The 55419-nt window shown below is 72.5% G+C and carries 58 protein-coding genes and 1 riboswitch (1 of these 59 only partly in view); of the genes, 15 read left to right on the forward strand and 43 right to left on the reverse strand.

Translation table 11 applies throughout. The features are described 5' to 3' along the window. Nucleotides 1–109: 109 nt before the first annotated feature. A complete protein-coding gene (locus AB0K25_RS08350) occupies nucleotides 110–1249 on the reverse strand; it encodes a substrate-binding domain-containing protein (protein ID WP_357533623.1) in 1140 nt (379 codons plus the stop codon). A 95-nt stretch (nucleotides 1250–1344) separates the two neighbouring features. Here AB0K25_RS08350 and AB0K25_RS08355 point away from each other — a divergent pair, with 95 nt between their 5' ends. Then, the gene (locus tag AB0K25_RS08355) at nucleotides 1345–1785 is read left to right on the forward strand and encodes a MarR family transcriptional regulator (protein WP_357533625.1); all 441 of its coding nucleotides are present in this window, start codon (nucleotides 1345–1347) and stop codon (nucleotides 1783–1785) included. A 110-nt stretch (nucleotides 1786–1895) separates the two neighbouring features. Here the strand turns inward: AB0K25_RS08355 and AB0K25_RS08360 are convergent, their stop codons facing one another. The 7 genes from AB0K25_RS08360 to AB0K25_RS08390 form a co-directional block, all read right to left on the reverse strand. After that, nucleotides 1896–2825 carry an urease accessory protein UreD gene (locus AB0K25_RS08360; RefSeq protein WP_363819239.1) on the reverse strand — a complete coding sequence of 310 codons (930 nt, stop codon included), beginning with the start codon at nucleotides 2823–2825 and terminating at the stop codon, nucleotides 1896–1898. After that, nucleotides 2825–3562: an urease accessory protein UreG gene (gene ureG / locus AB0K25_RS08365; protein ID WP_219461638.1), complete on the reverse strand. Its 738-nt coding sequence runs from the start codon at nucleotides 3560–3562 to the stop codon at nucleotides 2825–2827. The genes AB0K25_RS08360 and ureG overlap by 1 nt, the downstream gene beginning before the upstream one ends. After that, a complete protein-coding gene (locus tag AB0K25_RS08370; RefSeq protein WP_219461634.1) occupies nucleotides 3552–4235 on the reverse strand; it encodes an urease accessory UreF family protein in 684 nt (227 codons plus the stop codon). The genes ureG and AB0K25_RS08370 overlap by 11 nt, the downstream gene beginning before the upstream one ends. Next, nucleotides 4235–5938 (reverse strand): urease subunit alpha, encoded by a 1704-nt coding sequence (locus AB0K25_RS08375; protein WP_363819244.1) that lies wholly within the window; start codon nucleotides 5936–5938, stop codon nucleotides 4235–4237. The genes AB0K25_RS08370 and AB0K25_RS08375 overlap by 1 nt, the downstream gene beginning before the upstream one ends. Then, a complete protein-coding gene (locus tag AB0K25_RS08380; RefSeq protein ID WP_219461627.1) occupies nucleotides 5935–6294 on the reverse strand; it encodes an urease subunit beta in 360 nt (119 codons plus the stop codon). Before AB0K25_RS08380 ends, AB0K25_RS08375 begins: the two co-directional genes overlap by 4 nt. Then, the gene (locus tag AB0K25_RS08385) at nucleotides 6291–6593 is read right to left on the reverse strand and encodes an urease subunit gamma (protein ID WP_208566118.1); all 303 of its coding nucleotides are present in this window, start codon (nucleotides 6591–6593) and stop codon (nucleotides 6291–6293) included. The genes AB0K25_RS08380 and AB0K25_RS08385 overlap by 4 nt, the downstream gene beginning before the upstream one ends. Before the next feature lie 258 nt (nucleotides 6594–6851). Continuing rightward, nucleotides 6852–7484: an SGNH/GDSL hydrolase family protein gene (locus tag AB0K25_RS08390; RefSeq protein ID WP_219461609.1), complete on the reverse strand. Its 633-nt coding sequence runs from the start codon at nucleotides 7482–7484 to the stop codon at nucleotides 6852–6854. 287 nt (nucleotides 7485–7771) lie between these two features. Here AB0K25_RS08390 and AB0K25_RS08395 point away from each other — a divergent pair, with 287 nt between their 5' ends. Next, nucleotides 7772–8503 (forward strand): GAF and ANTAR domain-containing protein, encoded by a 732-nt coding sequence (locus AB0K25_RS08395; RefSeq protein ID WP_219461607.1) that lies wholly within the window; start codon nucleotides 7772–7774, stop codon nucleotides 8501–8503. On the opposite strand, the gene AB0K25_RS08400 is transcribed toward AB0K25_RS08395, so the two are convergent. The 3 genes from AB0K25_RS08400 to AB0K25_RS08410 form a co-directional block, all read right to left on the reverse strand. After that, nucleotides 8497–9225 carry a GAF and ANTAR domain-containing protein gene (locus AB0K25_RS08400; protein WP_219461604.1) on the reverse strand — a complete coding sequence of 243 codons (729 nt, stop codon included), beginning with the start codon at nucleotides 9223–9225 and terminating at the stop codon, nucleotides 8497–8499. The two genes, AB0K25_RS08395 and AB0K25_RS08400, sit on opposite strands and share 7 nt — an antisense overlap. A 198-nt stretch (nucleotides 9226–9423) precedes the next feature. Continuing rightward, the gene (locus AB0K25_RS08405; RefSeq protein WP_363819249.1) at nucleotides 9424–9960 is read right to left on the reverse strand and encodes an RNA 2'-phosphotransferase; all 537 of its coding nucleotides are present in this window, start codon (nucleotides 9958–9960) and stop codon (nucleotides 9424–9426) included. 91 nt (nucleotides 9961–10051) lie between these two features. Then, nucleotides 10052–10900 carry an SDR family oxidoreductase gene (locus tag AB0K25_RS08410; protein ID WP_357533638.1) on the reverse strand — a complete coding sequence of 283 codons (849 nt, stop codon included), beginning with the start codon at nucleotides 10898–10900 and terminating at the stop codon, nucleotides 10052–10054. 119 nt (nucleotides 10901–11019) lie between these two features. Between AB0K25_RS08410 and AB0K25_RS08415 the strand changes: the two genes are divergently transcribed. The 4 genes from AB0K25_RS08415 to AB0K25_RS08430 all read left to right on the forward strand — a co-directional run bounded on the left by AB0K25_RS08415 (nucleotide 11020) and on the right by AB0K25_RS08430 (nucleotide 14408). Beyond that, entirely contained in the window at nucleotides 11020–11436 is a 417-nt protein-coding gene (locus AB0K25_RS08415; protein ID WP_357533640.1) for a helix-turn-helix domain-containing protein, read from the forward strand. Between the two features lie 67 nt (nucleotides 11437–11503). After that, a riboswitch (SAM riboswitch) is annotated at nucleotides 11504–11615 on the forward strand. 277 nt (nucleotides 11616–11892) lie between these two features. Then, nucleotides 11893–12822 carry an ABC transporter substrate-binding protein gene (locus tag AB0K25_RS08420; RefSeq protein ID WP_363819253.1) on the forward strand — a complete coding sequence of 310 codons (930 nt, stop codon included), beginning with the start codon at nucleotides 11893–11895 and terminating at the stop codon, nucleotides 12820–12822. Between the two features lie 42 nt (nucleotides 12823–12864). Beyond that, the gene (locus AB0K25_RS08425) at nucleotides 12865–13662 is read left to right on the forward strand and encodes an amino acid ABC transporter permease (RefSeq protein ID WP_219461589.1); all 798 of its coding nucleotides are present in this window, start codon (nucleotides 12865–12867) and stop codon (nucleotides 13660–13662) included. Continuing rightward, entirely contained in the window at nucleotides 13659–14408 is a 750-nt protein-coding gene (locus tag AB0K25_RS08430) for an amino acid ABC transporter ATP-binding protein (protein WP_363819256.1), read from the forward strand. The genes AB0K25_RS08425 and AB0K25_RS08430 overlap by 4 nt, the downstream gene beginning before the upstream one ends. 76 nt (nucleotides 14409–14484) lie before the next feature. Here the strand turns inward: AB0K25_RS08430 and tatC are convergent, their stop codons facing one another. The 5 genes from tatC to AB0K25_RS08455 form a co-directional block, all read right to left on the reverse strand. Next, nucleotides 14485–15438, reverse strand: coding sequence for a twin-arginine translocase subunit TatC (gene tatC, locus AB0K25_RS08435; protein WP_357533644.1), 954 nt, complete (start codon nucleotides 15436–15438; stop codon nucleotides 14485–14487). An 18-nt stretch (nucleotides 15439–15456) separates the two neighbouring features. Beyond that, a complete protein-coding gene (tatA, locus tag AB0K25_RS08440; RefSeq protein ID WP_208566128.1) occupies nucleotides 15457–15801 on the reverse strand; it encodes a Sec-independent protein translocase subunit TatA in 345 nt (114 codons plus the stop codon). Nucleotides 15802–16039: 238 nt separating this feature from the next. Then, a complete protein-coding gene (locus AB0K25_RS08445; protein ID WP_219461579.1) occupies nucleotides 16040–16288 on the reverse strand; it encodes a hypothetical protein in 249 nt (82 codons plus the stop codon). A 10-nt stretch (nucleotides 16289–16298) separates the two neighbouring features. Next, on the reverse strand, nucleotides 16299–17297 hold the full coding sequence (locus AB0K25_RS08450) for a YafY family protein (RefSeq protein WP_363819259.1): 999 nt from the start codon (nucleotides 17295–17297) through the stop codon (nucleotides 16299–16301). Then, entirely contained in the window at nucleotides 17294–18292 is a 999-nt protein-coding gene (locus AB0K25_RS08455; RefSeq protein WP_219461573.1) for a WYL domain-containing protein, read from the reverse strand. Before AB0K25_RS08455 ends, AB0K25_RS08450 begins: the two co-directional genes overlap by 4 nt. 220 nt (nucleotides 18293–18512) lie before the next feature. On the opposite strand from AB0K25_RS08455, the gene AB0K25_RS08460 reads away from it, so the two are divergent. Continuing rightward, nucleotides 18513–19574 (forward strand): cation diffusion facilitator family transporter, encoded by a 1062-nt coding sequence (locus AB0K25_RS08460; protein ID WP_219461569.1) that lies wholly within the window; start codon nucleotides 18513–18515, stop codon nucleotides 19572–19574. Between the two features lie 249 nt (nucleotides 19575–19823). Next, entirely contained in the window at nucleotides 19824–20921 is a 1098-nt protein-coding gene (locus tag AB0K25_RS08465; RefSeq protein ID WP_363819262.1) for a DUF3866 family protein, read from the forward strand. Between the two features lie 187 nt (nucleotides 20922–21108). Here AB0K25_RS08465 and AB0K25_RS08470 read toward each other — a convergent pair whose 3' ends face one another. From AB0K25_RS08470 to rfbA, 17 genes are all read right to left on the reverse strand, one after another. Further along, the gene (locus tag AB0K25_RS08470) at nucleotides 21109–21897 is read right to left on the reverse strand and encodes a hypothetical protein (RefSeq protein WP_219461560.1); all 789 of its coding nucleotides are present in this window, start codon (nucleotides 21895–21897) and stop codon (nucleotides 21109–21111) included. Nucleotides 21898–21983: 86 nt separating this feature from the next. Then, nucleotides 21984–22778, reverse strand: a complete 795-nt coding sequence (locus tag AB0K25_RS08475; protein ID WP_363819266.1) for a hypothetical protein — start codon at nucleotides 22776–22778, stop codon at nucleotides 21984–21986. After that, nucleotides 22775–24562, reverse strand: a complete 1788-nt coding sequence (locus AB0K25_RS08480; RefSeq protein ID WP_363819269.1) for a hypothetical protein — start codon at nucleotides 24560–24562, stop codon at nucleotides 22775–22777. Before AB0K25_RS08480 ends, AB0K25_RS08475 begins: the two co-directional genes overlap by 4 nt. Continuing rightward, nucleotides 24559–25371 (reverse strand): SIR2 family protein, encoded by an 813-nt coding sequence (locus AB0K25_RS08485; protein ID WP_208566137.1) that lies wholly within the window; start codon nucleotides 25369–25371, stop codon nucleotides 24559–24561. The genes AB0K25_RS08480 and AB0K25_RS08485 overlap by 4 nt, the downstream gene beginning before the upstream one ends. A 2-nt stretch (nucleotides 25372–25373) precedes the next feature. After that, entirely contained in the window at nucleotides 25374–27068 is a 1695-nt protein-coding gene (locus AB0K25_RS08490; RefSeq protein WP_219461551.1) for an AAA family ATPase, read from the reverse strand. Then, complete coding sequence (locus AB0K25_RS08495; RefSeq protein WP_363819272.1) at nucleotides 27068–29566, reverse strand: hypothetical protein; 2499 nt, start codon at nucleotides 29564–29566, stop codon at nucleotides 27068–27070. Before AB0K25_RS08495 ends, AB0K25_RS08490 begins: the two co-directional genes overlap by 1 nt. Nucleotides 29567–29568: 2 nt before the next feature. Then, entirely contained in the window at nucleotides 29569–31218 is a 1650-nt protein-coding gene (locus AB0K25_RS08500; RefSeq protein ID WP_219461546.1) for a Mov34/MPN/PAD-1 family protein, read from the reverse strand. After that, nucleotides 31218–31532, reverse strand: coding sequence for a hypothetical protein (locus AB0K25_RS08505; RefSeq protein WP_219461533.1), 315 nt, complete (start codon nucleotides 31530–31532; stop codon nucleotides 31218–31220). Before AB0K25_RS08505 ends, AB0K25_RS08500 begins: the two co-directional genes overlap by 1 nt. Continuing rightward, the gene (locus AB0K25_RS08510; RefSeq protein ID WP_219461529.1) at nucleotides 31529–32086 is read right to left on the reverse strand and encodes a hypothetical protein; all 558 of its coding nucleotides are present in this window, start codon (nucleotides 32084–32086) and stop codon (nucleotides 31529–31531) included. The genes AB0K25_RS08505 and AB0K25_RS08510 overlap by 4 nt, the downstream gene beginning before the upstream one ends. After that, entirely contained in the window at nucleotides 32073–32741 is a 669-nt protein-coding gene (locus tag AB0K25_RS08515; RefSeq protein WP_219461526.1) for a ubiquitin-conjugating enzyme E2, read from the reverse strand. The genes AB0K25_RS08510 and AB0K25_RS08515 overlap by 14 nt, the downstream gene beginning before the upstream one ends. Before the next feature lies 1 nt (nucleotide 32742). Continuing rightward, the gene (locus AB0K25_RS08520; RefSeq protein ID WP_363819277.1) at nucleotides 32743–34002 is read right to left on the reverse strand and encodes a ThiF family adenylyltransferase; all 1260 of its coding nucleotides are present in this window, start codon (nucleotides 34000–34002) and stop codon (nucleotides 32743–32745) included. Further along, the gene (locus tag AB0K25_RS08525; RefSeq protein ID WP_219461518.1) at nucleotides 33999–34586 is read right to left on the reverse strand and encodes a hypothetical protein; all 588 of its coding nucleotides are present in this window, start codon (nucleotides 34584–34586) and stop codon (nucleotides 33999–34001) included. The genes AB0K25_RS08520 and AB0K25_RS08525 overlap by 4 nt, the downstream gene beginning before the upstream one ends. Before the next feature lie 291 nt (nucleotides 34587–34877). Then, the gene (locus tag AB0K25_RS08530) at nucleotides 34878–35423 is read right to left on the reverse strand and encodes a carboxymuconolactone decarboxylase family protein (RefSeq protein WP_219461514.1); all 546 of its coding nucleotides are present in this window, start codon (nucleotides 35421–35423) and stop codon (nucleotides 34878–34880) included. A 133-nt stretch (nucleotides 35424–35556) separates the two neighbouring features. Next, entirely contained in the window at nucleotides 35557–35754 is a 198-nt protein-coding gene (locus AB0K25_RS08535; RefSeq protein ID WP_208566147.1) for a hypothetical protein, read from the reverse strand. Nucleotides 35755–35812: 58 nt separating this feature from the next. Beyond that, on the reverse strand, nucleotides 35813–37171 hold the full coding sequence (gene pafA, locus AB0K25_RS08540) for a Pup--protein ligase (RefSeq protein WP_208566148.1): 1359 nt from the start codon (nucleotides 37169–37171) through the stop codon (nucleotides 35813–35815). A gap of 68 nt (nucleotides 37172–37239) precedes the next feature. After that, nucleotides 37240–37863, reverse strand: coding sequence for a dTDP-4-dehydrorhamnose 3,5-epimerase (gene rfbC / locus AB0K25_RS08545; RefSeq protein ID WP_208566149.1), 624 nt, complete (start codon nucleotides 37861–37863; stop codon nucleotides 37240–37242). Next, nucleotides 37860–38777 carry a glucose-1-phosphate thymidylyltransferase RfbA gene (gene rfbA / locus AB0K25_RS08550; RefSeq protein ID WP_208566150.1) on the reverse strand — a complete coding sequence of 306 codons (918 nt, stop codon included), beginning with the start codon at nucleotides 38775–38777 and terminating at the stop codon, nucleotides 37860–37862. The genes rfbC and rfbA overlap by 4 nt, the downstream gene beginning before the upstream one ends. 88 nt (nucleotides 38778–38865) lie before the next feature. Here rfbA and rfbB point away from each other — a divergent pair, with 88 nt between their 5' ends. Genes rfbB through AB0K25_RS08580 form a run of 6 tightly spaced genes read left to right on the forward strand, consistent with a single transcriptional unit; the run spans nucleotide 38866 to nucleotide 44188 of the window. Then, the gene (rfbB, locus tag AB0K25_RS08555) at nucleotides 38866–39867 is read left to right on the forward strand and encodes a dTDP-glucose 4,6-dehydratase (RefSeq protein ID WP_208566151.1); all 1002 of its coding nucleotides are present in this window, start codon (nucleotides 38866–38868) and stop codon (nucleotides 39865–39867) included. After that, nucleotides 39864–40751 carry a dTDP-4-dehydrorhamnose reductase gene (gene rfbD, locus AB0K25_RS08560; protein WP_363819283.1) on the forward strand — a complete coding sequence of 296 codons (888 nt, stop codon included), beginning with the start codon at nucleotides 39864–39866 and terminating at the stop codon, nucleotides 40749–40751. The genes rfbB and rfbD overlap by 4 nt, the downstream gene beginning before the upstream one ends. Beyond that, on the forward strand, nucleotides 40748–41155 hold the full coding sequence (locus AB0K25_RS08565; RefSeq protein WP_244251851.1) for a DUF2304 family protein: 408 nt from the start codon (nucleotides 40748–40750) through the stop codon (nucleotides 41153–41155). Before rfbD ends, AB0K25_RS08565 begins: the two co-directional genes overlap by 4 nt. Next, complete coding sequence (locus AB0K25_RS08570; protein ID WP_145920205.1) at nucleotides 41148–41849, forward strand: glycosyltransferase family 2 protein; 702 nt, start codon at nucleotides 41148–41150, stop codon at nucleotides 41847–41849. Before AB0K25_RS08565 ends, AB0K25_RS08570 begins: the two co-directional genes overlap by 8 nt. After that, on the forward strand, nucleotides 41849–43159 hold the full coding sequence (locus tag AB0K25_RS08575; protein ID WP_363819286.1) for a polysaccharide biosynthesis protein: 1311 nt from the start codon (nucleotides 41849–41851) through the stop codon (nucleotides 43157–43159). Before AB0K25_RS08570 ends, AB0K25_RS08575 begins: the two co-directional genes overlap by 1 nt. Then, nucleotides 43160–44188: a glycosyltransferase family 2 protein gene (locus tag AB0K25_RS08580; protein WP_363819289.1), complete on the forward strand. Its 1029-nt coding sequence runs from the start codon at nucleotides 43160–43162 to the stop codon at nucleotides 44186–44188. Between the two features lie 119 nt (nucleotides 44189–44307). On the opposite strand, the gene prcA is transcribed toward AB0K25_RS08580, so the two are convergent. From prcA to arc, 7 genes are all read right to left on the reverse strand, one after another. Further along, the gene (gene prcA, locus AB0K25_RS08585; RefSeq protein ID WP_363819292.1) at nucleotides 44308–45141 is read right to left on the reverse strand and encodes a proteasome subunit alpha; all 834 of its coding nucleotides are present in this window, start codon (nucleotides 45139–45141) and stop codon (nucleotides 44308–44310) included. A 61-nt stretch (nucleotides 45142–45202) separates the two neighbouring features. Further along, the gene (gene prcB / locus AB0K25_RS08590; protein WP_219461492.1) at nucleotides 45203–46042 is read right to left on the reverse strand and encodes a proteasome subunit beta; all 840 of its coding nucleotides are present in this window, start codon (nucleotides 46040–46042) and stop codon (nucleotides 45203–45205) included. After that, nucleotides 45961–46647, reverse strand: a complete 687-nt coding sequence (locus AB0K25_RS08595) for an endonuclease VII domain-containing protein (RefSeq protein ID WP_357533675.1) — start codon at nucleotides 46645–46647, stop codon at nucleotides 45961–45963. The genes prcB and AB0K25_RS08595 overlap by 82 nt, the downstream gene beginning before the upstream one ends. Before the next feature lie 22 nt (nucleotides 46648–46669). Continuing rightward, nucleotides 46670–46882: a ubiquitin-like protein Pup gene (locus AB0K25_RS08600; RefSeq protein WP_204924405.1), complete on the reverse strand. Its 213-nt coding sequence runs from the start codon at nucleotides 46880–46882 to the stop codon at nucleotides 46670–46672. Between the two features lie 110 nt (nucleotides 46883–46992). After that, on the reverse strand, nucleotides 46993–48510 hold the full coding sequence (gene dop / locus AB0K25_RS08605) for a depupylase/deamidase Dop (protein ID WP_357017429.1): 1518 nt from the start codon (nucleotides 48508–48510) through the stop codon (nucleotides 46993–46995). A 58-nt stretch (nucleotides 48511–48568) separates the two neighbouring features. Continuing rightward, entirely contained in the window at nucleotides 48569–50638 is a 2070-nt protein-coding gene (locus AB0K25_RS08610) for a hypothetical protein (RefSeq protein WP_363819296.1), read from the reverse strand. Nucleotides 50639–50789: 151 nt separating this feature from the next. After that, nucleotides 50790–52571, reverse strand: a complete 1782-nt coding sequence (gene arc / locus AB0K25_RS08615) for a proteasome ATPase (RefSeq protein WP_208566159.1) — start codon at nucleotides 52569–52571, stop codon at nucleotides 50790–50792. A gap of 177 nt (nucleotides 52572–52748) precedes the next feature. On the opposite strand from arc, the gene AB0K25_RS08620 reads away from it, so the two are divergent. Further along, entirely contained in the window at nucleotides 52749–53045 is a 297-nt protein-coding gene (locus AB0K25_RS08620) for a ferredoxin (RefSeq protein WP_208566160.1), read from the forward strand. A 109-nt stretch (nucleotides 53046–53154) separates the two neighbouring features. Here AB0K25_RS08620 and AB0K25_RS08625 read toward each other — a convergent pair whose 3' ends face one another. From AB0K25_RS08625 to AB0K25_RS08635, 3 genes are all read right to left on the reverse strand, one after another. Further along, the gene (locus AB0K25_RS08625; protein WP_091239677.1) at nucleotides 53155–53727 is read right to left on the reverse strand and encodes a hypothetical protein; all 573 of its coding nucleotides are present in this window, start codon (nucleotides 53725–53727) and stop codon (nucleotides 53155–53157) included. 81 nt (nucleotides 53728–53808) lie between these two features. Then, nucleotides 53809–54762 carry a tRNA (adenine-N1)-methyltransferase gene (locus AB0K25_RS08630; RefSeq protein ID WP_219469942.1) on the reverse strand — a complete coding sequence of 318 codons (954 nt, stop codon included), beginning with the start codon at nucleotides 54760–54762 and terminating at the stop codon, nucleotides 53809–53811. Between the two features lie 65 nt (nucleotides 54763–54827). Continuing rightward, nucleotides 54828–55419, reverse strand: partial view of a site-2 protease family protein gene (locus AB0K25_RS08635; protein ID WP_308290713.1) — the 3' portion only. It continues 563 nt past the right edge of the window; the window shows 592 of its 1155 coding nt (coding positions 564–1155); its start codon lies off the right edge, out of view; it ends in the stop codon at nucleotides 54828–54830.

Genomic DNA, 55419 nt, shown 5'->3' on the forward strand with positions numbered 1-55419 from the left:
GTTTGCGTCACCAAACGGCCGACGGATGACGCAAACCTCTTGATCACCGGGGTCTGGGGGTGGGTGAGGCCGGGTGGGGGTGGGGGTGGGGTGGGGGTGGGGGTGGGGGTCAGAGTTGGGAGAGGACGGTGAAGTCGAGGCCGTCGGCCTCGGCGAGGTAGATGCGTTGGCGGACGTGGCGGTGGCGCAGGTGCAGCTCACCCCGGGGGCCGTGGTAAGTGACGGCGTCCGCAGCCGCGCCGATCGCCCGTACGTCCAGAGTGCGGGCCCGGGTGATCAGGGCGGCGAGCAGCATCACGCCCTCGTAGCAGGACTCCCCCAGGCTGCCCAGCGGCGGCGCGTCCACCCCGAACCGGCGGGCGAACGCGCCGTGGAAGTCGAGGTTCTCCCGGGTGACCAGGCCGGCGAAGAACCCGGCGGTGCTGAACAGCCGGCGGGTGCCGCCGACGCCGCTGGCCATCAGCATGTTCTCGTCCATCAGGGTGCTCAACCGCAGGCACCGCTGGTCCAGTGCGGACCGGCCGAAGGCCCGGTTGAACCGGACGGCGTCGGCACCGACGAGCAGCATCAGCACCGCATCGGCCTCGGTCCGCTCGACCGCCCGCAGCACCGGCCCGAAGTCCTCGGTGCCCAACGGCAGGAAGGCCCGCCCGCACACCCGCGCCCCGTCGTCGCGGGCGTAGCGCTGGGCGGCCTGCGCGGTCCGGCGTGGCCAGACGTAGTCGTTGCCCACCACATACCAGCGGCGTACGCCCTGCTCCCGGGCGAGCAGCCGCATCGCCGGCCGGAGCTGGGCGTCGGGTGTCTCGCTGGTCAGGAACACCCCCTCGGTACGCTCCCCGCCCTCATACAGGGCGGTGTAGACGTACGGCACCCGGTGCGCGATCCTCGGCGCCACCGCCTGCCGGACCGACGAGATGTGCCAACCGGTCACCCCCTGCACCGCACCGGTCGACACCAGCGCCTCCACCTCGGCCGCGACCTCGGCCGGTGGCGCACCGCCGTCGACCGGCACCAGCCGCAGCTCCCGACCGAGCACCCCGCCGGCCCGGTTGACCTCCTCCACCGCCAACTGGGCGCACAGCTCACAGGTGGGGCCGAACATGCCGGCCGGGCCGCGCATCGGGAAGACCAACGCGACGCTGACCACCGACCGGTCGACGGTCAGCCAGGGGGCCGCACCGGCCGGGCCGCCCGGGCGGGACAGCGGCTCCGGCAGGCCGGGGGAGCCGGGCACCGGCACGGACATGCTGACATGATTGCCGGCAACCCTGGCGGGCCACCAGACCCGACCGGAAACCGGGACGCTTCGGTAACATGGCAAGCCACCGAACGGGGAGAGACATGGCCGACGATCCCACCACGCCCGTCGACCTGATGCGCGCGCTCACCCGCGCCGAACGGCTGCTCGCCCGTCGGGTCGGTGTGGTGCTCACCGCCGAGGGGCTCACCGTCGAGGCGTGGCGGGTGCTCTGCCGACTCGCCGACGGGCAGGGTCACCCGATGAGCGAAGTCTCCACCGAGGAGTCGTTGCCGCCGGGCACCCTGACGAAGATCGTCGATCAGCTCGTCGACCAGAACCTGGTACACCGCCGGATCGACCCGTTCGACCGGCGACGCATCCGGGCCTACCTGACGCCCCGGGGCCGGCGCGAACACGAGCGCATCGATGCCCTCGTCCGGGCCGAGCTGGCCGGGATCATCGACGACGCGACGCTGACCGGCCAGCTCGTCGAACTCGTCGCCCGGCTCGACCCCCGCCGGCAGCCGGTCCGCGCCGGCTGACCGGCAACCGCAGCGGACCGACCGACCGGCTGCCGATGCAGGCCGACTGCCCGGCAGCCCCACGGGCCGGCCGTCCCTCCGGCCTGCCGTCACCGGCACTCGGCCGGCCGTCAGCGGAGACCGGCAGCCGTCACCCACCCGGTCTCCCCCGCCGCGCCCGGAACTCCGCCACCGGCCCCGGCAGCAGCCGCGCTGACGGCCGGGGCGGCCGGAGTCGGACCGGTGGCCGTCGCCGGGGTGGGCGGGCCGATCGCCGCCACGCCAGCCGGGTCACCGGCCGGGGTGAGCAGGGTACGCAGGGTGTGGGCGTCGGGGGCGGTGGCGGTGAGCAGGGCCGCCGGGCCACCGGCCAGCGGCAGCCAGACGGCGGACGCCCCGGGGCCGGTGGGCAGCACCCGGCCCCGGGGCTGGCCGCCGGCGGCGTCCACGGTGGCCGGTCCCGACGCGGCGGCGGGACCGACCACCAGCAACGAACCGGTCGCTGTCGCCCCACCCAGCACCGCCGGCCCGGCCCAACCGGGTGCGGCCGGGCCGACCGCCAGGGACTGCCGCAGCAGCGGCCGACCGGCGTGGTCGACCGAGGTCGCCACCACGACGTCGCCGGCGGGTTCGCCGTGCCGGCCGCAGACGAGTTCCTCGCGCCACAGCAGCCGGGCCCCCTCGGCGAGGGTCACCCGGGACTCGGCGACATGGTCGCAGCCGGCCGCCGCGACCAGCTGCTCCGGCAGCCAGTGCAGGGTGCCGCCGTCGTGCACCACCGCGTCGACCCGCATCCGGGAGACCGCCCCCGGCCGGCCGGGCAGGGCCACCGAGGCGGCGACGGTACGCACCCGCACCGCCGCCTCCGGCCCCACCTCGACGCTCAACCGCAGGTCGTCACCGGCCAGCGGACCGGCCGCGCCGCCGACGACGTACACCGTGGGGACGCCCTCCTCGGTGGCGGCCTGGCGCAGCAGCAGCGGTGACTCGCCCCGCAGCTCGCGCAGCACGGTGCGGCCCCGACGGTCGGCCACCGCCACCACCCGGGCGACCGCGCGCATCAGGCGACGGCCAGCCGGCCACGGTGGTGGGCCAGCTCGTGACGGACCCAGTCGGCCACCCCGGTGGCCAGCGGATCGCCCACGATGGACAGGAACACCGTCGGCAGGTCCCCCCGCCGGGCGCGGGCGTCGCGGTCCATCACCGACAGGTCGGCCCGGACCAACGGGGCCAGGTCGGTCTTGTTGATGACCAGCAGGTCGGCGGCGGTCACCCCGGGCCCACCCTTGCGGGGCACCTTGTCGCCCCCGGCGACGTCGACCACGAAGATCTGCCGGTCGACCAGCCCCCGGCTGAACGTGGCGGTGAGGTTGTCCCCACCGCTCTCCACCAGCACCAGGTCCAGCGGTCCGACCCCGTCGACCAGCTCGTCGATCGCGTCGAGGTTCGCGCCGATGTCGTCGCGGATCGCGGTGTGCGGGCAGCAACCGGTCTCCACCGCCCGGATCCGCTCCGGGTCGAGCACCCCGGCCCGGCGCAGGAAGTCCGCGTCCTCGGTGGTGTAGATGTCGTTGGTGACCACGCCCAGGCGCAGCTCGTCGGCGAAGGCCCGGCACAGCGCCGCGACCAACGCGGTCTTACCCGAACCCACCGGCCCGCCGATGCCCACCCGCAGCGGGCGGACGGTGGACGGCAGCGGGGCGTGCGGGTCGACCCCGGGCTCGGGGTGGGTGTGCGGCACGGTCTCGTCGTGCGGGATCGACGCGTGCGGGGTCGGCGAAACGGTTTCAGGACGCAAAGAGACGCACCTCCCAGGTGGTGTGGACTTCGGCGTGGATGTCGGTGAGCGGAGCGGCCGGGGCCGGCAGCAGCTCGGGCGGATCGGCGGCGGTGGCGACCGCGCGGGCGGCCGTGGCGTCGCAGTCGACGGCCAGCGCCGCCAGCACCGCGTGCACCCGGTACGGGTCGAGGCCGAGCAGCCGTACCCCCGCGCTGGCCGGGCCGGTCACCGACCCGTACGCGGCGACGGTCGCCGCCGCCACCGGGTCCAGGCCGGCGGCGGCGGCGACCAGACCGAGCACCAGCGGCTGGTGCGGCCCCGGCACACCGGCGGGCAGGGCGTCGAACCCGCCGTCGGGCCAGATCTCCCGACCGGCCCGCAGCAGCGCCCGACCCTGCCGGCGGGAAACGGCCCGCAGCGCCGGGGCGGCGGTACGGGCGTCCAGTTCGGCGTCCAGCCGGGCCAGCGTCGCCCGCCGGTCGGTGGCTGCGGCGGCCCGGTGCGCCGCCACCGCGAACGCGGCGGCGACCAGCCCGCCGGTGGCCAACCGGCCGCGCAGGAACCCGGCCAGGGTGGCCGGGTCGGTGACCAGCCCGGCCGCCACCGCCGCCTCCAGCCCGCCGGAGTGGGCGTGCGCCCCGGCGGGGAACCTGCCGTCGGCCAGCAGCAGCACCATGCTCGACGGGGTCATCAGAACAGGTGGTACCGCTGGGCCATGGGCAGTTCGGTGACCGGTTCCGGGTCGACCACCACCCCGTCGATGCGGACGGTGAAGGTGTCCGGGTCGACCTCGATGCGCGGCAACGCGCCGTTGCACGGCAGGTCGGCCTTGCCCCGCGAGCGCACGTCGGCCACCGGGACCAGCGGGCGGCGCACGTCCAGCCGCAGGCCCGCCTCCAGCGCGGCCGGCGCGACGAACGCCACGCTGGTCGCGGCCGGCACCACGCCGTACGCGCCGAACATCGGCCTCGGCAGCATCGGTTGCGGGGTGGGGATGGACGCATTCGCGTCGCCCATCTGCGCGTACGCGATCATTCCGCCCTTGATCACCAGGTAGGGCCGGACTCCGAAGAACGCCGGGTCCCAGAGCACCAGGTCGGCGAGCTTGCCCGGTTCCACCGAGCCGATCTCCCGTTCCAGCCCGTTGGCCATCGCCGCGCAGATGGTGTATTTCGCCACGTAGCGGCGGGCCCGGTGGTTGTCGGCCGGGCCGTCACCGGGCAGCGCGCCCACCCGCCGCTTCATCACGTGCGCGCTCTGCCAGGTCCGGGTGATCACCTCGCCGACCCGGCCCATCGCCTGCGAGTCGGAGCCGATGATGGAGATCGCCCCGAGGTCGTGCAGCAGGTCCTCGGCGGCCATCGTGGACGGCCGGATCCGGCTCTCGGCGAACGCCAGGTCCTCCGGCACCGACGGGTTGAGGTGGTGGCAGACCATCAGCATGTCGAGGTGCTCGGCGAGGGTGTTGCGGGTGTACGGCCGGGTCGGGTTCGTCGACGACGGCAGCACGTTCGGCTCCCCGGCCACCGTGATGATGTCCGGCGCGTGCCCACCCCCCGCCCCCTCGGTGTGGTAAGAGTGGATCGCCCGGCCGGCGATGGCGCGCAGCGTGTCCGCCACGAACCCGGCCTCGTTGAGGGTGTCGGTGTGGATGGACACCTGCACCCCGGACGCGTCGGCCACCCGCAGGCAGGCGTCGATCGCCGCCGGGGTGGTCCCCCAGTCCTCGTGCAGCTTGAAGCCACCCGCCCCGGCCCGCAACTGCTCCCACAGCGCCTCGGTGGAGACCGTGTTGCCCTTGCCCAGCAGCAGCACGTTCACCGGGAAGGTGTCCAGCGCCTCGTGCATCCGGGCCAGGTGCCAGGCGTTCGGGGTGACCGTGGTGGCCCGGGTGCCCTCGGCCGGGCCGGTGCCCCCGCCGACCAGGGTGGTGATGCCCGAGGTGAGCGCCTCGGTGACGATCTGCGGGCAGATGAAGTGCACGTGGGTGTCCACCGCCCCGGCGGTGAGGATGCGCCCGTTGCCGGCGATCACCTCGGTCGACGGGCCGATCACCAGGTCCGGGTGCACCCCGGGCATGGTGTCCGGGTTGCCGGCCCGCCCCAGCGCCACGATCCGGCCGTCGCGCAGCCCGACGTCGGCCTTCACCACCCCCCAGTGGTCCAGCACCACCGCGCCGGTGATCACCGTGTCCAGCGCACCCTCGGCCCGGGTGGCCCGGGACTGGCCCATCGACTCGCGGATCACCTTGCCCCCGCCGAACACCGCCTCGTCACCGCCGACGCAGTGGTCGACCTCCACCTCGATCAGCAGGTCGGTGTCGGCCAGCCGGATGCGGTCGCCGGTGGTCGGGCCGTACAGGTCGGCGTAGCGTCGCCGGTCCACCGCGCTCATCGTCCCGCCTCCGCGTCGCGCGGGCCGGCCCCGTCGGCATTCGGCCCCCGGTCGAGAGGGCCGGCGACCTCGCCGCGCAGCCCCGGCACGACCCTGGCCCCGCCCAGCGGCACCAGGTCGACGGTGCGGCTGACACCCGGCTCGAACCGCACCGACGTCCCCGCCGGCACGGCGAGCCGCTGCCCGTACGCGGCGGCGCGGTCGAAGCGCAGCCCCGGGTTGGTCTCGGCGAAGTGGTAGTGCGAGCCGACCTGGATCGGCCGGTCGGCGGTGTTGACCACCAGCAGGGTGGTCACCGGGCGACCCGCGTTGATCTCGACCGGCCCGTCGCCGGGCAGGATCTCCCCGGGGATCACGGGATCGGGTGGTGCACCGTCACCAACTTGGTGCCGTCCGGGAACGTCGCCTCCACCTGCACCTCCCCCAGCATCTCGGGGATTCCGTCGAGCACGTCGTCGCGGGTGAGCACGGTCCGGCCGGCAGCCATGAGGTCGGTGACCGTCCGGCCGTCCCGGGCGCCCTCGAGGAGGAACGCGGTGATCATGGCGACGGCCTCGGGATAGTTGAGGCGCAGTCCGCGCTCGCGTCGTCGTCGGGCGACGTCCGCAGCGACGTGGACGAGCAGGCGGTCCTGCTCGTGGGGCGTGAGGAACACGGGATCTCCCGGACGGCTCGGCGTGTTTCCCACCGTACCGACTCCGAACGCGACAAAGGGCGCAGACCGGCGAGGGGGCAGGACGACACACGGGACCGCCGCCGGCACCGGGCAGGTCATCCCGGGGCCCCACCGGCCCCGGCCCGCCACAGGGCCGCTCGGCGGTGGTGGTTGGGAAGGACCGCACCGCCAACCGCTGGACCGACCGTAGAGGATCACCCCGGGCCCTGGCAACGCCCGGGGCCCGGCCGGGCGGGCTCAGGTGGCCGGGGTGACCGCCGCCAGCCACTGCTGGGCCAGCACCGCGTGACCGGACGGGGTCAGGTGCACCCCGTCGTCGGTCCACACCCGGTCGTCGACGTCGGCGGCGCGGAACACCGCCTCCACCGCGACCAGCGTCGCGTCGAACTCGGCGGCCAGCTTGCGCACCGCGTCGACCTTCGGGTCCAGGTCGTCGCGCCAGCGCCGCTGGGCGTCGTCGACCGGGATGAGGAACGGTTCCATCAGCACCAACCGGACGTCCGGTAGCGCCTCCCGGGTGGTGGCGAGCAGGTGCCGGTAGTCGGTGGTGAACTCCTCGACCGTGGTCACCTCGTCGCTGCTGTACCGCCGCCAGGTGTCGTTGATCCCGATCAGCACCGACACCACCTGTGGGGCCAGCGCCAGGCAGTCGTCCGTCCAACGGGCCCGCAGGTCGCGTACCCGGTCACCGCCGACGCCCCGGTTGCGGAAGGTCACCCGGTGACCCGGATGCCGGGCGGTGAACCAGGCGGCGGCCATCATCGCCCAGCCCACCCCCAGGTCGGCCTCGTCGGCACGGTCGCGCCCGGCATCGGTGATGCTGTCGCCGATGAACAACACCCGCCCCGCGCGGGGCAACTCCACCGTCATCCGCCCGCTCCCCTGTCGTCGTCGCCCGCCATCATCCCCGGTGTCCGGCCAGGACACCACCCGGAATTGGGCGCTCGGTGGTGTCCTCGCCAGTCACCCCCGGCGGACCGGTAAGGTGATGCTCCGCATTCGACGTCCCATGGGGTGTCGCGAGCGAGCGTCAAGCAGCGGCGCGGTCCCCGGTCCGCCCCGGGCAGCCGCACCTGCGGTCCCTGGCAACGACCGCTCGTCACGCGCTGCCGGTTCCTCCGGTAGGTTTGCGCCGGTTCGCAAGGACGTCAGACGACATGACGCAGTCACCACTGGACATCACCGAGGCTGTCCTCCGGCTGGGCTCCATCCGCCACGCCGAGATGGACCTCGACGCCGTCCTGTCCCGGATCGCCGAGGTGGCCAGGGACAGCATCCCGGGAGCCGCCGAGGTCTCGGTGACACTGGTGCACGGCACCGAGGCGCACACCGCGGCCCACACCGGTGACCTCGCGCTCCGCCTCGACCAGTGGCAGTACGAGCAGGGTCGCGGCCCGTGCCTGGACGCGGCCACCACGGGCACCGTGCTGATCGTCGCGGACATGACCGACGAGCGTCGCTGGCCGGAGTGGGCGGCGCGGGCCCGCACGACCGGGGTGCGCTCCTCGATGTCCCTCGGCCTGCCGATCCAGGAGGCGATGGTCGGCGCGCTCAACGTCTACGGCACCCGGCCGGACGCCTTCAGCCAGGTGGCCGAGCCCGCCCGGACGTTCGCCGGCCACGCCGCGGTGGCCCTGGCCAACGCCCATCTCTACGACAGCACCGCCTCACTGGCCGAGCAGATGCAGGAGGCCATGCGCAACCGCGCCGTGATCGAGCAGGCCAAGGGCATCATCATGGGCCAGCGACGGTGCACGGCCGACGAGGCGTTCGCCCTGCTGGCCCGGGTGTCGCAGAACTCCAACCGTAAGCTGCGGGACGTGGCGGAGGCCCTGGTCCACCAGGTCGTCGAACCGGCGTCCGGTCAGCCCACCCGGCCGGATCAGTGACTCGCGGAACCTGAGTGCGTCGGGCTGCTGGCCCGGCCGACGAGGGCGGCGGCGACGTCCCGCAGCCTGCGGTGGGTGTCCTGGGAGAGCCGGGCGAGAATGCCGAAGGCCTCGTCGGCCGTGCACCGGCGTTGGCCCATGATGATGCCCTTGGCCTGCTCGATCACGGCCCGGCTCTCCATCGCCGCCCGCATCTGCTCGGCCAGCGAGGCGGTGCTGGCGTAGAGATGGGCGTTGGCCAGGGCCACTGCGGCGTACGCGGCGAAGGTCCGGGCCAGTTCGACCGTGTCGGCGTCGAAGGCGCGCGGGGCGGGCCCGTAGAGGTTGAGGGCGCCGACCACCGCCTCCTGGATCGGCAGACCGATGGCGAGCGTACTGCCGATGCCCCCGTCGACCGCCCGGGCCGCCCAGACCGGCCAGCGTTCCTCGGTGGCGGTGTCGGACACGAGCAGGGTGTCGCCGGTGATGGCGGCGTCCAGACACGGCCCGTGGCCCTGCCGGTACTGCCACTCGTCGAGCAGGAGCGCGATGTCGCCGGTGACGGCGACGCTCTGCGGGCTGCCACCACGCAGCAGGGTCACCGACACCTCGGCCACCCCGCGCAGGCTGCGCCGGGCCAGGTCGGCGATCAGCTGCAGCACCTCGTCCAGGCCGACCTCGTCGAGTCGGATCCGGCTGAGTTCGACCAGGGCGTCCTGCGGGCTCAGCGGGAGCGGTGCCATCGCGCGGTCCCTTCCCGGCGGGCGTCCCTCGCGCTGCGGCGGGGGACGCGTGGTGGCGGCAGCGGTGTCGGCCCTCGGCCACGGCGTTCTGGGTTCGGCTCGCCGGGCCGCCCGAGGCACGACATCCGCACCTTACCCGCCGCCGGAGTGAACCGCCCGGGGTACCCGCTGGCGTCGTGGCAGCCGCGACCGAGGTGATCAGGTCAGATAGGCCGGCGGCACCGCGTCGGTGAGCCACACGCCGTTGACGCTGCGGTAGAAGGCGTGCCCGTCGCGGGCCATCGCCGCCGCGTCGACGGTCAGCACCACCACCGCGCCACCCCGGCGGGCCCCGACCCGCCGGGCCGTCGCCATGTCCGACGACAGGTGTACGTGGTGCCGACCGCCCCGGTGCAGTCCGGTGGCCCGGATCGAGCCGAGTGCGGCGGCCCCGGTGCCGTGGAAGAGCCGCGGCGGCGGCGGTTCGGCGGTCAGCCCCAGGTCCACCGGGTACGAGTGGCCCTGGTTGGCCCGGATCCGTTCGGTCCCGTCGGCGTCCCGGGTCACCGCGAAGCGCTGCTTGTCGTTGCCGCCGACCACCGTGTCGAGGTCGGCCCGGTCGATCCGCAGGGCGGCCAGCAGGTCGACGACGGACACCCAGCCGCCCGGGTCGGGGGTGAGGCCGAACCGGGCGGGCTGGTGGCGCAGGGCGAGCGACATCCGCCTGCTGACCCGTACCAGCGTCTGGTGATCCATGGCGAGCATTGTCGGGTGGGGCGGTGGCGACGTTCCACCGGTTATCCCCGCGCCGCCCGCCCCGGCGACACCCCGGGGCGGGCGGGTCGGGTCAGCGGGCGGCGCGGAGCGCCTCGGCGAGGCTGGTGGGCCGGCGGCCGAGCAGCTTCTCCAGGTCGTCCACGGGCACGTACAGCGCACCCTGGGCGATGCCCCGGTCGGCGTCGGCCAGGGTGGCGGCGTACGGCTCGGGCAGCCCGGCGGAGACGAGCAGGTCGGTGTACGCCGGCACCGGCAGGTCGGTGTAGCGGACGTCGTGTCCACTCTGGCGGGACACCTCGGCTGCCAGTTCGGTCATGGTGAACGCCTCACCGCCCAGCTCGTAGACCTGACCTGCGTGTCCCTCGGTGGTGAGCACCTCGGCGGCGGCCTCGGCGTAGTCGGCGCGGGTGGCGGCGCTGACCCGGCCGTCACCTGCGGAACCGGCGACCCCGTGGGCCAGGTAGCCGTCGAGTTGGCCGGTGTAGTTCTCCAGGTACCAGCTGTTGCGCAGCAGCACGTACGGCAGGCCGGAGGCGCGCAGTTCCTCCTCGGTGGCCCGGTGCTCGGCGGCCAGCAGCAGGTCGGAGGTGTCGGCGTGGGCGATGCTGGTGTAGACGACCAGGCCGACACCGGCCTCGCGGGCGGCGTCGATGACGTTGTGGTGCTGCGGCACCCGCTGGCCGACCTCGCTGCCGGAGACGAACATCAGCTTCTCGGCGTCGGCGAAGGCGGCGCGGAGCGAGTCGGGGTCGGTGTAGTCGGCCGACCGGACCTCGACCCCCCGGTCGGCGAGGCCGGTGAGCCGGCCGGTGTCCCGCCCCAGCGCCACGATCTTCCCGGCGGGTACGCCCCGGCGCAGCAGGGATTCGACGATCAGGCGACCCAGGTGGCCGGTGGCTCCGGTGACGACGATGGACATGGCGTTCTCCTTCGGGTGGCTACTTCAGTCGTACTGGCAAACACCCAGCTGCTTGGCGATACTTCCCATCGGAGAGTAGGCACCTTGAAGTTTGTGACGCACTGATGGAGAGTAAAGGGATGCGACCCGACCCGTTCCAGCGCGACTGCGGCAGCCGGCAGGTCATCGACCGGATCGGCGACCGGTGGAGCGTGCTGGTCGTGCTGACCCTCGCCGACGGCGACCGGCGCTACGGCGAGCTGGCCGAGCACATCGACGGGATCAGCCAGAAGATGCTCACCCAGACCCTGCGCGGGCTGGAGCGCGACGGCCTGGTCACCCGGACGGTGCACGCCAGCGTCCCGCCCCGGGTCGACTACGCCCTCACCGACCTGGGCCGCAGCCTGCTCGACCTGGTCTCCGGACTGGAGACCTGGGCCACCACCCACCTCGCCGAGGTGCAGGCGGCCCGGGTCCGCTACGACGCCGACCTGCCCCACCGCGCGCCCACCGGCACCGCGCGACCCACCCGTCTCACCCGTCCCGCCCGGCGGTAAGGAGCGGACGTGAGGGCCGTCATAACGGGTGGACGATCGCCCGGTCCCGGCTGCTAGCCTTCGGGCAGGTCATGAGCGCCAGCGTCAAGCCCCGGCTCGCTGGCCGGCAACCCTCCGCCACGGTGGGGTGCTCCGGGTGAGGACCAGGCACCGGTAGACCGCCGGTGCAAGCGTGGCCTGGTTTCCCCAGGTCAACTCCGACCCCGGGAGAACCCGTGTCCGCCCCCGCACCCGCCCCGCCCACCGACGGCGTCGCCCCCGTGTCCCGGGCCGGCGTCCGGACCAGCGGCGTCCGGCTGGTCAGACGGCGACACGTCGACCTGATGCGGGTCCACAGCGACTCCTGTCGCCCCCGGTAGTCGACCCTCTCTTCCCGTACCACCTCAGCGGCGTGCCCGGCGGGCACCCCGTCGGCGACGCGCACCCGCCGTCGCCCGATCAACTCTGGAGACACCCGTGCGATTCCTTCCTGCCCTGCCCACGACCCGGCGGCCCCGGCCCGCCCTCACCAGGGCCGCCGCGCTCGGCGTCGCCGCCCTGCTCGCCGCCACCGCGCTGACCGCCTGCGGCGGCGAGTCCGCCGACCCCGCCGACAACCCGTACGGCCTGCTCCAGCCGGGGGTGCTGCGCGCCGGCACGCTGACCGACGCCCCACCGAACGTCTACCTCAAGGACGGCACCTTCACCGGCTTCGACAACGACCTGCTCGTCGCGGCCGCCGGCAAGGTGGGGCTGAAGGTCGAGTTCGTCGGCACCGACTTCTCGGCGCTGCTCTCCCAGGTCAACAACCGCAAGTTCGACATCGGCAGCTCCTCGATCACCATCACCGAGGCCCGGAAGAAGACCGTCGACTTCGGCAACGGCTACGACTTCGGCTACTTCGGCCTCGACGTGCCCGCCGGCTCCCCGCTGACCGGCTTCGACCAGCTCGCCGGCAAGCGGGTGGTGGTCGTGCAGGGCACCGTGCAGGACGACTACGCCACCTCGCGCAAGCTCGACCCGGTGCGGGTGCCCGACTACAACGGGGCGATCAACCAGCTCAAGGCCGGCACCGCCGACGCCTGGATCGCCCCCGCCGAGATCGGCGAGAAGTCGGCCGCCGACAGCAACGGCAAGATCACGGTGGCGGCCACGGAGTTGAGCCCGACCCCCACCGCGTACGCCTTCGCCAAGGGCAACGACGCGCTGCGCAAGGCGCTGGACAAGGGCCTCGACGAGGTCATCGCCGACGGCACCTGGACCCGGCTCCAGCAGCAGTACTACCCGGGCCGGCCGATCCCCGCCGGCTTCACCCCCGGCAGCGGCGACGTCGCCGCCCCCGGCGCGGCGACGCCGTCGGCGTCGGCGTCGGCGTCGGCGTCGGCGTCGGCGTCGGCCAACTCCTGACGGTACGACCAGACCAGCGAGCGGGGCGGTAGGAGAAACACGATGGATCCGTTGAGCACCCTGTGGGAGACCTTCTTCGACTGGGACTCCATGCGCGAGGCGCTGCCCGAGATGTTGACCGTCGGGCTGCCCAACACGCTGATCCTGGCGGTCTCCGCCGCCCTGCTCGGCTCGGTGCTGGGCATGGCGCTGGCCGTGGCGGGCATCTCCCGGACCCGATGGTTGCGCTGGCCGGCCCGGGTCTACACCGACGTGTTCCGGGGGCTGCCGGCCGCCGCCACCATCCTGCTGATCGGTGTCGGCCTGGCCCCGCTCGGCATGCAGGTGTGGGGTCCCAACCCCTACCCGCTGGGCATCCTGGCGCTGTCGCTGATCGCCGCCGCGTACATCGGGGAGATCTTCCGCTCCGGCATCCAGAGCGTGGAGGCGGCGCAGCTGGAGGGGGCCCGCGCGCTGGGCTTCTCCTGGGGTGAGGCGATGCGCCTGGTCATCGTCCCGCAGGGGGTACGCCGGGTGCTGCCGGCCTGGGTCAACCAGCTGATCGCGCTGATCAAGGACTCCAGCCTGGTCTACTTCCTCGGCCTGCTGGCCAGCCAGCGGGAGTTGTTCCGGATCGGGCAGGACTACGCCGCCAACACCGGCAACCAGTCGGCGCTGCTGCTGGCCGGCCTGTGCTACCTGCTGCTGACCGTGCCGCTGACGCACGCCGTCAACGCCATCGACCGCCGGTTGCGCCGGGGCCGGACGGTCACCGTCGACCCCGACGACGACGGCGGGCTGGCCCTGGCCGGCGAGACCGCCCTACCGCAACCGCGTACCCCCCGGGAGGACCCCCGATGACCGCCGGCACCGCGACCACCACCTCGGTCAGCCTCGCCGTCCGCGACGTACACCTGGCCTTCGGGGCCAACCGGGTGCTGCGCGGCGTCGACCTGGACGTCGCCCGGGGCGCGACGGCCTGCGTCATCGGGCCGTCCGGTTCCGGCAAGTCCACCCTGCTGCGCATCGTCAACCGGCTGATCGAGCCGGACGCCGGTGACGTCCTGCTCGACGGGTGCAGCGTGCTGCGCGACGACCCGGACGCCCTGCGGCAGCGGATCGGCATGGTCTTCCAGCAGTTCAACCTGTTTCCGCACATGACCGTGCTGCGCAACATCACCCTGGCGTTGCGCCGGCTCAAGAAGCTGCCCGAGGACGAGGCGGTCGCGCTGGCCCGGACCCAGTTGGCGCTGGTCGGCCTCGCCGGCAAGGCCGACTCCCGGCCCGCCCACCTCTCCGGCGGTCAGCAGCAGCGGGTCGCCATCGCCCGGGCGCTGGCCCTGCAACCTGAGGTGATGCTCTTCGACGAGGCCACCTCGGCGCTCGACCCGGAGCTGGTCAAGGGGGTGCTCGGGGTGATGGCCGAGCTGTCCGCCGGGGGCATGACGATGGTGGTGGTCACCCACGAGATGGGCTTCGCCCGCTCGGTCGCCGACACCGTCGCGTTCATGGACCACGGGGTGGTGCTGGAGGCCGGCGCACCGGAGGCGGTCTTCGAGACGCCGCAGCACCCCCGGCTGCGCCGCTTCCTGTCCCAGGTGCTCTGAGCCCGCCGGGGCCGGACGAGCGACGCCGCTCCCGGCAGGGCGGGAGCGGCGTCGGGTGGTGCGGATGACCTGACGGTCAGGTCATGTCGTCGTAGCGGCGGTCGATCGGTTTGGGCGGGGCCACCGGCTCGGAGGCGTGCACCGGCTCGGACAACTCCAGCTCCGGCGTGGCCACCACCGGGTCGTCGTCCAACTCCAACGGCGACACCTCGTCGTCGCTCAGTCCCGCGTAGGACTCCTTACGCCGCCCCTTGCGCCGGTCGTTGATGAAGGCCACCCCGACCGCGGCGAAGTAGAGCGCGCAGAGGCAGATCGCCAGCGCGGTCATGCCGAACGGGTCGGGGGTGGGCGTCACCACGGCGGAGAAGGCGAAGAACACGAAGACCGCAACCCGCCACCAGCTCAGCAGCTTGCGGGCGCTGGCCAACCCGACGAAGTTGAGCATCAGCACTACCAGCGGGAACTCGAACGCCACCCCGAACAACAGGATCAGGTTGGTGACGAACGAGATGTAGCGGGTGACCTCCAGGGTGGTGGAGATGTCGCCGCCAGAGATGTCGAGCAGGAACTCCAGGCCCTTGGTGGTGACGAAGAAGGCCAGCACCGCGCCGGCCGCGAACAGCGGCGCGGCGAGCGTCGTGAAGATGTACGCGTACCGCCGCTCGTGCCGGTGCAGACCCGGCGCGATGAACGCCCAGAGTTGGTAGAGCCAGACCGGTGCCGCAATGATCAACCCGACCCAGAGGCCGATCTTCAGATTGAGCAGGAAGACATCGGCAACGCCGAGCTGGACGAACTTACACAGCCCGGTATCCGGGTCCTTCGCCTGAGGCAGGTCGCAGTACGGCTTCGAGAGCAGCACCCGGACCGGCGTCGCCAGCCAGATACCGAAGCCGAAGCCGACCAGGATCGCCAGCGAGGCGCGGAACAGCCGGTTCCGCAGCTCGCGGACATGCTCCATCAGGGTCATGGAACCGTCGGAGGCCCGTTCGAAGGTGCTGGGGCCGCGTTTACGGAGCGCGAAGGCCACGGTGGTGGGGCCCTTCGGTCAGTTGTCGCGGACGCGCTGCACCGGGTCGACCGGCGGGGCGACCGGCTGCTGCGGAGCCTGCTGCGGGGCGTACTGCGGCTGGGCGTACTGCTGCTGGGGCTGCGGCGCGTACGGCTGCTGCTGCACGGGCTGCTGCTGGGGCGGCAGCGGCTGGTAGCCGGCCTGCGCGTCGGCCTTCTCGGCCAGGTCGCGGTCGTCGTCGGCCAGGCTCTTGGTCTCCGCCTTGATGATCCGCAACGAACGGCCGAGCGAGCGGGCCGCGTCGGGAAGCCGCTTCGCGCCGAAGAGCAGGATCAGCACGACCACGAGTACGGCGATGTGCCACGGCTTGAGGGCACCCATGGGAAGCTCCAGTCGCTCTGTGTCGAAGGGTGGGGTCGCTGCCCATCGTACGTGCGAGACGGGCTGCTGCCACCCGCCGGGCCACCGCTGATGCGGCCCGGCCGGTGAAGTCTTGACTACCGCTGAGTGTCCCGTCAACCACCTGTACGGGTGCAGAGCTGCGTGAATCGGACGCCGGGTGGGCGGCGGACGCGCGGTTCACCGACCAGTGTCGATCAGTTCCCGCGCCGGATGTCGATCAGTTGCCGCGCTTGGCCTTGATCAGTTCCAGCCGCTGCTGGGTCGTCTCGCCCTGCCGCTGGAGCGCCTCGACCCGTTCCTGGAGCGCCTCGGCGCTGTGCCGCAGCGCCTCCGCGTCGGCCTGGCGACGCTGCAACGCCACCGCCGCGCGGCGCAACCGGGGCAGCCGCACCAGCACCGGGCGGACCGCCATGGCCAACACGACCAGCGCGAACAGCAGCACCGCGAGAACGATCCACTTCACCACGGCGGGAAGCCTACCGGTCGGTCGGCGGACCCGCCGGGCCGGCCGGGAGCACCGGGGTGGCGTACGCCTCCAGGGCGGCGGTGGCCTGGGCACGGACCTGGGCAGCCAGCTCGACCGGGGCGAGGACGGTGACGTCGGGACCCAACCCGAGCACGAAGCGGCGTGCCCAGCCGAGATCGGTCACCCGCAGCGACACCACCCACCGGTCACCGTCGACCTCGACCCGCTCACACGGGTAGTACTCGGTGATCCACCGCTCGCCCCGGCCGATGCGCAGGGTGATCAGCGGCAGGTCCGGGGACGGCTGGAACACCCCCTGGCGCAGGTCGTGCGGGCGGGCCTGCGGCGGCACCACGGCGGGCTCGTCCAGCTCGACGACCGCGTCGATCCGGTCGGCCCGGAACAACCGGACCGCCTCGGCGCGGCGGCACCACGCCTCGACGTAGGCCCGACCGTCGACCATCAGCATCCGCAGCGGGTCGATGACGCGCTCGGTGCTCTCGTCCCGGGCTGCGGTGTAGTAGGTGATCCGCAGCGCCCGGTGCCGCTCCACCGCGGCCCGCAGCTCCTGCACCCGCTGGCTCTCGCCGGGCAGCCGGACGGCCACCGGGGCTCCGACCAGGTCACCGGCCGCATTTTCGATCTTGGCGAGGGCCCGCTCGACGGCCTCCCGGTTGGCCACCCCGGGCGTCTCGGCGAGCATCCGCAACGCCACCACCAGGGCCAGCGCCTCGTCCGGGGTGAGCCGCAGCGGCCGGTCGATGCCGGCGTCGTAGGTGATGGTCACCCGGTCGCCGTCGAAGGCCATGTCGATCAGGTCACCCGGGCCGTAACCGGGCAGCCCGCACACCCAGAGCAGCTCCAGGTCCTCGCGGAGCTGCCGTTCGCTGACGCCCAGGTCACCGGCGGCCTCGGCGATCTCGATGCCCGGTCGGGCCAGCAGGTAGGGCACCAGGTTCAGCAGCCGGGCCAGCCGGTCGGCGGAGGTGCGCGCGGCGGGGCGGGTCATCGGGCACCCCCGGCCACGGCCAGCTCGTCGTGCCGGGCAGCGATCTCCTTGAGTCGTTGGATCACCGCGTCGCGTACCTCGGGAGGATCCACGACCCGGACGTCCGGGCCGTAGCCGACGAGCTGCCCGGCCAGCGACTCCGGATCGGCGTAGGGCAGCACCAGGTGGTCGCCGTCGGGGCCGGGCACGCTCTGCACCGCCCACCGGCGCAGCCCGGCGGCCCGCCCGGGCGCGGCCAGCACGGTGGCCCGCCCGGTCCGCTCGACCGGCCCGGACCAGGTGGCGACGTGCGAGATCAGGTCGAGGCCGGCGGGTGGTTCGTAGCCGCCCGGCGCACCGGTGGCCCGGACCGCGCCCACCACCCGGGACAGCCGGAAGCAGCGGGTCGCCGCCCGGTCCCGGTCGTGGCCGACGACGTACCAGCGGCCCCGCCAGCAGACCACGCCCCACGGCTGCAACCGGCGTCGGGTCGGCGCGTCCCGGTCCGGCACCCGGTAGTCGAAGGTGACCTCGCGGCGGTCCCGGGCGGCGGCGGTGAGCGGGGCGAACGACGGGTCGACGGTGACCATCGGCTCCAGGCCCAGGGTGGCCTGCGGGTCGACGTCGACGCCGGCCGCGCGCAGCTTGGCCAGCCCGGACGAAGCGGCGGCGGCCAGTCCGGCGTGCTGCCACAACCGGGCGGCGATGCCCACCGCGGCGGCCTCGTCCGGTTCGAGCGGGATGTCGGGCAGGGCGTACTCGCGGTGGGCGATCCGGTAACCGGGCTCGGCGTCGAACACGCTGGCCGTCCCGGTCTCCAGCGGCACCCCCAGCTCGCGCAGTTCCGCCTTGTCCCGTTCGAACTTGCGCTGGAACGCCTCGTGCTCCCGGGCGTCGTCCGGATCGTGTTCGTAGCCGGGAACGGTCGCGGCGATCTGCGCGGCGGTCAGGAACCGCCTGGTGGACAGCAGACAGATCACCAGGTTGACCAGGCGTTCGGTACGACTCCGCGACACGGGGTGAACGCTAGCAGCCCACCCGCGAAACCCGTGCACCCACGCCGGACCCCCACCCCCACCCAACCCCCCATCCCCCGCCACGACCCCACCCTTCTGCGGTGATCAAGAGGTTTGCGTCATCCGTAGAGATCAATTTGACGTAACGCTCTTGATCACCGGGGGCAGAACCCGGCCGGCTCTCCGGGCGGAGCCGGGACAACAGACTTACGGTGACCGCATGTCGGAAGGTGAAGTCAAGACCGAGAGCGTCGGCACGGTCGTGGTGGCGGGGGTGGCCAACCTCGCCATCGCGGTGGCGAAACTGGTCGCCGGGGTCGTCTCCGGCTCGGCGGCGATGCTCTCCGAGGCCGCCCACTCGCTCGCCGACACCACCACCGAGGTGCTGCTCTACCTGGCGTTGCGCCGGGGCGCCCGGCCCGCCGACGTCCGGCACCCCTTCGGGTACGGCAAGGAGAGCTACGTCTGGGCGTTCCTCGCCGCGTTGTTCACCTTCGTCGCGGGGGCCGGCTTCGCCATCACCCACGGCGTGACGACCATCCTGGTCCACGAACACAGCGGCGACTACCTGATCTCGTACGTGGTGCTGGCGGTCTCCTTCGTCATCGAGTCGGTGTCGCTGACCCGCGCGGTACGCCAGGTGCGCAGCGAGTCCCGCCGGTGGCGGACCACCCCGCGCCGGTTCCTGCGGCTGACCGCCGACACCACCGTCAAGGCGGTGTTCCTGGAGGACAGCGCCGCCCTGGTCGGGTTGCTCATCGCGGGCGTCGGGGTGGGCCTGTCCGAGTGGACCGGTGACGAGCTGTGGGACGGTCTCGCCTCGATCCTGATCGGCCTGCTGCTACTCGTCGTCGCCACCGTCCTCGCCCGCAGCAACCTCTCGCTGCTGGTCGGCCGGGCGGTGCCCGAACGGCTGCACCGGGAGATCGAACGGGAGCTGGCCGGCCTGCCGACGGTGGACCGGATCGACACCCTGCTGACCATGCAGCTCGGCCCGGCGGACATCCTGGTGGCCGCCAAGGTCGACTTCCGGGACGACGCGACCGGGGGCGACATCGAGGCCGACGCCGACGAGGCCGAGCGACGGCTCACCGCCCGCTATCCGGAGATCGGGTACGTCTTCCTCGACCCCACCCGGTCGCTGCCCGGTGTCGCCGGCCGCCGCGCCCGGCGTACCCAGGACGAGCAGGGCCCGGTGACCGACGCCCGGGTCACCCGGGGCGGACCCGACCCGGCAACCGACGCCCGCGACGCCCCCGGGCGGCCCGACCGACCGACGTAACCGGCCCGACCGACGTAACCGCCGTGACCGGCGTGACCGACCCGACCGGGCCGACCGGCGTGACCGGGCCGACCGGGGTGACCGGGCCGACCGGGGTGACCGGGCCGACCGGGGTGACCGGGGTGACCGGGCCTACCGGTGGGCCGGCGGCCGAGGTGGGTCCGGTCCGACCGGCACCGCGGCGGGCCGGACCGGGCGGCGGCGGACCCGCACGCGGTCACCCGGCCGGCCGGCGATAGCGTGCCGGGCATGGTGCGATGGCGGTCCGGGACGGTCACGGCGGTACGACGGCGGTGGGCCGGTGCGGTGGAACTCGACGTCGCCCTGCCCGACGGGGCCACCCTGCGTGCGCTGGCCTACCCGGAGCTGGTCGGCGACCCGGTCCCCGGCGACCGGGTGCTGCTCAACGCCGGTGCGCTGCTGATGGGCCTCGGCACCGGCGGGTACGCCCTGGTGGTCGCCCTGCCCGACCGGCTGCCCGCCGACCCGCCGCAGGCCGGGGACACCCGCGACGCCGGTCACCTGGTCAAGGCCCGGTACACCCCGTTGCAGCCGATCATGCTGGGGGTCGACGAGGAAGCGTCGCCGCACCACTCGCTGCTCGCCACCGTCGACAGCCTGGACGGGATGCCGGCGGTCACGGCCGACCTGCACTCCGCCCTGCCGGCCATCCTCGCCGGCATCCACGCCGACGCCCCGCAGGCCCGGGTGGCCTACCTGCTCACCGACGGTGGCGCCCTGCCGGCCTGGTTCTCCCGCACCCTCGACGGGCTGCGCGACGCACTGGTCGGCACGGTCAGCGTCGGGCAGGCGTTCGGCGGGGACCTGGAGGCGGCCACCCTGCACACCGGCCTGCTGGCCGCCCGGCACGTGCTCCGCGCCGACGTGGCGATCGTCGCGCAGGGGCCCGGCAACCTGGGCACCGGCACCCGGTGGGGGTTCTCCGGCGTCGCCGTCGGCGAGGCGGTCAACGCGGTGGCCGTGCTGGGCGGTCGGCCGGTCGGTTCGCTGCGGATCTCCGACGCCGACGCCCGCCCCCGGCACCAGGGGGTGTCGCACCACAGCCTCACCGCGTACGGCCGGGTGGCGCTGGCCCCGGCGGAGCTGGTGGTGCCGGACGGCCTGCCGGTGGAGCTGGCGACCCGGGTGGATGCCGCGTTGGCCCCGCTGGCCGACCGGCACCGGGTGGTCCGGGTCGACACCGACGGTCTGGACGCCGCGCTGCGCGCCCTGCCGGTGCGGCTGTCCACGATGGGGCGTGGGCTGGACGCCGACCACGCCTACTTCCTGGCGGCGGCCGCCGCCGGCCGGCACGCCGCCGCGCTGGCCGACACGCCGGCCAGCTGACCCGTCCGGCGTGCTGACCCGCCCGCCCGGCGCGGCGGCACCCCGGTCGACGCAGCGGCACCCCGGTCGACGCAGCGGCACCGATCCGACGCGGCGGCACCGGTCGGCTGGAGTCGGCGGCGGATCCGGGGGGCGGGCGGCGCGGGTCCGGTGCCGGACAGGCGGTGGGCGTCGTGGCCCGCCCCGTTCAGTCGCCCGGCTGGTCCTCGGGCCGGCCGTCGGCGTCGACCGGTCGGGCCGCCGCCCAGATGTGGCGGAACTGGTCGATCCAGTAGGCGTACCAACGTTCGCTGTCGCGCCGGTGGAACTCCAGGTGCATCCGGCCCGAGGTGGACTCGTTGTGGAAACCGTGCAGCTCCACGATCACCCGGCCGTGCCGGCTCTGCGGGTCGATCGCCACCAGGCTGAACCCGGGGTTGAAGTCGAGCACCCGATGCTCGACGACGCCGGGGACCGGCCAACCGGCCATCGCGGCCAACCGGCCACGGGTGGTGGTGATGGACGGCCGGAGCCGCTGCAACGCGAAGTCGACCGCGTCGTCGAGCTGCCGTACGGCCTGCTCCACCGCCGGTGACGCCGGATCCAGCAGCACCACCCGGACGACCCCACCGGGCCGGGCGAGCACCGACGTGCGCAGTGCGTCGCAGTGGGCCGGCGACAGGATGTTGACCGCCGACGGCGCATAGACCCACACCTCCTGGGCGGTACGCAGCCGGTCCGGGAACGGCCGGGCGTCGAACGCCACCCGGTCGTCGAGGAAGGCGTCCAACGTGCCCGCCCGCTCGTCGGGGACGGTGATCCGGTACACCAGCAGCGCGATGCCGGCGAGCAGGACGCTCCACAGCACCTCCACCGGCACCAGGTCACCGAAGGCGGAGACGACGGCGAGCGCCGCGGCGACCAGGGTCACCGCGTACGCCTCCAGATTGCGTCCCCGCCGCACGTCGTGTCCGATCCTGCGCACCGTCCCGGCCATCCGCCCCTCCTGTCGTCTCGGTCGTCGATGGCACCGCGTCGGGGCCGGTCGCCTCCGCCGGGTGGCTGGGCTGCTCCCCCGCCGGGTCAGTCCGGCGACTCGGCGGCTCCCTCGGGGCGTGTCCCGGCGATCTCCCGTCGACGCCACCGGCGCAGATACGCCCGGGCCCGTCGACGGGTCTGCGGCGACATCCCCTCGTCCCCGGCGATCCGGGCGAGGTCGTCCTGCACCGCCGTACGCAGCGCCGGCTCCCCGGCCACCCGGATCGCCAGGTTGATCAGGGCGTCGTTGCCCGACTGCAACCACTTGCGCAGGATCGGCACGGCGTCGCGCTGGTTGAGCAGTTCGGTCCGGAGCTTGCCCATCCGGTCGACGTACTTGACGCGCAGGCTCTCCACCAGGGCGTGGTGCGCCTTGCCGAGGCTCTGCAGGTCCGCCGACTCGCTGAGGGCGCCGGCCACCTCCAACGCCTGCTGCCAGCGCAACAGCCCGGTGATGATGTCCTGCAGGCGCTTGTCGTCCGACTCGGTGTCGAACGGGGCGGACCCGGTGTCCGCCGTCGGATCGCTCGCCGCCGACTCGTCCAGACCGACCAGCGAGGTGGGATCGACCAGCGAGGTGGGACCCGCGTACTGCTTGCTGATCCGGGCCAGTTCCTCGGTGAAACCGGCCTGCACCGAGTAGGAGATCTCGACCGGGTCGAGATCCGGCACCTCCACCTTGATCATCGCTGAGGTGAGCGGCCCGTCGGGCAGGTTCAGGGACACGTCGACGTCCTTCAGGTTGACCGTCATCCTGAGCGCGTCCAGCGCCCGTGCCGGTGGAACCTGCAGGGGATGCGCCCGGAGCAGGGGCAGTTGGTCCCCGGGGGGTCCCGTCACCGGTCCGCTCCGTCCGGCGGGTGCGGCCGTGGGTCGATCTGGAAGTCCGGTGTGCCGTCCTGCGGGTCGGGCGTCGTCGCCGCGTCGTACCGGGGTACGGGGTCCACGGTGAACACCGGTTGGATCGCCTCCGTCGCGTCCGCCAGCCGGCGTACCACCTCCGACCAGAGGCGGCCGAGTTCCTCCACGGACAGGCCGCCCGTCGACCCGTCCGCCGGCACGTCGGCGTCCGGTGCACCGTCCGCCGGGGCCCTGCCGGTGTCGGCGGCCACCCGGGAGATGCTCAGGCCCACCTCCTGCCGCCAGATGTCGAGCGCGTCGTGCAACCAGTCCGGGTCGGACTCCGGCAGGGCGTCGACCTGCATGATCGCCCCGCCCAGTCGGGCCACGCAGTCCTCGTCGAGCCAGGCCAGCAGCGGACCCAGCTCCCGCATGATCCATTCGACGACCGCGTCGACCGTGACGAACATCTGCTCCGGCAGGGCCTCCACCCGGACCGTGTCGCCGCGGCCGTAGTTCGCCCGCGCCCAGTCGGTCACCGCCAGCGGACAGAACAGGACGATGTGCGAGCCGTTCGGATCGACCGATTCTCGCCACCACTCGATGACCGCCGTCAGTCGGACCCAGAACCCGGGGTCCGGGGAGGACAGGTCACACAGTTCACCGACGACGACGGTGTCCGCGCCCCGGGCCCGCAGGCCGAGCCACCGGCCGATCGCGGTCAGGTCCGCCCCGCCGCGCAGGCCGGCTGAGGACAGACCCTCGTCGAGCCCCGCGAGCAGCCACTCCGCCGCCCGTCGGCGGGTACGTTCACCGGCGATGCCGATCAGGGTGACGGGCCCGGCGAACGCCGACTCCCGCAGCCCGGCCAGTTGGTCGACGGTGAGCAACGGAGGGGTCGCCTCGGGCCGCAGCACCGTCCAGCCGGCCGACGGCGACGCGGGCGGCGGCACAGCGGCGGACGAGGCGGCCCCGGACAGGCCGAGGCTCTCCGCCAACTGGTTCAGGATGTCGGTCGTCGCGTCCTCGTCGTCCTCGCTCTCGTCACCGACCACCAGGTGGTAGCCGGCCTCCACCCAGGACTGCTGGGTGAGGCTGTACCGGCCCAACAGGTACAGCGGCGTGGGCTTCCGGTAGAGGGTGCTGAGCGGGACGTTGAGCCGGCACCAGCCCCACCCGTAGACGACGTCGAAGTCGTCGAGGAAATCCACCAGCGCGGTACGCATGTCCCGGAGTTGGGTGCCGTGCTCGTCGTGCCGGGTCGGTTCCAGCCCTGCGATCAGCATCTCCGCCGCGTCGACCAGCACCGGGCGGGCCCGTTCGCTGCCCTGCCGGCGGAGGTCGAACATGATCGGCTTGTGCCCCACCGCCTCGATGTGGCGCGGCACGATGGAGCCGGCGTCGATGATGCGTCGATAGAGGTATTCGGCCGGGTCGGTCACCACGACCGCGTTGAAGTAGCCCTGGTTCATCAGCTCGGCCAGGTTGGCGATCGCCGTCAGGTCGCCGTCCGCCGCGTCGGTCGGTGTGGTGTACCGCTTCAGGAAGTCGTCCCGGGCCAGCGACGAGGAGCGGAAAGCCCAGAAATCGCCGATCTTCTGGTCGTCATTCTTGGTCGGCGCCCGGTCCCCGCGCAGCGCGTCGACGAACCGGGTCGGTCGGGCGTGGTTGAGCAGCGCCGCCCCACCGTCCAGACCGATCACCAGGGCCGCGGAGACATTGCTCTCCCGGTTCGCCCGCATCCGTTGGGCCAGGTCGGCCACCCTCAGCTCGGAGACCTTCACGTCAACTGCTCCGTGACGGCCCGCATCAGGCCGGCGAAGCTGCCCAGCTTCCCGTCGATGAACCTCGGGCTGTAGTTGCGCTGGGCCATCAGCGACAGCACCATCGGGGCGTCGGGGAAGGCGATGTTGGCGTAGTAGAGCGGGGAACGGTCCCGGCTGAACGCCTGCAACACGTTGAGGTGGAAGAAGGAGTACCCGCAGACCACCGCCGGTCGACTGGTGACGTCCCGGACGAGCTGCTCGATGCGCTCCTCGTACCGGATGATCTCGCGGCTGGTCATCAGGTTCAGCCCGAGGTCCAGCCCGCCGTGCAGCTTGATGATCCGGATCCGGGGGCTACCCGGTGCGGTGATCTGGAGCACCGCCGCCTCGGGCCGGTACTGCGGCACGTCGATCACCCGGTAGTCGTGGTGTTCCCGCAGCCCGGCGGCGGCGAGCGCCTGCTCCAGTAGATCGTCGATGTTGACGGTCACCACCATGTCCGCGTACCCGCGGGTGAGCAGCCCGACCAGCTGGCGGTACGGCGAGTCCGGGGTGAGCGGACGCTCCAGGTACCGCCGGAACAGGCCGGCCCGCGCCACCCCCGGCCCGAGCCCGTCACAGAACAGGTCGAACCGGTACTGGGGGCTGCCCCACGTGTCGACGTCGTCGCCCAGCACGGCGGCGAGCAGCTCCGCGTTGAGCGGAACCCCGTCGTGCACCGAGCAGCCGGCGCCGAGCCAGAAGAAGGGCTTCTCCGCCGACGCCTGGTCATCCCGGAACTGCCGCAGATGCCGGACCAGTTCCCGCACACTGTCCTGCGCGGTCATCGCTACCTCCGTAGGTGTCGGAGCAGGGTCAGGTCCACCACCGGTTCCTCCGACCACGCCTGCTCGGAGACGGGACGCCAGGCCGGGCCGGTGCCGGGCAGCAGGGAGGCGACGCCACCCTGGACGTAGTGGCCGTAGGTGCGCTCGACGTCGCGCGCCATGTCGTCGTGGCCCAACTCCCGCAGCGCGGAGACCGACTGCCGCACCCAGTCGCGGATGTGCATCGGCTGCTGGTACGTCTCCAGCGCGGCCAGCAGCTGCTGCCGGGTCAGCTGCCCGGTCGGCCCCTGCGGGCCGGTGGACGAGATGACCCCCATGACGGTGTCCGAGACGACCTTCTGGATGTCACCCGGCGCCAACCCGTGCGACCTGCGGGCCAACTCGACGACGTCGATGTCGTCGGCACGCACCCCGGCGTCGAGCTGGTCGAGGTGCACCTGGAAGATCTTCGCCCGGACCTGCTCGTCGGGCAGTTCGACGGGGATCATCTCGTCGAAGCGGCGCAGCAGTGCCAGGTCCATCGCCCAGAGCCGGTTCGTGCAGCCGAAGAAGATCACCGCGGCCTGTGACTCACGTAGCCGGTCGATCTCCTGGAGCAGGTGCGAGGTGAGCTGCACCCGCCAGTCCTGACCGCCCTCCCGGGACATGCCGATCGAGTCGATCTCGTCTCCGAACAGGATCGCCGGTTGGGCGTCGATCGCCTGGTCGAAGATCTCCGACACCCGCTTCTCGTCGTCGCCGACGTAACGGTTCAACACGTCGTTGAGACGCATCCGGAAGATCGGCAGTGGCCGGCCGTGTCGACGTCGGTACTCGCCGCTGAAAGCCCGGATGAGGAAGGTCTTGCCGCATCCCGACGGTCCGAACAACAGGATGGACCTGCTGGGTGACTGGTGGTAGCGGGCCAGCCGGTCGGCGAGGCCCTCGCTGTCGAGGTCCCCGAAGTAGGTCTCGAAGATCCGCTGGCGTAGCCGCCCGGTGAACGTACCCACCTCGTCCGCCCCTCCGACCTGCGCGAACGTCGGTTCGGTCGAGCCGGTCACCGGCCGGGACCCCGACCCCGGCTCGGCGGCGTCCACCTCCGCGGGCAGCCGGGGGTGCCGCGGCTGCAGGGCCCGGACCCGACGCAGGTCCGTCGCGCACTGCTCCGGCCGGCCCAGCTCCTGGTGCACGTACGCGCGGGTGGCCAGCACCTCGGCGGACAGGTACCGGCCCAGCCCGCCGGGCAGCGGCGCGGCGTCGAGGAGTCCGGCGAGCCGGTCGCACGCCGCCACCGCCTCGACCGTCGGTTGCTGCTCGAACCCGGCCAGCAGCCGTGACAACGCGTCGGTCAGGCTGTTCGCCACCAGTTCCCGGTGGGTGCTGCGCCCGATGGCACGCAGCAGCGAACCGACTGCCCGCTCGTGCTCGCCGCGCAGGTGCTGCAGGTGACCCAGCAGCGCGGCGGCGTCCGAGCCGGCGCCGAACTCGTCGAGGGCACGGGCCAGGTCCGCCTCGGCCACCGCGAGGTCCGCCGGGTCGGGCTGCCCGTCCCCGTCCCGCAGCAGGGTCCAGGCCCGGCCGTAGTACGGCTCCCACTGGTCCGCGCCCAGTTCGATCGCCTTGGCGAAGTGTTCCCGGGCCGACCGGAGGTCGTCCCGGCCCAGTGCGTCGACACCCTCGTGGTAAGCCGACGTCCAGACCTTCTCGGGCTCCATCAGCCACCTCCCTGCGTCCCGTTGACCGGCCACACGACACAGCGGGAGACGTGGGACCGTCCCCGACCGGCGGTCACCCGGATGCCGCCGTGCGCGCCGATGCCGTCGACCAGTGCGTCCGCGACGGTGACACCGGCGGCGACCGCCAGCGTCCCGTACGCCGCCGGCGTCAGTCCCCCGGCGAACAACTCGGTGTAGCCGGTGCAGTCGCCGATCGCCCGCGGGTCGGTGTCCGCCGTCGCGGCCACCAGGACGTGCGGGGCGAACTCCGCCGTGGCGAACAGCCGCTGGAGCTGGTCCAGCACCGGCCCCGGGCCACCGGTGAACAGCACGCACACCGGCCCGGTCACCCCGGTGGTTGGCACGACGCCGGTACGGATCCAGGGATTGTCGTCGTCGGGGGGCGTGCCGCCGGCCGCCGGGGCGGACCGCTCCGGCGGCGGGTCGGGTTCGCGGGCGGAGCTGACCAGCGCCGCCAGCTCCTCCAGCCGGGCCTCGTCCGGTCGGGGCACCACGTCCAACTCGAAGTCGGACCAGTCCCGGTCACCGGTGGCCTTCGGCACCGACCCGATCGCCCCGACGGTGTCGACGATCGAACCCAGCAGCAACGTCGCCGCCACGGGTGCTTCGACGGCGTCCGTGGGCAGGTCGGCCAGGACCCGGCCGGCCGAGCCGAGCGGCTCGACGGAGAAGTCCGGCCGCTGGAACGTCATCGCCACGGCCCGCCGCAGGATGCTGACGACGCCCAGGGCCCGGTCGAGCAGGAGGGCGGCGCGGCGCAGGTCACCGGTGTGGTGGAACGTCAGCCCGGCGCGCTCGGAGACCATCGCCACGGCGTGCGTGCGGGACGCGTCGGCGTCGTCACTGGCATAGGCACGCCTGGTACGCAGGCCGACGGCGTAGACGATGGCCCTGACCACCGCCTCGGCGGCCGGGTCCGCACAGTGCGGCAACCGGGCCAGCAGACACTGCGCCAGCAGGTCGCGCAGCGCCGGGGCCCGGTCCAGTTCCTCCAGCCACCAGCCCGCCTGCCCCTGGCCGTCGGACTGGGGTCGCAGCCGGTGCCAGCCCCGGGGGACCGCACCGACCGGCGTCTCCCGGATCCACACCACCGGCCAGCCCTGCCGGGACAGCGTGTTCCCCCACGCGCCGATCCGAGCTTCGGTCACCGGGGTGCCGATCAGCCGGCAGCGGACGCCCGGGCCGATCCGCAGGCTGGCGACGCCGCCCCGGTCGGCCAGGCCGACCCGCAGCGGCACCCCGGGCGGGGCGTCCGGGTGGCCGGTCAACCGGGCCGGTGGGCGGAACGGGTCCCCGCTGGCCGGGGGCACGGCCACCCGGGTCGGTGCCGACGCCGGGACGACAGGCGGTGGCACCTCCCGCAGCAGTTCGGCGTCGGCGAGCAGGGCCGGCAGGAACCACCCGCTGCGCCGACCGACCGTCCGCAACTGGCGGGCCGCCACGGGCAGCCGGTGACGCAACACCCGGCCGTCGAGCAGTGACACGAGTTCGGGTAGCCGGGCCTCCAGACCCCGCTGCATCATCCAGTCGCCGATGCGCAGACCGTGGGCGAAGGCCCGGTGCAGCTCCCGGTCGGAGCCGAGCCGGGAGTGTTCCTCGACCAGCATCCGGCGGTAGCGCCAGGCCGCCGCGAGGACCGGATCCACCCGGTTCGGGCGCATCGGGTCCGGGCCCGGCCCCACCGCCGCCTCGTCGGTGAGGGCGCTGGCCAGGTAGAAGCAGGCGTACGCGGTGGTGGGGTCACCCAGCCGGAGCAGGGCCCGCCCGCACCAGACCAGTTCCGTGCGCACCTCGGACTCGAGCCAGCCGGACAGCCCCTCGTCCCCGACGATGGTCAGGAGCTGCTCGACGATGATCCGGTATTCGCCCAGGCCGTACCAGACGTCACCCCGGGCGAGGTAGGGACCGGCCAGATCGCGCAGCAGCCGCCGTTCGACACCCTCCGGATCGGTGGCCGGCGACTCGCCGTACGACAGGTCGTCCTCACCGTCGAAGAGGGCGGCGAGCCGCTCCCGCTTCGGCTCCGGGCCCTCCACCCCCAGCGGTGCCACCGGTGCCGGCACGGGGACCGGTTCCGACGGACGCAGGGCCGGCTCCTGGGCCAACGCCGCCAGCTCGGACAGCTCGGCCCAGTCCGCCCGCAGGCCGGTGCCGACCAGGTGAACGGTGTGCGTGAGCAGCGCGTGGGCCAGGCCCGGCAGACCGAGCGCCGCCCAGCCCCGGATCACCGCCAGCCACCAGCCGCACCGGCCGGTGTGCAGTTCGGCCAGCAGTTTCCCGTATCCGGCCGGGACGGTGTCACCGGGGTCGGCGGCCGGTACGAACACCGCAGGGTCCACGGCCAGCATGACCGCCGCACTGAACTCGCGGGCCACGACCACCCGCTCACCCGCGTCGAGCAGCCGCGGCCAGTTGCCCCCGACCTTTCCACGCCGGCCGGTGGCCAACTCCCCCGCACCTCCTCCGGTCGTCCCCACGCTCAGAACCGGCACAGGACGTGGTCGATGCGACCGTGCAACCGGCCGAGGTGGTCGGTGCAGATGGTGGCCACCGACTCCTGCCCGGCCACGCTGACGATGTGCTGGGTCAGTCGTTGCGTGCGCAGGTCGAAGGCGGCGATCTGGTTGCCGCCGTCGTCGTCGAACAGGGCGTAGAGGGTGTCGCCGCCGAGGGACAGGTCCCGCACCGGCCACCGGTCCCAGGGTGGGTCGAGGGCGATGTCGACCAGCGGTGTCCCGTCGTCCTCGGCGGGTCGCCAGAGCCGGAGCCGGCCGTCCTGCACGGCCCCGAGCAGCGGCGTCGACCCACCGGACTCCTTCCAGCGGGGCAGCAGCCGACACTGCGCGGACGGCAGGTCCCCCCGCGTGCCGGAGCCGAGCGACGTGCGCTCGCCCTCCTGGACGAGGGGCAGCCGGTGCCACTGCCGGGCGGTACGCACCCAGACCGCCTCCGGGTCGCCGACGGCCTCCAGCGGATCCCCCTCCAGTGGGGGCAGCCCGAGTCGGGCGAACTGGAACCGGAACCGGGTCCCCTGCTCCGAGTCCTCGGCCGCCGAGGTCTCCATCCGCAGGACGTGGTGGTTGGCCATCAGCACCCAGAGCATGCCCTCCTGGTCGTAGTGCACCGAGACGGGCGGCGACTCGATCCGGACCGGCCAGACCAGCCGCCGGGATATGTCGAAGCGCTCCATCAGCAGGTCACCCGGGGTGTAGGAGTAGCACTCGCCCCGGTGTACGGCGATCCGTTCCTTGAACCGGGTGGAGGCCAGCCGCAGCCGTCCCTGGCGGCCACGGGTGTGTCGCAGCCGCTGCTGGACCGCCTCCAACTCCTCGACGCAGCCGGGGTCGGCACCGGCCGTGAGGGCCACCTCGACCAGGAGCCGGAACTGGTCGATGCCGGCGTCGGTGCCCCACCGGCGGCGGGGGCTGGCCGCCGCGGTCAGCAGCGTGGCCAGCCGGGACTCCGTGGTCACGCCCAGTGCGGGCAGCAACTCGGCCGGCCCTGGTCGGCTCGGCCGGTCGTCGTCGTCCCGGTCGACGCACTCCTCCAGGAACCGCTGGTGTCGTTCGGCGGCGCTGTCGGGGCCGGTCATCCGGACCAGGTAGTCGTCGAGCGCCTCCAGTTCGGTGCCGGCGAGCCGCCAGAAGCCCACCGGGAGTCCCCACTCGCCGGCGCCGACCACGGCGGAGACGTACCAGGGCGCGTTGAAGTGTGCCTGGTGCATCTTGTGGTCGGTCCCCGACATGAACGGCTTGCCGCCGACGTGTGAGTGGTACCAGCCGACGATGTACTCGTCGACGCTGTCGGCGAGCCGGGCGGCGATCGCCTGGATCGACGACTGGTCGAACTCGAAGTGCACCGCGCTGGCGTTGTCGCTGGGCACCGCCAGGTGGTCGGTGACCGTGACGATCCAACCGGTGCCGTTGACGAAGTGACGGCCCAGCAGGATGCCGCCGACCTCGGTGCCGGCCTGCTGCGCGGACTGCCGCCGGATGCCGCTGAGTACGGTGTCGTCGACGTGCAGGGCGACCGCGGGGCCGGACCGCAACAGTTCACTCGACGGTGCCGGGTTGTGCTGGGCGAGCGGGCGGCGGACGGGTTCGATGCGGAAGTCCGGCGAGACGTCCATCAGGTCGCCACCCCCGCCGACCGGTCGCCCGCCCGCGCCTCCCGGGTCATGATGAGGGTGTGGCCGGCCTCCACCTGCGCCGACCGCAGGGTCTCGGACACCCCGAGGAAGCGGTTGCGTTCCTGCCACATCAGCCGGTACGGGATCACGTTGCCCGTCTGGTCCTGTTGGGGGAAGGGCAGGGCCGGGTTCGCCACGATCTTGGCGATGATCCCCTGCACGGGAATGTCGAGCGGGAGGCTGACGTCCCACTTCTCGGTCAACATGGTGGTGGCCAGGATGACCGGGATCGATTCGAGCGGCGGATTCGTCATGCGTCACCTTCTGCCGGTGTGGACCATTCCTGGATGCGGTTCACCGAGATGTCGAAGTCGAGATCCTGCTCCGGCTGGCCGAGCAGGGTGTGGGCGGAGGTCTCCTCCGCCCGCCGATGGACCGCCTCGAACAGGGCGCCGACGGTCAGGTCCGTGGCGATGAGGGCGATCTCCACGCCGGTGTAGGTGCCGAGGCGGCACACCGTCTGCAACAGGTCCTGGAACGTCCCCGCATGCCACTGCACCGCCGGCACCTCGGCCTGGATGAGCACGCACCCCTGCACCAGCAGGAACTTCGCCTGTCGGCTGTGGACGTTCCACTCCGACACCAGCCGCAGCACGGGTCCCCGGGCGGCGAGACCGACCTCCCGTTGCAGCAGGGCGCGCAGGTAGACCCAGTGCGGCGTCGACTTCACCTCGATCAGCAGCGGGTAGTGGTAGCCGGGCACCGGGCAGCGGTAGCCGGTGACGACGGTGTTCTCGTCGACGACCTCGCAGGTCCAGCCGATCTGCGCGAACAGGGCGGCGATGGCCTTGCCGTCAGGCCTGCTCATCCGGGCCCCCTTCCCGTCCGGTCGAGTCCGGCTCGACCGCCGGCAGGCCGGGTTCGACCGACGGCTGACCCGGCCCGGTCGACGGCAGGTCGGGGCCGGCCGAGGGCTGACCCGGCTCCATCGACGGCAGGTCGGGGCCGGCCGGCGGCGGGCTCGCTCGCGGTCGCAGGTCGAGGTCGAAGGCCAGGTCACGCACGGGTGTCGGATCGATCGGCACCACCGGTTCGTCGGCCTCCAGGTTGATCCCGAGCCACCGGGCCGCGCCGCGGTCCAGCGGGTCGTAGATGTTGAACGACTTGTACTGGACCAACTCGCACAACTGGACGCAGAGTTCGGCCACGGACATGCCGGGGTACCAGATGTCGCCGGTGCAGACCCGGGGCGGCCGGATGTTCGGGTGGAAGATCGGTGTCTTCCACACGATCTCCGGGGGCAGCAGCGGGAAGCTGCCGCCCAGGGTGAGGGTGAACTCGTGGTGCGACGACAGGCCCAGCTCCTCCTGGTTGAACACCAGGCCACGGCAGGTGAGCACCACGTCGTACCGGGTCGGTGGAAGCCCGTGCGCGGTGAAGGTCACCATCGAGCTGGCCCTGACCAACTGCCGCATGTCGGTGTACTCGGTGTCCAGCCGCCGGTCGCGGGGCGTCATCGCCATGTCAGCTCCTGCCTATGCCGGTACGCGCCGCCGGGTCCTGCGGACCACGAGGCGCCGGGTCCTGCGGACCACCGTCCGGCGGCACCCGGGGCGGCGCACCACCGGCGCCGCCCCGACCCCCGTCGGAGCCCACCGGTTCGGCCAGTTCGAAGACCACGGTCCCCCCGCTGCCGTGCGCCTCGACCCAGCTCCAACGGGGAAAACCCGTCTCGTGCGGCGACAGCAGGTGCCACGGCTGCGTCCCGTCGATCTGGTCGACCAGGTCGAGGGCCACCTCGGCGGCGCAGGTCGGGCACCGGACCGGGCGGTCCCCCGGGTGGACCCGGTGGACCTCGTCCTGCCGGCCGCAACCGAGGCAGCTCCAGCCGCGCAACACCGTCAGCGGCAGGCGCAGCACCACCTCGTCGTCGGCCCGCGCCGTCCGCCACCGCTCGAGGATGTCGACCCACCGGTCGGTGGCCCACGAGCCGGGGCTCCCGGTCGGCACCGCCGGGGTCGGGTGCAGCAGGCAGTCCGGGTTCACCGGGATGCCGACCTGCCAGAACCGGTCGTAGGCGAGGTCGAAGCGCAGTTCGTGGCCGATCGGCACGGTCATGTCGTGCCGGTCACGGCTGAGCCACCGCATCGCCTGCTGCGCCATCGCCGCCCCGACGGTGGCGGCGACGGTCGGGGTGGTGGGCACCCCCCGGGCCGTCTCGGCACGGACCCGGTAGGCCAGGCAGGAGTGGCGCAGGGCGAGGTCCCGCAGGTCCTCGTCGGTCAGCCCGCAGACGTAGCACGGGCCGTCCGGCGGCAGGTAGAGGCGCACCGCGCCCTCCCAGGTGGTGAGGCCGCCGTCGATCAGCAGGACACCGGCCTGCCCGGCGAGTTGGCCGAGCGCCACCCGGGCGGCCACGTTGTCCAGACAGCCGAGCACCACGTCGGCGCGGTGGAGCAGACCGGCCCCGAGACCCGTGCGCAGGTCGTCGGCGATCACGTCGACCTGACAGTCCGGGTTGAGTTCACCGGCGGCCCGTACGACGGCGTCCACCTTGGCGGCGCCGACGTCGGACGGTCGGTAGAGCACCGACCGGGAGAGGTTGCCGACCTCGACCGTGTCGAGGTCGACGACGGTGATCGTGCCCCAGCCGAGCAGGAGGAGGTTCTTCAGCACCTCGTTGCCGAGGGCACCCGCGCCGGCGACCACGGCGTGCGCGCCACGTACCTCGTCCTGGTCCCACCACTCGATGTCGGCCAGCCGGGAGTAGCGGTCCTGGGTCATGTGGTCACCACCCGACCCACCGGCACCGGAACCGGAACCATGTGGCAGTCGCGCGAGTAACACCGCGCGCCACGCAGGTACTCCCAGCAGTCCTCGCAGTAGCCCTCACCGCACAGGGGGCAGAGCACCACCTCCGCGTCGACGGTGAAGGTGGTGTGGCACTGCTGGCAGCGGTGCCCGACCAGCACGTGCCCGGTGGGCAGTCGCAGCTGACGGACCTCGGAGAACCACGCCAACTGACCGGCGAAGGCCACCCGGTCACCGTGGTGCAGGACGGCGAGTCCGATGATCCGTCGACCGTTGCGGACGACGTCCACCCCGTCCGGAATGATCAACGAGTGGCCCGCCCGGGACCGGGCGAGCCAGACCCCCGCGCCGTCTCCCGCGGTGTCCCGCAGCTCGGCGGTGGGCAGTCCCGCGCACGGCAGGTAGCCGTGCGTCCCCCGTTGGGGCAGCTGCACGGTGAAGTCGTCGAAGTCGAGGTACGGACCGACGGCGGGGATCTCGATCATCAGCACCCTCCACGACCGGTTCCGGAGCAGCACCCGCGCGGCGGTGACCGGGGGCCGGTGGATCCGTGCCACCCGGAGCACCTCACGCACGGTGTGCGTAGGGAGACCCAGTGTTCTATGAGGATGCAAGTGCGGGGATCGACCGATGGTCCAGTGAGGACTGTCGACACAGCCCGGGCGGGTGACCCGACGGCAGTTTCCCGGCGGCGGGCCGGCCGCAGCGGGCCGGCAAGGCGACCGACCCGGCGGCGGTACGGCGGCCCGGACCTGCTGGATCGGCATGGGCGGGGGCTCTCGGCCGGCGGACCGCACCACCCGTCCCCCGCCGACTGACCGGTCGGCGGGGGCACTGTCGGATCAGCGTCAGTCCGCCGTGTAGCCGTGCGTCACGATCCGCGCGGCGGTCTCCTCGTAACCCTCCCCCTCGGGGGCGAAGGTGCCCAGGCCGTCGACGTACCGGTTGAACATGCAGAACGCGGCGGCGATCAGCACCGTGTCGTGGATCTCCAGGTCGGTGCCGCCCTCGGCGCGGGCCGCCTCGACCAGCTCGGTGGTGACCTGCCGGCCACCGGCCTGCACCGCCGCCGCGATCCGCAGCAGGGCGCGCAGCTTCGCGCTGACCGGCGCGGTGTCCAGGTCGGCCCGCACCTGGTCGACCAGGGTCATCCCGGTGGGCAGCTGGGCGGCGGCGAACGCCGAGTGGGAGGCGCAGCAGAACCGGCACTCGTTGAGCCCCGAGACGTAGGCGGCGATCAGCTCCCGCTCACCCGGCGTCAACGTCGGGTGCGGGGTGCGCAACAACACCTCGGCCAGCTCGTTCAGCGGCTTCGCGGTCTCCGGCCGGTACCGCATCGGCCCGGTGATCCCCGGAAACGCCTTCTCGTCGAGACCCAGATCGATGTGCGCCACCGGCACCTCCTGACTCGTCGGCCGCCCCGGGCGGGCTGCCGTCGCACCAGGGTGCCAGCTCCGCGGCCCCCGCTCATCTTCCGGAGTGCTCGACCGGACCGACCGGCGCCGACGGTGGCCCGACCGGAAGAGGTCAGCCGACCAGGAAGATCACCGCGAGCCAACCCACCACGATGACGACCAACGCCACGGTCAGCACCCAGGTCGGCACCGTGTACTCGCCCCGGCGGTTGCGGGCGATCTCGTCGCGGATCTTCGCCCGGCGACGATCGATCCAGTTGAGCCGCTGGGTGTCGCCGCTCTCGCGGTCGGCGGGTTCGGAAGTGTTCATCGCCCCGCCAGCGTACCGGTGGGGTCGACGGTCGGTGCCGGCCGTCGACCCCACCGGGTCACATGCTGGCGATCAGGCGTTCGACCCGCTCGTCGTACGCGCGGAACGGGTCCTTGCAGAGCACGGTGCGCTGCGCCTGGTCGTTGAGCTTCAGGTGCACCCAGTCGACGGTGAAGTCACGCCGCTTCTCCTGGGCGTGCCTGATGAACTCGCCGCGCAGCCGGGCCCGGGTGGTCTGCGGCGGCGTCTCCTTGGCCTCGAAGATCTCCGGGTCGGTGGCCACCCGGTCCACCTGACCGCGCCGCTCCAGCAGCCCGTACAGGCCCCGGCCCCGGCGCAGGTCGTGATAGGCCAGGTCCATCTGCGCCACCCGGGGGTGCGACAGCGGCAGGTCGTGCTTGCGCTGGTAACGCTCGATCAACCGGAGCTTGCTCACCCAGTCGATCTCCCGGGCCACCGGGTCGAGGTTGCCGTCCTCCACCGCGTTGAGCACCCGGCCCCACAGCTCCACCACCCGCTTGGCGGTCTGGTCGCCACCGCGGCGCTCGACGAACTCGGTGGCCCGCGCCAGGTATTCCTGTTGGATCTCCAGCGCGCTGACCTCCTTGCCGGAGGCGAGCCGCACCTTGCGCCGGCCGGTGATGTCGTGTGACACCTCCCGGATGGCCCGGATCGGGTTCTCCAGCGACAGGTCACGCATCACCACGCCGGCCTCGATCATCCGCAGCACGATGTCGGCCGAGCCGACCTTGAGCAGCGTGGTGACCTCGTTCATGTTGGAGTCGCCGACGATGACGTGCAGCCGCCGGTAGCGCTCGGCGTCGGCGTGCGGCTCGTCGCGGGTGTTGATGATCGGCCGGCTGCGGGTGGTCGCCGAGGAGACGCCCTCCCAGATGTGCTCGGCCCGCTGGGACAGGCAGTAGACCGCCCCGCGCGGGGTCTGCAACACCTTGCCCGCCCCGCAGATCAGCTGCCGGGTGACCAGGAACGGGATGAGCACGTCGGCCAGCCGGCCGAACTCACCGTGCCGGGACACCAGGTAGTTCTCGTGGCAGCCGTACGAGTTGCCGGCCGAGTCGGTGTTGTTCTTGAACAGGTAGATCTCACCCGCGATGCCCTCGTCGTGCAGCCGCTTCTCCGCATCGACGAGCAGGCCCTCCAGGATCCGTTCACCGGCCCGGTCGTGGGCGACCAGGTCGGTGACCGAGTCGCACTCCGGAGTGGCGTACTCCGGGTGCGACCCGACGTCCAGGTAGAGCCGGGCCCCGTTGCGCAGGAACACGTTGCTCGACCGCCCCCAGGACACCACCCGACGAAACAGATACCGGGCGACCTCGTCGGGGGACAGCCGCCGCTGCCCGCGATAGGTGCAGGTGACGCCGTACTCGGTCTCGAGGCCGAAGATTCGCCGCTCCATGATGTGACACTAGCCGCCCGGAGGGTCGGTTCGTCACTGTCACAGCACAGGTAGTGCGCTTCGGTCGCTCAGATCCCGTCCGAGTACGACATTCCGTCCGGCCCCAGCCCGGCCACGAACGCCCGGCAGGCGGCGTAGTCCGGCAGCGTCCCCGCCGCGCGGACCTGCGCCAACGTCGGCGCCGCCGCGTCGCGGGCGGACAGTTGCGGCACCTCGGCCGGCCACTCGATGCCCAACTCCGGGTCGAGCGGGTGCACGGCGTGTTCCCCGGTCGGGTTGTAGGTGGTCGAGCAGAGGTAGGTCAGGGTCGCGTCGTCGCTCAACGCGCAGAAACCGTGCCCCAGCCCCTCGGCCAGATAGACCGCCCGCCGGTCGGTGTCGTCCAACCGGACGCCCTCCCAGCGGCCGAAGGTCGGCGAACCGGTGCGCAGGTCCACCACCACGTCGAGCACCGCGCCCCGGACGCAGGTGACGTACTTGGCCTGGCCGGGCGGGACGTCGGCGAAGTGGATGCCGCGCACCACACCCCGGCCGGAGATCGACAGGTTGGCCTGGGCCAGCCGCAGCGGGTGCCCCACCGCCTCGGCGAGCTGGTCGAACCGGTACCACTCCATGAACAGGCCGCGCGGGTCACCGTGCTGCTGCGGGGTGACCTCCCAGGCGCCCTCGATGCTCAGCGGGCGAATCTTCACCGCACCCCCTCCGTTACCGACTGGGCCGCGCGCAGCACCGCCTCGTCGTGCTTGTCGGCCAGCAGGCCCAGCAGGTAGTCACCGTAGCCGCTCTTGGTCAGCGGCTCGGCCAGGGCGCGCAGCTGCTCGTCGTCGAGCAGGCCGGCTCGCCAGCAGACCTCCTCGACGCAGCCGATCTTCATGCCCTGCCGTTCCTCGATCACCCGGACGAACTCGCCGGCCTGCATCATCGAGGTGAAGGTGCCGGTGTCCAGCCAGGCGGTGCCCCGGTCCAGCACGGTCACCGACAGCTCACCGGCCCGCCGGTACGCCTCGTTGACCGCGGTGATCTCCAACTCGCCCCGGGCGCTCGGGGTGAGGTTGCCGGCGATCTCGACCACCCGGTTGTCGTAGAAGTACAGGCCCGGCACCGCGTAGCGGGACTTCGGCCGGGCCGGCTTCTCCTCGATCGACAGCACCCGGCCGTCGGCGTCGAAGTCGACCACCCCGTACGCCTCGGGGTTGGCGACCGGGTAGGCGAAGACCCGCCCGCCGACCAGGTCGCCGTTGTCGGCCAACTGCCGGCCGAGGCCGACGCCGTGGAAGATGTTGTCGCCCAGCACCAGCGCCACCGAGTCGTCGCCGATGAAGTCCGCGCCGAGCACGAACGCCTGCGCGATGCCGTCCGGGCGGGCCTGGGCGACGTACTCCAGCCGCAGCCCCCACTGGCTGCCGTCGCCGAGCAGCCGCTGGAACTGGTCCTGGTCCTCCGGGGTGGTGATCACCAGGATCTCCCGTACCCCGGACATCACCAGCGTCGACAGCGGGTAGTAGACCATCGGCTTGTCGAAGATCGGCATCAGTTGCTTGGACACCGCGCGGGTGATCGGCCACAGCCGGGACCCGGTGCCACCAGCGAGAAGGATTCCACGCACCGGGGGAGCCTACCGGGACCGGCGCGAACCGGACACCGGGGTCACGGTCCCCGGGTCGGCGGGCCGATGCGCGTACACTTCCGTCCCCGTGAGGATTCTCGTCACCGGCGGAGCCGGATTCATCGGGTCGGAGTACGTACGGATGCTGCTGGGTGTGCCCGGCGGTGACGCGTCCGGCGTGCCCGCGGTCGAACCCGCGACGGTGACCGTGCTGGACAAGCTGACCTACTCCGGCAACCTGGACAACCTCGCCCCGGTGCGCGAGGACCCCCGGCTGCGGTTCGTCCGGGGCGACATCTGCGACCCGGCGACGGTCGACGAGGTCGTCGCCGGCCAGGACGTGATCGTGCACTTCGCCGCCGAGTCGCACGTCGACCGGTCGATCGCCGGGGCCGCCCCGTTCGTCACCACCAACGTGCTGGGCACCCAGACCCTGCTGGACGCCGCGCTGCGGCACGGCACCGGCCGGTTCGTGCACGTCTCCACCGACGAGGTGTACGGCTCGATCGACTCCGGCTCCTGGACGGAGACCTGGCCGCTGGCCCCGAACTCGCCGTACTCGGCCTCGAAGGCCGGGTCCGACCTGCTGGCGCTGGCCTACCACCGGACCCACGGGATGGACGTGGTGGTGACCCGCTGCTCCAACAACTACGGGCCGTACCAGTTCCCGGAGAAGGTCGTCCCGTTGTTCGTGACCAACCTGCTCGACGGCGGCACGGTGCCGCTCTACGGCGACGGCGGCAACGTGCGTGACTGGCTGCACGTGCACGACCACTGCCGGGGCATCGCGATGGTGGCGCACGCCGGCCGCGCCGGTGAGGTCTACCACATCGGCGGCGGCACCGAGCTGAGCAACAAGGAGCTGACCGGGCGGCTGCTGGAGGCGTGCGACGCCGGCTGGGACCGGGTCGTCCCGGTGACCGACCGCAAGGGCCACGACCGCCGCTACTCGCTGGACATCAGCAAGATCAACACCGAGCTGGGGTACGCCCCGAGCATCGGCCTCGACGAGGGCCTGGCCCAGACCGTCGCCTGGTACCGGGACAACCGGGCCTGGTGGGAGCCGCTGAAGACGGCGCCTGCCGCATGACCCGGGTACTCGTCACCGGCGCGGGCGGCATGCTCGGCCGGGACCTGCTCACCGTGCTGGCCACCCGCAGCGACCTCAAGGTGACCGCCGCCACCCGCACCGACCTCGACATCACCGACGCCGAGGCGGTCCGGGCCGCGATCGCCGGGCACGACGTGGTGCTCAACGCCGCCGCGTGGACCGACGTCGACGGCGCCGAGCGGGACGAGGCGGCGGCCACCGCGATCAACGGCGACGGGGTGGCCCACCTGGCCCGCGCCTGCGCCGGGCACGGCGCGCGGCTGCTGCACGTCTCCACCGACTACGTCTTCGCCGGTGACGCCGACACCCCCTACGCCGAGGACGCCCCCACCGACCCGATCAACGCGTACGGCCGCAGCAAGCTCGCCGGGGAGCGGGCCGTGGTCCGATTCCTCCCCGAAACCGGCTACCTGGTGCGGACCGCCTGGCTCTACGGGGCACACGGGCGCAACTTCGTCACCACCATGCTCGGCCTGGCCGCCACCCGGGAACACCTCGACGTGGTCGACGACCAGCACGGCCAACCCACCTGGTCGTACGCGCTGGCCACCCGGCTGGTCGCACTCGCCGACGCGGCCCTGGCCGACCGGGCCCCCGCCGGCACCTACCACGGCACCTGCACCGGCCAGACCACCTGGTACGGGCTGGCCCGCGCCGCCTTCACGCTGGCCGGGCTCGACCCCGACCGGGTCCGACCCACCACCAGCGACCGGTTTCCGCGTCCGGCCGCGCGACCCGCGTACAGTGTGCTAGGGCACGACCGGTGGGCCGAGGCCGGCCTGCCCCCGCTGCCGGACTGGCACGACGCGCTGTCCGACGCCTTCGCCTCCCCGACTGCACCCACCCCGTGGAAGGTCGCATGAAGCTCACCCTCGTCACCGGTCTGACCGGCCTGATCCTGCTCGCCACCATCGTCGAGCTGCTGCGCCGCCGGCAGCTCCGCGAGAAGTACGGCATGCTCTGGCTCGGCGTGCTGGTCATCGTCATCCCGTTGTCGCTGTTCCCCCGGCTGCTCGACAACGTGGCCGGCTTCTTCGGCGTGGTCTCCGGCGTCAGCCTCGTGCTGTTCCTCGGCATCGTCTTCCTGCTGCTGGTCTGCGTGCACCTGAGCTGGGAGGTCAGCGCGCTGGAGGAGGAGACCCGCACCCTGGCCGAGGACTTCGCCCTGCTCCGCGCGCAGATCGACGCGGAACGCGCCGCCCGGCTCGCCCAGGACGCGCAGCTCACCGCAGCCAACCGAGACGAACTGGTGTCCCACGATGGTTAACGGCAAGCGTGTCCTGATCATCATCCCGGCGCTCAACGAGTCCGGGTCGATCGCCGACGTGGTCGGCGAGGTCCGGGGCGAACTGCCCGGCGTCGACGTGTTGGTGGTCGACGACGGCTCCACCGACCGCACCGCCGCCGTGGCCGCCGCCGCCGGGGCCCGAGTCGCGAAGCTGCCGTACAACCTCGGGGTGGGCGGGGCGATGCGGCTCGGCTACCGCTACGCCCGGGACAACGACTACGACGTGGCGATCCAGATCGACGCCGACGGCCAGCACGACCCCCGCTACGTGCCCAAGCTGGTCGACCTGCTCGACGACAACGACCTGGTCATCGGCGCCCGGTTCGCCGGTGAGGGCGACTACTCGGTGCGCGGGCCCCGCCGCTGGGCGATGGTCATGCTGTCCGGGGTGCTCTCCCGGGTGGCCAAGACCCGGCTGACCGACACCACGTCCGGGTTCCGGGCCGCCAACCGGCGGGTCATCGAGATGTTCGCCGGCTGGTACCCGGCGGAGTACCTCGGCGACACGGTGGAGACCCTGGTGCACACCGCCCGGCGCGGCTACCGCATCCGTCAGGTGCCGGTGGCCATGCGCAAACGGATGGCCGGCACCCCCAGCCACTCCCCCGCCAAGGCGATGATCTACCTGGGTCGGGCCTTCGCGGTGCTCACGCTGGCGCTCATCCGCCGGTGATGCGGCGGCTGCTCCATCTCGTCCCGCCCGGCACCGTCGCCGTCGGAGGCGGGCTCGCCCTGCTCGGGCTCGCCTCCTACGTGCACCTCGCGGTCGCCGGGCACGCCCTCGACCGCGCCGACTACTCCTCACTGTCGGTGCTCTGGTCGATCGTGTTCACCCTCGGCATCGGCGTGTTCATCCCCGTCGAGCAGGAGGTGGCCCGGGTCGTCGCCGCCCGCCGCAGCCAGGGGCTGCCCCCCGGCCCGGTGCTGGCCCGGGGAGCCACCGTCGCCGCCGCCGTGCTGGCGGTGCTGGTCGTGGCCACCCTCGTCGGGCGCCAGGCGCTCACCGACCGGCTCTTCGCCGGCGACGACACGATGGTCGCCGTGCTGATCGGCGCGCTGGTCGCGATGGCCGTCGCGTACACCACCCGGGGCGTGCTGTCCGGCCTGCAACTCTTCCCCTGGTACGGCACCCAGCTCGGCGTCGACGGCGGGGTACGCATCGCGCTGGTCGCCGGCCTCGGCGTCAGCGGCGTCACCGACCCGGTCTGGTACGGCGCGGTGCTGGTCGTCGCCCCGCTGCTGTCGGTGCTGGTGACCCTCCCGCCGGTACTGCGGGCCGTCGGCGGCGGCCTCCCGGTGGCCTGGGGCACCCTGCTGCGCGGCCTCGGCCTGCTCACCGTCTCCAGCCTGCTCTCCCAGGTCGTGGTCAACATCGGCGTGATCAACGTCCGGCTGCTCGACCCGGCCGACGTGGCGACCGCCGGTGCGCTGCTCTCCGCCCTGGTGCTGGTCCGGATCCCGCTGTTCGTCTTCGGCTCGATGCAGGCGTCGCTGCTGCCCGGCCTGGCCACCACCGCCACCACCGGCGACGTGGTCGCTTTCCACCGCCTGCTGCGCCGGGCGCTCGGCGTGGTCACCGCCCTCGGTGTCGCCGGGGCGATCGGCGCGGTGGCGCTCGGCCCGTGGCTGGTGCACCGGCTCTTCGACGCCCCCGGCGTGCTCGGCCACGGCGACTTCGCCTGGCTGGCCGTCGGCACCCTCGCCTACCTGTGGGCGATGGTGCTCGGGCAGGCGCTGCTCGCCCTCGACCGGCACCGCGCCCAGGCCGTGTCGTGGACGATCGGGGTGGCCGCCCTGCTCGCCGTCACGGCCGTCCCGGCCCCCGTCGCGCTCCGCGTCGAACTGGCCTACGCCGTCGGCTCCGTCGTGGTGGCCGCCACCATGGCCGTCCTGCTGCTGCGCCGGGGTGCCCGCCCGGCCACCCCCACCCCCGGCCGGCCGCTCGACGACGTGGTGGCCCCCGGCGTCTCCGGAGGTCTGTAGATGTCCCGCCCCCAGGTGTCCGCGGTGATGCTCGCCTACGGTGCCGAGCCCTACCTGGTCGACGCCGCCCGCGCCGTGCTGGCCAGCACCGACGTCGAGATCGAGCTGATCGTGGTCGACAACGGCTGCACCGGTGACGGCATCGACGTGGTCAAGGGCTTCGCCGGGGTACGGGTGGTCCGGCCGGAGCAGAACACCGGCTACTCCGGCGGCTGCCGGGTCGGCGCCGCCGAGGCCACCGGTGAGTGGCTGGCCTTCGTCAACTCCGACGCCGTCGTCGCCCCCGACGCGCTGGCCCGGACGGTGGCGGTGGCCGGTGAGCCGGGCGTGGGCGCGGTGATGGCCTCGATCCGGCTCGCCGAGAACCCCGACCTGATCAACACCTCCGGCAACCCGCTGCACTACATCGGGCTGTCCTGGGCCGGCGGCAACGGCCAGCCCGCCAGCGCGCACGCCCGGCGGACCACGGTGCCGTCGATCAGCGGCTGCTGCTTCGTGATCAACCGGGCGCTCTGGCGGGAGCTGGACGGCTTCGCCGCCGAGTACTTCGCCTACCACGAGGACACCGAGATCAGCCTGCGGTTGTGGCAGCGCGGACTACGCCAGGAGTACGTCCCGGACGCCGTGGTGGTGCACCACTACGAGTTCTCCCGCAACAAGCTCAAGCACTACCTGCTGGAACGCAACCGCCTGATCTCGCTGCTCACCGCGTACGAGACGCGGACGCTGGTGGTGCTCGCCCCGATGCTGCTGCTGACCGAGGCGGCGATGCTGGTGGCCGCGCTGCTCGGCGGCTGGAGCCGGGAGAAGGCGCGCGGCTGGGGTTGGCTGTGGACCAACCGGGCCTGGGTGCGGGCCCGGCGTCGCCAGCTCCAGCAGGAGCGGATGGTCCCCGACGGCGTCATCGCCGAGCTGATGACCGCCAAGGTCGACCCGTCGAACGTCGAGTCGCCGCCCGGGATGAGCATCTTCAACGTCATCGCCGCCGGCTACTGGGCCCTGGCCAGGCCGCTGCTGCGCAGGGCCTGACAGTCACGCCGCCGCCGTGCCGCAGGGCACCGGCGGCGGGTGGGTCGACACGGACTGCGGCGGATGGCACCCACGCGCAGGGGCCGGGGTGTGCACCCCGGCCCCTGCGCGTGTCGCCGTCACGCTTCCGGCTTCTCCTGGGGCTGGCCCTCCAGGTCGGCCGAACCCGCCGACGTGGTGGGCTTGTGCGCCTCCTCGGTCGGCACCGTCGGGGTCTTGGCCTGGCTGTCGGCCGGCGCGGCGTCACCCGCCGCGTCACCCTCCAGCAGCGCGGTCAGCGCCGCGCCGGTGATCCGTCGGAAGGTACGCCCCACCCGGGCACGGTCCAGGACCGCCACCTCGAGCTGGTTGGGGGCGATCGTCCGGGCCGCGCCGCCCTCGCCGCCGACGCTGCTCAGCGCCTTCATCGCCACCCTGACCGCCTCGCTGAGCGACAGGTCGGGGCGGTGCTCGGCCTTGAGCACGCCGGTGATCGCCTCGGCCTGACCGCCCATCGCCATCCGGCCCGGCTCGTCGTTGACCGAACCGTCGTAGGTGAGCCGGTACAGCTCGTCCTCCTCGACCGTGGCACCCACCTGCGCCACGCAGATCTCCACCTCGAACGGCTTGGACTGCTCGGTGAAGATCGCGCCCAGGGTCTGCGCGAACGCGTTGGCCAGGGCCCGGCCGGTCACGTCACGCCGGTCGTAGCTCAGGCCGTTGAGGTCGGCCATCCGCACCCCGGCGCGGCGCAGGTTCTCGAACTCGTTGTACCGGCCGACGGCGGCGAAGCCGATCCGGTCGTAGATCTCACTGACCTTGTGCAGGGCGCTGGAGAGGTTCTCCGCGACGAAGAGCACCCCGCCGGTGTAACTCAGGACCACCGCGCTGCGCCCCCGGGCGATGCCCTTGCGGGCCAGCTCGGAGCGGTCGCGCATGATCTGCTCGGGCGAGGCGTAGAACTGCATGGCCACGGCGGCGGTTCTCCTTCTGGCACTGTGCTGACGACTGGGGCTGGTGGGGGGTGGGACGGCGTCAGCCGCCCGGGTTCTCCATCCGCCCGGCGACGACGGCCTCGGCGATGGTGGCCGTCTCGGCCTCGGTGAGCCGGCGGGTACCCTCGGCGGTCGCCGTCATCACCACCGGGTAGATCCGCCGGGTCAGGTCCGGCCCGCCGGTGGCCGTGTCGTCGTCGGCGGCGTCGTAGAGCGCCTCGACGGCGAGCCGGGTCGCGTCGTCGATCGACACGCCGGTGCGGTACCGCTTCTTGAGCGCGGACTTGGCGAAGAGCGAACCGGAGCCGATCGCGTCGTAGCCGGTCTCCTCGTAGGGGCCGCCGGTGACGTCGAAGCTGAAGATCCGCCCGGCGCGGGCCGGGTCCCGGGCGGCCAGGTCGAAGCCGGCGAAGAGCGGCACGACCGCCAGCCCCTGCATGGCCGCGCCGAGGTTGCCCCGGATCATCGAGGCGAGCCGGTTGGCCTTGCCGTCGAGGGAGAGCATCGCGCCCTCGATCTTCTCGTAGTGCTCCAGCTCCACCTGGAACAGTCGCATCAGCTCGATGCCGATGCCCGCCGTGCCGGCGATGCCGACCAGCGAGTACGCGTCGGCGGGGTGCACCTTCTCGATGTCGCGCTGCGCGATCAGGTTGCCCATGGTGGCCCGTCGGTCGCCGGCCAGCACCACACCACCGACGGCCGAGATGGCCACGATGGTGGTGGCGTGCGGCGCCAGGTCGGCGGCCATGCCCGGCGGTAGCGGCCGTCGGCCGGGCAGCATCTCGGGGGCCACCCGACTCAGGAAGGTCGTGAAGGAGGACGTCCCCGCGTTGGTGAACACATCTGGTAGACGCCCGGATGGATCAAAGCCCGCTGCCACGTGGTTCCTCTCAGGTACGTGATCGCCCTGGCCAGCCTCGTGGGACTGTCACGGAACTGGCCAAGACCACCGTTGCAGTTGAAGCAGAGTATCCCGCGCACCCATCCGGTGCGGTGATCGTGGTCCACATGTTGAGGATCTTCCACCCCGCAGACGGCACAGACGCCGCCCTGCTCGGCGAGCAGCTCCTGGAACTCCTTCTCGCCGATCCCGTAGCGGCGACGTAGGTGGTACTCGCGAGACCCGCCGTGCAACCGGAGCTTGCTCTCTTTACCCTTCTCGTTGTGGCAGGGCTTGCAGTATCGGCCGTAGCCGCCACGCCCCGACCGGTTACGGGGAAAGTCGTCGAGCGCCTTCGTCTCACCACACGTCGGGCAGCGACGGTGGCCATCCGGAACCATAGGTGGTTGGCGAACCTCCCGGCCATGCTTCTCTCTCGTCCGCTTGGCATAGCTCACCTTGGAACGCAGGTTGAAGCAAGGCTTGCAATAGCTACCCCGGCCATCTGGCCGACGGCTGTTCGCGCAGAACTCATCGAGCGGCTTCCACTCATCGCAGTCCCGGCAACGACGGTATCCCTCTCGATCATCGAGCGGATCAGGCATGTCCGATTTAAACGTTTATGCCCTATTCGCCCCCTTTCTGCACATAACCCCTCACAAATTCCTCGGCGTTCTCCTCCAGGACCGAGTCGATCTCGTCGAGCAGGTCGTCGACGTCCTCGGTGATCTCGGCGTGCCGCTCGGCGACCTCGGGATTGACCTCGGTGGTGACGTCGTCGATCTCCTCGGCCTGGTGCGACTTGCCCGACTGGGTCTGACCGCCCTCTTGTGAAGCCATCTCGCTGCCTCCTCCACGATCGTCTGCGATGAACTTACCTCGCGGAGACGACGAAAAGCCCGTCGCGCGCCGGCATCCGACGCACGACGGGCCGCCGTCACCGCGTCGACTCAGCCGCCGGTCAGCGTCTCCAGCAGATCCTTGGCGGTGTCGCACCTGTCGAACAGCGCTCCGACGTGCTGGCGGGTGCCCCGCTCCGGCTCCATCATCGGCACCCGCACCAGCGACTCCCGACCCACGTCGAAGATCACCGAGTCCCAGCTCGCCGCCACCACCTCGGAGGCGTACTGGGCCAGGCAGCGGCCCCGGAAGTAGGCCCGGGTGTCCTCCGGCGGCTCGGTCATCGCCCGGCGGGTCTGCTCGTCGTCCAGCAGGGTCTTCATCGAGCCCCGGGTCACCAGCCGGTGGTAGAGACCCTTCTCCGGCCGGACGTCGGAATACTGCAGGTCGACCAGCTGAAGCTTGTGCGAGCCCCAGCCCAGCTTCTCCCGCTCCCGGTAACCCTCCAGCAGCCGCAGCTTGGCCACCCAGTCCAGCTCGTCGGCGCAGAGGAACACGTCGCGGCCCAGCCGGTCCAGCACCTGCTCCCAGCGCTCCAGCACGTCCAGGGTCTGCGCGTCGGCGTCCGCGCCGTACCGCTCCTCCACGAAGGAACGCACCCGCTCGTAGTAGGCCCACTGCAGGTCCAGGGCGGTCAGCCGACGGCCGTCGCGCAACCGCATCCGGTGGGTCAGCGACGGGTCGTGGCTGACCGCGCGCAGCTCGGCGACCGGGTCGGCGATGCCCAGGTCGGCACCGAGCGCCTTCTCCTCGATCATGGTCAGGATCAGCGCGGTGGTGCCCACCTTGAGGTAGGTGGAGATCTCCGACAGGTTGGCGTCGCCGATGATGACGTGCAATCGGCGGTACTTGTCGGCGTCGGCGTGCGGCTCGTCGCGGGTGTTGATGATCGGCCGCTTGAGGGTGGTCTCCAACCCCACCTCGACCTCGAAGAAGTCCGCCCGCTGGGAGATCTGGAAGCCGCTCTGGCCGCCGTCCTGCCCGATGCCGACCCGGCCCGCGCCGCAGACGATCTGCCGGGTGACGAAGAACGGCGTCAGGTACGCCACGATGTCGGCGAAGGGGGTCTGCCGCCGCATCAGGTAGTTCTCGTGCGCGCCGTAGCTGGCGCCCTTGTTGTCGGTGTTGTTCTTGTAGAGGTGGATCGGCTGGGTGCCGGGGATGGTGGCCGCCCGCCGGGCCGCCTCGGCCATCACCCGCTCCCCCGCCTTGTCCCACCGCACCACGTCGAGGGGGTTGGTCACCTCGGGGGTGGAGTATTCCGGGTGTGCGTGGTCGACGTAGAGCCGGGCGCCGTTGGTGAGTATCACGTTGGCCAGGCCGAGGTCCTCGTCGGCGAGCGCCTCCGCCGGGTCGTAGGCGGCCCCGGAGTAGGTGAACCCCCGGGCGTCGCGCAGCGGCGACTCCTCCTCGTAGTCCCAGCGGGCCCGGCCGCCACGGTTGAGTTCCGGGCGCGCGCCGTACGCGTTGACCACCTGGGACGAGGTGACCATCGGGTTGGCTCCGGCCTGGCCGGGCACGGAGATCCCGTACTCGACCTCGGTGCCCATGATCCTTCTGACGCTCATCGACCTACCCGCTTCGCTCGCCTCACCCGGTCCGCCGTCATGTCGAGCGTAGTCCGCCTCACCGGGGAAGGGGGCACGCCGCTTCGGCCGGGTCGGGAGTGGCGGTCTCCAGGGTGGGCGGGGGCGGCTCGTCGGAGGGGGCCACGTCGCACTCGGGGACCGTCAACGGCACCCAGCTGAGCCGGTGCCGCAAGGCGGGCTCGTCGCGCAGCATCCGGTGTACCCGACGTTCGCCCTTGGGGTCGGAGGTGATGAACCGGACGGGGCCGGCCACCCGGCGGACGATGATGTCGGTGCGGTCCGGTTCGAGGAACGGCAGGCTGTAGATGCCCGGATCGGTGGCCGCCGTGGTGCCGTGCAGGGCCGACAGGCACAGCGAGATCAGGTAGGACCGCATCGGCCCCCGGTCGATGACCAGGGTGGTGGTGCCCGGCACCTCGGGATAGCGCTGTTGGGCGTCGGCGCACACCCAGGCCACTCTGGACGGCAGGGTGAGGTCCTGGTGGACCCACCGCTGCGCCCAGGTCTGCTCGTCGACCACGAGCAGGCTGCGGTGCCAGCCGGTGACCCCGCAGAGCGCCACCGCGACCGTCATGGTGAGTGCGGCGGCCAGCACCCCCGCCGTGGTGCTGCCGGCCCCCCGCCAACTCAGGGCGGGCCGGGGCACCGGCAGTAACCGGACCACCCCGGCGGTGCCGACGATGAGCAACGCGGTGGCCAGGTGGGTGCCCTTGACGAAGTAGTAGCCCGGGGTCACCCCGGCGTCGGTGTTGATCTGCGCGATGGTCAGCGGCAGGGCCGCGCCGACGACGCAGACCAGCAGCCAGCGCCGCCAGGCCGGATCGGCGCGGGCGACCTGGACGAGCAGGGCCACCCCGACGATGCCGCCGAGCCAGATCAGCGCCCGCCAGCCCTCGACGGCCTGGGACGAGCCGATGACCAGCGCCTCGGTCTGCCCGGCCCGCAGCACGCCGAGCAGCGGGGCGATCAGGGCGAGAGTGGCGCCGGCCAGGCCGACGGTCAGCACGGTGAACCACCGGCGCAGTGCCTCCCGCCAGTGGGTGAGCACCCAGCACAGGACCAGCACGGCGGCGGCGGGCAGGAAGAGGTAGTAGGTGAACCCGACGGCGGCGAGCAGGGCGCACAGCAGCACGACCTGCTCCCGGGTGCCGGGGACGGGCCGGGCGACCAGGGTGGCGATCAGGACGGTCAGGGTCAGCCCGAGCACCTCGGTGGGGTAGCCGGCGTTGAGCAGGCGGGGCAGCTGGGTGCCGAGCACCAGCGCGCCGACGACCACGGTCAGCACCGTGCGGTGCAGCAGGTGGATCGGGCCGGCCAGCCGTTGGGCTGCCCAGATCAGCACGAGGGTGAACAGTCCGAAGCCGGCGATGGTCCAGCCGAAGTAGTGGGCGACGAGGGCGTCGACGCGCGGCCCGGTGGGGGTCAGGAAGCCGTCGAGCAGGGCGGTGACCAGGTGCCAGCCCTGCGGATAGTAGATGAGCTGGGCGGTGATCTGCTCCCGGGCGGCGGCCGGGTCGACGAAGGTGTAGCCGTCGAGGCGGCCCATGGCGTCGAACAGCGCCAGGTGCCGCCAGTTGTCCTCGCCCGCGCCGAGGACGGTGAGCCGGTCGGCGAGGTCGGTGGCTCGCTGCCAGGGTTGCCGCAGGTAGACCACCATGGCGGCGGCGCCGGCCAACGGGAACAGGTCGGCCCAGCCGGGCCGGGGCAACCGGGGGCGGCGGCGTAGCACGGCGGCGGCGAGGACGAGCCCGGTGAGGGCGGTCCCGGTGAGCGGCACCGGCCGCATCCCCCAGGGCCAGACCGGGAAGACCAGGCCACCGATCGCGGTCAGGCCGAGCAGCAGGCCCAGGGCGAGCATCAGCCGGTCGAGCAGGGTACGGCCGCCGCGCAGCAGGCTGGCCGTGGCGATCAGCACGACCGGGGGCAGGAGCCAGTCCCGGTGCAGGGCGTGTCCGGCGAGGGGTACGGCCCATGCGGCGACCAGCGCGGCGAGCAGGAGCGGGATCCACCGCCAGCGGCGGGCCGGCCGGCGCGGCGCGACGGTGGGGGGTGTCTGATCCACCGCCGGGGACAGCGGCGGATCGGCGACGGTGAGCTCGGGCGGCACGCGGTTCCTCGGAGTCGACTACGCGGTCGGGGAAGTCTAGCGACGCGGCCGGCATTCCACCCACCCGACGCGGGGTGGTGCGGTTAACAGTGGGTGACGTACACGAGCGGGCCCGCGACGCGTCGCGTCGCGGGCCCGTCCGGTCGGCCGGTCAGAGGTACTGGCCGGTGTTGCTGGCGGTTTCGATGGAGCGGCCGGCCTCGGTGCCCTTGCCGCCGGAGACGAGCGTGCGGATGTAGACGATCCGCTCGCCCTTCTTGCCGGAGATGCGGGCCCAGTCGTCCGGGTTCGTGGTGTTGGGCAGGTCCTCGTTCTCCCGGAACTCGTCGACGCAGGCGTCGAGCAGGTGCTGCAACCGCAGCCCCTTGCGCCCCGAGGTGAGGAACTCCTTGATCGCCATCTTCTTTCCCCGGTCGACGATGTTCTGGATCATCGCGCCGGAGTTGAAGTCCTTGAAGTAGAGGACTTCCTTGTCACCGTTGGCGTAGGTCACCTCGAGGAAGCGGTTCTCCTCGGTTTCCGAGTACATCCGCAGCACGACCGCGTCGATCATGGCGGCCACGGTGGCCTGGGGCTCGCCGCCGTGCTCGGCCAGGTCGTCGGCGTGCAGGGGCAGGCCGACGAGGATGTACTTGGAGAAGATGTCCTTGGCCGCCTCGGCGTCCGGACGCTCGATCTTGATCTTCACGTCGAGCCGGCCGGGGCGCAGGATGGCCGGATCGATCATGTCCTCCCGGTTGGAGGCGCCGATCACGATGACGTTCTCCAGGCCCTCGACACCGTCGATCTCGCTGAGCAGCTGCGGGACGATGGTGTTCTCCACGTCGGAGGAGACACCGGAGCCACGGGTCCGGAAGATCGAGTCCATCTCGTCGAAGAACACGATGACCGGGGTGCCCTCCCCGGCCTTCTCCCGGGCCCGCTGGAAGATCAGCCGGATGTGCCGCTCGGTCTCACCGACGTACTTGTTGAGCAGCTCCGGACCCTTGATGTTGAGGAAGAAGCTGGTGTGCCGGTCCTTGCCCAGCCGCTCGGCGATCTTTTTGGCCAACGAGTTGGCCACCGCCTTGGCGATGAGCGTCTTGCCACAGCCCGGCGGACCGTAGAGCAGGATGCCCTTCGGCGGCCGGAGCTGGTGCTCGCGGAACAGGTCGGCGTGCAGGAAGGGCAGCTCCACCGCGTCGCGGATCTGCTCGATCTGCGACTGGAGGCCGCCGATGTCGGTGTAGTCGACGTCGGGCACCTCCTCCAGCACCAACTCCTCGACCTCGCTCTTCGGGATCCGCTCGTAGGCGTACGCCGAGCGGGGCTCGATCATGAGCGAGTCGCCGGCCCTGATCGCGGTGCCGATCAGGGTGTCGGCCAGGTGGACGATGCGCTCCTCGTCGGAGTGCGAGACCACCAGCGCCCGGTCGCCCGGGCTGCCCTCGGGACCCGCGAGGATCTCCTTGAGCATCACCACCTCGCCGACCCGCTCGTAGCCGAACGCGTCGACGATGTTGAGCGCGTCGTTGAGCAGGACCTCCTGGCCACGCCGCAATTCCTCGGCGTCCAGTGAGGGTGAGACGGCTACTCGGAGCTTGCGTCCGCCGGTGAAGATGTCCACCGTGCCGTCGTCGTGTCGCGCGAGGAAGACACCGTAGCCGGACGGCGGCTGCGCCAGCCGGTCGATCTCCTCCTTGAGCGTCACGATCTGCGCGCGAGCCTCTTTGAGGGTGCTCACGAGCCGGTCGTTGTTCTCGGTGAGCCGCGCCAACTGTGCCTGGGTGGCCGCCAGCCGCTCTTCGAGCTGCCGGACGTGTCGGGGGCTTTCGGTCAACTTGCGCCGCACCAGAGCGAGTTCCTCTTGAAGGAACGCGACCTGCGTGGAGAGATCGTGGGCCTCCTTCTCCCACCGTGCGGCGCGCGAGTCCGCGTCGTCGCTGCGTGCCACGTCCCACCTCCCCGGGGGGCTTGAACGTTCTGCCCTAACACTAGCCGCTATGAGGCCGATTCGGTCCCACGCAACGCCCTCGTCACTGAACCTTGATCGCCAAGGTACGCCTGAGGGGCAGGTCCGGCCGTTCGGGTACCTTCGTGGGGTGGGACGGGAGAACATGGGGGGTGCCGGGTGAGTGACGTCGCGACCGACCAGTTGCAGGTCTGGGTGGACCAGGATCTCTGCACGGGTGACGGGCTCTGCGTGCAGTACGCGCCGGAGGTCTTCGAGTTCGACGTCGACGGCCTGGCGTACGTCAAGGGCACCGACGGTGAGCTGCGGCTGGCCCCCGGCAGCCGGGTCGACGTGCCGGAACACCTGCGGCTGGAAGTGATCGACTCCGCGAAGGAGTGCCCGGGTGACTGCATCCACGTGGTACGCGGCAGCGACGGCGTCGAGGTGGCCGGCCCCGAGGCCGCGGACGACTGACCACTTCCCGACAGAACGCACCGCCACCCGGCCAGCCGACACCCGGCGGGGCGGGCCGGTCGGCGGAGCGGCCGGGGCGGGCGACCGTCGCCCCGGCCCGGCGGTGGTGTCACAGCAGCGGACGGCCGACCACCGAGGCGACCAGGCGGGCGAACTCCTCCAACCGGGCGATCTGACCGGCACCGCCGTCGTCGAGGGTCTTGCCGAAACGCAGCGCGTCGTGCCGGGGCGCACCGACCATCTCGTCGCCGGGTGGGGCCTCGTCCAGTGAGGTGAGCAGCAGGTAGACGTCGATGCTGTCGACCCGTACCTCACCGTTGTCGGCCCGGGTCAAGCGGCGTCGGCAGCCGACCTCCGTGACGGTGGAGACCGGCACCACCCGCAGCGACGAGGTCATCGACCCGGGGGGACCCTCCCCCGGCGGCACGTCCTCGCCGTGCCAGAGCACCAGCCGGCTGCCGTCGCAGACGACGACCTCCTGCCATACCCCGTTGACCTCGTTGACGAAGCGTTCCAGGGTGAAGCCGAGCACCGAGGCGCCGCGCAGCACCCCGCCGAGCGCCTCCAGGGCGATGTCCGGGTCACGCAGGTAGGCCCGCGCCGCCGACTCCAGGTCCTGGTACGGCGACCAGTCCGGGAACACGGCCGGCAGTTCACCGCCGCCGAACCCCGGCCGACTCATGCCCACTCCCTGCGGTCGCACCGTCGGCCCGCACCGGCCGTCGGGTTCTGCCCGTTCACGCCCAGCTGCTCCGCTCCGCCGTCACGGCCGGTCCACCTCGTCGGCTCCGGCGGCCGACGCGGCTGCGGTGGCCTGCGCCGCCGCCTCCCGGGCCGCCGCTGCCTCGCGCAGCGCCTGCTTGCGCTCGGCGTACGCCTCCGCGCCCTTGCTGGGCTTGCGGCGACGCGGCGGGGCGGTGACACCCGGAGCGAGTTTACGCGCGGAGACCAGGAACGCGGTGTGCGCGATCATCCGGTGGTCGGGGCGGACGGCGAGCCCTTCGGCGTGCCAGTCGCGCACCAGCGACTCCCAGGCCCGCGGCTCGGTCCAGCCGCCCCGCTCGCGCAGCGCCTCGACCAGCTCGGACAGCTGCGGGGTGGTCGCCACGTAGCCGATGAACACGCCGCCGGGCAGCAGCGCCCGCTCGACCATGTCCAGGGTCTCCCACGGGGTGAGCATGTCCAGGATGATCCGGTCGAACCCGGTCTCCGGGCAGTCGGCGACGTCGCCGACGTGCAACCGCCAGGCCGGGTGCGGCGCACCGAAGAACGCCTCCACGTTGCGCCGGGCGATCTGGGCGAAGTCGTCGCGCACCTCGTAGGAGTGCAGCTCGCCGCCGGTGCCGACGGCGCGCAGCAGCGAGCAGCTCAGCGCCCCGGAGCCGGCACCGGCCTCCAGCACCTTGGCACCGGGGAAGACGTCGCCCATGGCGACGATCTGCGCCGAGTCCTTCGGGTAGATCACCTGGGCGCCGCGCGGCATGGACAGCACGTAGTCCGAGAGCAGGGGACGCAGCGCCAGGAACGCCGTCCCGCCGCCGGCGGTGCTGACCACGCTGCCGTCGGGCTGCCCGATCAACGCGTCGTGCGCCAGGATGCCCCGGTGGGTGTGGAACTCCTTGCCGGGCTCCAGGGTGACGGTGTGCATCCTCCCCTTCGGGTCGGTCAGCTGCACCCGGTCACCGGGGCGGAACGGTCCCCGGTGCACCGGGGGCAGCTCCGCTGGGGCGGTGGGCGTCGGTGTGCCGTTGCGGGCCGGGAGGGTGGGGGGATGTGCTGCGGTCACCTGTTCATCTTCCGTGTGGGTTCGAGGACCTGGGCGAGATCCGCGGTGTGCAGAACGCCGACCACATCTTCGCCTGCCGTCACCACGTACCGTGCGCCCGGGTGGGCCTGGACGGCCGCCATCAGCCGCTCGCCGTCGAGACCGAGCGGCAGGGTCGGCAGCGCGGTCAGCGGCCGGGCCACCGCGTCCACCCCCAACCAGGGCCGACGGTCCACCGGTACGGCGTCCGCCGCCGCCGGGTCGACCAGGGCGACGGGCCGGCCCGCGCCGTCGACGACCAGGAGGGCGGACCGGGGCGGGCCCTGCTCGGCGTGCCGACGCTGCGCCTCGGCCAGTGGCGTGCCGGTGGGTACGGCGTGGACCGGGCGGGCCAGCCGGCCCAGGTCGAGCAGCGGCACCCGGCGGCTGATCCGGGCGTACCGGATCGACTGGCCGGCGCCCCGCCAGAGGGTGATCGCGACCAGCAGCATCAGCGGCAACGCCAGCGGCACCAGGATCCGCTGGATGGTGAGCAGCACGACCAGCCCGGCGGTGGCCACCGCGACGGCCCGCCCGACCCAGCCGGCGATCTCGGTGGCCCGGTGCCGG

The organism is Micromonospora sp. NPDC049257 (assembly GCF_040678915.1).
Lineage (GTDB): Bacteria > Actinomycetota > Actinomycetes > Mycobacteriales > Micromonosporaceae > Micromonospora > Micromonospora antibiotica.

Excerpts from the sequence above, each read along its gene's own strand:
- AB0K25_RS08360 (WP_363819239.1), bottom strand. The coding sequence starts at position 2,825 with ATGCGCGCGGTCGCCCGGGTGGTGGCGGTGGCCGACCGTCGGGGCCGC.
- AB0K25_RS08515 (WP_219461526.1), bottom strand. The coding sequence starts at position 32,741 with ATGGCGATGACGCCCCGCGACCGGCGGCTGGACACCGAGTACACCGAC.
- AB0K25_RS08430 (WP_363819256.1), top strand. The coding sequence starts at position 13,659 with ATGACCGCCGGCACCGCGACCACCACCTCGGTCAGCCTCGCCGTCCGC.
- AB0K25_RS08520 (WP_363819277.1), bottom strand. The coding sequence starts at position 34,002 with ATGACCCAGGACCGCTACTCCCGGCTGGCCGACATCGAGTGGTGGGAC.
- AB0K25_RS08595 (WP_357533675.1), bottom strand. The coding sequence starts at position 46,647 with ATGCCTGATCCGCTCGATGATCGAGAGGGATACCGTCGTTGCCGGGAC.
- AB0K25_RS08375 (WP_363819244.1), bottom strand. The coding sequence starts at position 5,938 with ATGAGCGCGGTGGACCGGCGACGCTACGCCGACCTGTACGGCCCGACC.
- AB0K25_RS08570 (WP_145920205.1), top strand. The coding sequence starts at position 41,148 with ATGGTTAACGGCAAGCGTGTCCTGATCATCATCCCGGCGCTCAACGAG.
- AB0K25_RS08485 (WP_208566137.1), bottom strand. The coding sequence starts at position 25,371 with ATGACCGCGCAGGACAGTGTGCGGGAACTGGTCCGGCATCTGCGGCAG.
- AB0K25_RS08405 (WP_363819249.1), bottom strand. The coding sequence starts at position 9,960 with ATGGATCACCAGACGCTGGTACGGGTCAGCAGGCGGATGTCGCTCGCC.
- AB0K25_RS08425 (WP_219461589.1), top strand. The coding sequence starts at position 12,865 with ATGGATCCGTTGAGCACCCTGTGGGAGACCTTCTTCGACTGGGACTCC.
- tatA (WP_208566128.1), bottom strand. The coding sequence starts at position 15,801 with ATGGGTGCCCTCAAGCCGTGGCACATCGCCGTACTCGTGGTCGTGCTG.
- AB0K25_RS08410 (WP_357533638.1), bottom strand. The coding sequence starts at position 10,900 with ATGTCCATCGTCGTCACCGGAGCCACCGGCCACCTGGGTCGCCTGATC.
- AB0K25_RS08575 (WP_363819286.1), top strand. The coding sequence starts at position 41,849 with ATGCGGCGGCTGCTCCATCTCGTCCCGCCCGGCACCGTCGCCGTCGGA.
- AB0K25_RS08450 (WP_363819259.1), bottom strand. The coding sequence starts at position 17,297 with ATGACCCGCCCCGCCGCGCGCACCTCCGCCGACCGGCTGGCCCGGCTG.
- AB0K25_RS08625 (WP_091239677.1), bottom strand. The coding sequence starts at position 53,727 with ATGAGTCGGCCGGGGTTCGGCGGCGGTGAACTGCCGGCCGTGTTCCCG.
- pafA (WP_208566148.1), bottom strand. The coding sequence starts at position 37,171 with ATGGAGCGGCGAATCTTCGGCCTCGAGACCGAGTACGGCGTCACCTGC.
- dop (WP_357017429.1), bottom strand. The coding sequence starts at position 48,510 with ATGAGCGTCAGAAGGATCATGGGCACCGAGGTCGAGTACGGGATCTCC.
- AB0K25_RS08350 (WP_357533623.1), bottom strand. The coding sequence starts at position 1,249 with ATGTCCGTGCCGGTGCCCGGCTCCCCCGGCCTGCCGGAGCCGCTGTCC.
- AB0K25_RS08415 (WP_357533640.1), top strand. The coding sequence starts at position 11,020 with ATGCGACCCGACCCGTTCCAGCGCGACTGCGGCAGCCGGCAGGTCATC.
- AB0K25_RS08400 (WP_219461604.1), bottom strand. The coding sequence starts at position 9,225 with ATGGCACCGCTCCCGCTGAGCCCGCAGGACGCCCTGGTCGAACTCAGC.
- AB0K25_RS08370 (WP_219461634.1), bottom strand. The coding sequence starts at position 4,235 with ATGACCCCGTCGAGCATGGTGCTGCTGCTGGCCGACGGCAGGTTCCCC.
- AB0K25_RS08355 (WP_357533625.1), top strand. The coding sequence starts at position 1,345 with ATGGCCGACGATCCCACCACGCCCGTCGACCTGATGCGCGCGCTCACC.
- rfbD (WP_363819283.1), top strand. The coding sequence starts at position 39,864 with ATGACCCGGGTACTCGTCACCGGCGCGGGCGGCATGCTCGGCCGGGAC.
- AB0K25_RS08470 (WP_219461560.1), bottom strand. The coding sequence starts at position 21,897 with ATGGCCGGGACGGTGCGCAGGATCGGACACGACGTGCGGCGGGGACGC.
- AB0K25_RS08460 (WP_219461569.1), top strand. The coding sequence starts at position 18,513 with ATGTCGGAAGGTGAAGTCAAGACCGAGAGCGTCGGCACGGTCGTGGTG.
- AB0K25_RS08600 (WP_204924405.1), bottom strand. The coding sequence starts at position 46,882 with ATGGCTTCACAAGAGGGCGGTCAGACCCAGTCGGGCAAGTCGCACCAG.
- AB0K25_RS08390 (WP_219461609.1), bottom strand. The coding sequence starts at position 7,484 with ATGACGGTGGAGTTGCCCCGCGCGGGGCGGGTGTTGTTCATCGGCGAC.
- AB0K25_RS08535 (WP_208566147.1), bottom strand. The coding sequence starts at position 35,754 with ATGAACACTTCCGAACCCGCCGACCGCGAGAGCGGCGACACCCAGCGG.
- AB0K25_RS08395 (WP_219461607.1), top strand. The coding sequence starts at position 7,772 with ATGACGCAGTCACCACTGGACATCACCGAGGCTGTCCTCCGGCTGGGC.
- AB0K25_RS08465 (WP_363819262.1), top strand. The coding sequence starts at position 19,824 with ATGGTGCGATGGCGGTCCGGGACGGTCACGGCGGTACGACGGCGGTGG.
- AB0K25_RS08565 (WP_244251851.1), top strand. The coding sequence starts at position 40,748 with ATGAAGCTCACCCTCGTCACCGGTCTGACCGGCCTGATCCTGCTCGCC.
- AB0K25_RS08505 (WP_219461533.1), bottom strand. The coding sequence starts at position 31,532 with ATGACGAATCCGCCGCTCGAATCGATCCCGGTCATCCTGGCCACCACC.
- AB0K25_RS08500 (WP_219461546.1), bottom strand. The coding sequence starts at position 31,218 with ATGGACGTCTCGCCGGACTTCCGCATCGAACCCGTCCGCCGCCCGCTC.
- AB0K25_RS08510 (WP_219461529.1), bottom strand. The coding sequence starts at position 32,086 with ATGAGCAGGCCTGACGGCAAGGCCATCGCCGCCCTGTTCGCGCAGATC.
- AB0K25_RS08490 (WP_219461551.1), bottom strand. The coding sequence starts at position 27,068 with ATGGAGCCCGAGAAGGTCTGGACGTCGGCTTACCACGAGGGTGTCGAC.
- AB0K25_RS08580 (WP_363819289.1), top strand. The coding sequence starts at position 43,160 with ATGTCCCGCCCCCAGGTGTCCGCGGTGATGCTCGCCTACGGTGCCGAG.